The sequence below is a fragment of the Streptomyces sp. NPDC053432 genome (genome assembly GCF_055585365.1).
In genome coordinates this window covers 1-56,406 of sequence record NZ_JBVJKF010000023.1, presented here as the reverse complement: position 1 = coordinate 56,406, position 56,406 = coordinate 1, and the positions used below count along the sequence as shown (strand labels likewise).

The window sequence follows — 56,406 nt, the reverse complement described above, 5'->3', positions numbered from 1 at the left end:
CGCCGTAGTAGCGGCGTACGTAGGTCAGGCCGTAGACCAGGACGGCCGCCCCTATGAGCATCGCCGCCCAGGGCCCCATGGGCCTGCTCCGGTCGCCGATGACGTCGTCGATGATCACCTTGGTGACCAGCGGTACGAGCGCCATGACGGCCATGCCGGCCAGGGAGGACCCCAGCGCGAGCAGCACGTTGGCCTTGTAGCGCCAGGTGTAGGCCGTCAGCCGCCTGCCCCACCCCTGTTCTTCCCCAGCCGCTGTCTCTGCCGCCGCCACGTGAGGCCTCCCCGTTCGTCCTGTCCTGCCGGAAGCGGCAACGCCCCGACCGGCGGATTTCATCCCGCCGCAACAATTCGAACGTGCACTCCCGGAGCCTCCGGCGCACCCCGGAGGCGCCAGCACTAGAGGTGCGTCGGCGCGAACATCCTGAGCGTGGCCGGAAGGACGAGGACCGAGGGCCCGGGGGTGGCCAGGGCCTTCTTCAGGTCGTCCTTCAGGGTTTCCGGGCTCGTCGTGGCGGCCGGGACGCCGAAGGACTCCGCGAGGGCGACGAAGTCCGGACGGGTGAGCTCGGTGGCCGTGGCGCGGCCGAAGGAGTCCGTCATGTACTCGCGCAGGATGCCGTACCCGCCGTCGTCCACGATCAGCCAGGTGACGTCCAGGTCGTGCTGGCGGGCGGTGGCCAGGTCGGCGACCGAGTACATCGCGCCGCCGTCGCCCGAGACCGCCAGGACAGGGGTGTCCGGCTCGGCGACGCACGCGCCGAGGGCGGCGGGGAAGGCGTAGCCGAGGCCGCCCGCGCCTTGGGCCGAGTGCATGGTGTTGGGGTGCTTCGGGTCGAAGGCGGACCAGGCCCAGTACGCCAGGATCGTCATGTCCCAGAAGGACGGGGAACGGGGCGGGAGGGCCGCCCGGATCGAGGTCAGGAGCTGCTGCTCCAGCGCGAGGTCCTGCGGGGCGAGGCGCTCGGCGACCGCGGCGAGGAGCGCGCGGACCCGCTCGGGGGCCTCGTCGTCCTGCCGGGGCTCCACGGTTTCCAGCAGGGCCTGGAGGGCCAGGCGGGCGTCGGCGTGGATGCCGAGGGCCGGGTGGTTGGACTCCAGCTTGCCGAGGTCGGCCTCGATCTGGACGACCCGGCCGGTGGGGAAGAACGTGTGGTAGTTCGAGGACAGCTCGCCCAGGCCCGATCCGACGACGAGCAGGACGTCGGCGTCCTCCAGGAAGTCCGTCGTGTGGCGGTCCTCCAGCCAGGACCGCAGCGACAGCGGGTGCGTCCACGGGAAGGCGCCCTTGCCGCCGAAGGTGGTGACGACGGGGGCGTTCAGGCGTTCCGCCAGCTGCTTGAGCTTGCCGGAGGCGTCGGCGCGGACGACTCCGCCGCCCGCGATGATCACCGGGCGCTCCGCCTTCGACAGCCAGTGGGCGGCCAGTGCGGTGAGCTCGGGGCGCGGCGCCAGCTCGTGCGGGAACGCGTCGACGCCGGTGACCTGGGGGATCAGTGTCTCCGCGCGCAGTACGTCCTCGGGGATCTCCACCCAGACCGGGCCGTGCGGGGCGGTCAGCGCCGACTCCCAGGCCTCCGCGACGACGGAGGGGATCTGGGAGGGGGTGCGGGCGGTGTGGACCGACTTCACCACCTCGCGGAAGGAGGCGGCCTGGTCCCGGAGCTCGTGCAGGTGGCCGCGCCGGCCGCCGCCCAGGCCGGGGGTCGGGACCTGGGAGGAGATCGCCAGGACGGGGGCCGATGCCGCCGCCGCCTCGGCGAGGGCGGGCAGGGCCATGAGGGCGCCCGGGCCGGTCGACAGGAGCAGCGGGACCGCCTCGCCGGTGAGGCGGCCGTACGCGTCGGCCGCGAAGGCCGCGTTGTTCTCCGTGCGGAGCCCGATCAGGCGGAGGTCGGAGCGGCCCACCGCGTCGAAGAGCGCGAGGGCGTGCTGCCCGGGCAGTCCGAACACGGTGGTCGCGCCGAGCGAGCGCAGGGACTCCACGACCAGGTCCCCGCCGGTCCGCCCGGGCGGCGGCGCGAGTGCGGCCGCCGTCTGGGCTTCGGTGGGGCGGAGTACCAGGTCGTGGTCGTGCGTCACTGCGTGCGTGCCCTTCGTGCCGTGCTGTTCGGGCCGCCCGCTTCGCCTTACTTCGCCTTCGAGGCGGCGATCTGGCGGCTCATGATCGTGGTCAGCTCGTACGCGGTGTGCGAGGCCGCGACCGAGGTGATCTCCGCGTGATCGTACGCCGGGGCGACCTCGACGACGTCGGCCGAAACCAGGTTGCAGGAGGACAGGCCCCGGATGATCTCCAGGAGCTCGCGGGAGGTCATGCCGCCGGCCTCGGGAGTGCCGGTGCCGGGCGCGTGGGCCGGGTCGAGCACGTCGATGTCGATGGAGATGTAGAGGGGCCGGTCGCCGATGCGCTGGCGCAGCTGGTCGGCGATCTCGTCGGCGCCGCGGCGGTAGACGTCGGCGGAGGTCACGATGCCGAAGCCCATCTTGGCGTCGTCGTCGAGGTCCTGCTTGCCGTAGAGCGGGCCGCGGGTACCGACGTGGGAGAGGGCCTCGGTGTCGAGGATTCCCTCCTCGACGGCGCGGCGGAAGGGGGTGCCGTGGGTGTACTCGGCGCCGAAGTAGGTGTCCCAGGTGTCGAGGTGCGCGTCGAAGTGCAGCAGGGCGACCGGGCCGTGCTTCTTGGCGACGGAGCGCAGCAGCGGCAGGGCGATGGTGTGGTCGCCGCCGAGGGTCATCAGGCGGGAGCCGGCGGAGAGGAGCTCGTCGGCGGCGGCCTCGACCGTCTCGACGGCCTCGTTGATGTTGAAGGGGTTCACCGCGATGTCACCGGCGTCCGCGACCTGCGCGAGGGCGAAGGGGGAGGCGTCCTGGGCCGGGTTGTACGGACGCAGCAGGCGCGAGGCCTCACGGATCGCGTTGCCGCCGAAGCGGGCGCCGGGCCGGTAGGAGACACCGGAGTCGAAGGGCACGCCGACGACGGCGACGTCGGCGGAACCGACCTCGTCGAGGCGGGGCAGCCGGGCGAAGGTCGCGGGGCCCGCGTAGCGCGGGATGCGGGAGGAGTCGACGGGTCCGCGCGGCTGCGTGCTCATGGCTGTGCCTCTTTCTCTGGCCTGACGTGTGCGGTCCTCCGAGCGTAAGCGGACGCCGATGGGGTGCGAAGTGTACGTTTTATCCACTACCCCTCCTCCATCTGTACGGAGTATCCATGCGCCCGTCTTCCGGTGACGGCGAGCGGGCCGTCGAACGTCCCACGCCCCCGACCGAACCGGTCCCGCTCACCGCGCTGCTGGGCACGGACGAACTGGGCCTGCGCCTGCTGGCGGGCCCCGGCCCGGAGGGTGTCGCCGCGGTCGACGTCCACGGGGTCCACGCCTCGGAGATGCCGGACCCGTCCCCGTACCTGCTGGGCGGCGAACTCCTGCTGACGGCGGGCGCGGGGCTCGCGGGGGCGGGCACCGGGCCGACGGGGCACGCCTGGGCCGCCGAACATGCCCCTCACCCCACGCCGGGCCGGGCGACCGAACCGACCGGGCAGGCGGGGCAGGCGGAGCAGGCCGGGGGCACTGGGTCGGCCGGACAGGGTGGCGGGGATGCTGCCGAGTACGTGGAGCGGCTCGTCCGGGCCGGGGTGGGGGCGCTCGGTTTCGGGGTGACGCCCGTGCACGAGGTCGTGCCGCGGGCCCTGCTCGACGCCTGCGACCGGTACGGGCTGCCGCTGCTGGAGGTACCGCCGCGGACGCCGTTCACGGCGGTGGCCCGCGCCGTCTGGCGGCTGATGGCGCAGGCCCGTACCCGCGAGCTCCGCCGGGTGACCGAAGCCCAGCAGTCCCTGGCGGCCGCCGCAGCCCGCCCCGATCCGGTCCCGGCGGTCCTGACCCGCCTGGCGGCAAGCCTGGCCGGCTGGGCGGCCCTCCTGCCCCCGGAGGCGGCGGGCGCGGCCCCCGGGACCGGAGCGGGCACAGGCACCGGGGCGGTCCGGGGGTCGGGGACGGCCACGACCCCCGGGACCGGAGCGGGCACAACCGCCGGGGCCGGGACCGGGGCGGCTACGGGGGCCGGAACGGCCACAACCGCCGGGACCGGAACGGCCACGGCCATCGGGCCCGGAGCAGGCACGGCCACCGGGACCGGAGCAGGCACGGCCATCGGGCCCGGAGCAGGCACGGCCCTCAGGCCTGGAGCAGGCACGGCCACCGGGACCGGAGCGGGCACGACCGCCGGGACCGGAGCGGGCACGACCGCCGGGACCCGAGCAGGCACAGGCACCGGGGCCGGAGCGGGCGCGGCCGGCGGGGCCGGGAGCGGCATGGGCCCCCGGACGGCCGCGGCCACGGGAACCCGGGGCGCCGGCACGGCGACCGGAACCGGGGCGTCCGCGGACGACGCGGGGCCACGGAACGGTGGGGGCGCCGGGGGCGCGGGTGGGCCGGCGCCCGGGGTCCTCCCGGTCGGGGCAGCGGCTGCCGGGGGTGGATTCCAGCCCGGCGGGGAGGCGCTCGGGGCACTGGCGGCGCTCGCGGAACGGGTCACCCGCGGGGGTGTCGCGACGGCCACCGACACCCTCGGCGGCACCCACCTCGCCGCCTACGCCGTCGGCGGCGGCCACGTGCTCGTGCTGGCCACCCCGGCCCGCACCCCCGGCGACCACACCATCGCCTCCGTCGCGGCCGTACTGCTGAGCCTGCTCACCGCCCGCCGCCCGGCCGGCACGGAGGCCGCCGCGCTGACCCGGCTCCTCCTCGGCGGCGATCCCGCCCAGGCCCTCACCCCCGGGCCCTGGTACGTCGTCCACGCCCGCGGCGCCGCCGACCCGCACGCCCTGGCGGCCGCGCTGGGCACCGTACTGCTCGACGCCCGCGGGGACGACGTACGCCTGCTCACCGAGCGGGAGCCCGCCCCGCAGCCCGGGTGGCGCCTCGGCGTGAGCGCCCCGGCCGGCCCCGAGGCCCTGGAGGCCGCCGACGCCCAGGCGCGGCGCGCGCTGGAGCGCGCCGACGCCGCCCGCACCCCCCTGGCCCGGCACGCGGACCGCGGTTTCGCGGGGCTGGTCGGCGAGGCCGAGGCGCGCGCGCACGCCGAAGCCCTCCTGGCCCCGCTGAACCCCGCCCTCCGCGCCACCCTGCGCGCCTGGCTGGCCCACCACGGCAGCTGGGACCGCACCGCCGCCGCCGCGGGCGTGCACCGCAACACCGTCCGCCAGCGCATCGCCCGCTGTGCCGCCCTCCTGGACCGCGACCTCGACGACCCGGACGCCCGCATGGAGCTGTGGTTCGCCCTCCGCCAGGACCCGGAGGGCCCGGAGGGCGCGAAGGCGTGAGCGGCCACGCGCAGACCCGCCGCCGGTGTCACTCCGACCGGGGCGATCCGTACGCCGGACACCGCAACCCGCGTGTGACTCCCCCGCGGACGTGACATGGCTCAGTCGCCGACGCGGCCCGGAGGCCCGTCGCGCACTCGTCTCAGCCTCCACCGAAACGGAGATTCCATGCGACGCGTCCTCGCGACCGCACTCCTCACCCTCGTCGCCAGTGCCGCCGGCACGGTGACGGCCACTGCCCAGGGCGAGCACTTCATCGGGGCGATCACCTGCACGAAGTCCCTCACCTCGGGCCTCACGTGCAGCGGCAAGGCGGCCGGTCTGGGCAACCGCCCCACCGCCGCCTTCCTCACGGCCGATTCCGTCCAGGCCGAGTACCTCTGCGTGAACCGGGGCGGCAACGTCGCTCCCGGCCAGGGCACCGAGTTCAACACCGTCGTCGGCCCCACGAGGAACTTCAACCCGCGCAACGGCCAGATCACCTTCAACAACGTGAACCTTCCGATCCCGGACGCCCCGTCCTCGCGGGACGTCTGCCCCAACGGGAACTGGACCGTGAACCTCACGCGGGTCGAGTACGACAACGTCGTCCTGCACATCCAGCAGGGCGGCACCGACATCCTCTTCAAGAACCTCGGCGACATCGTGATCCCGCCCGAGGGCACCGTGGTGTTCTGACGGCCCGGCCCAACGTCCTCGGGGTCCAGGTCGGCCGGCGCCCCGTACAGACCGTGCAGCCGGCGGCCCGTCACCTCGCGGTCCGTCGGCCGGCCGGCCCAGGAGCTCGGCCGCGCCGCCGGGCTCGGCGCCGGTGACATCGGCCCTCCCGGGTGGGCCGAGCGTGGTGGGGCGGGCACCCGGCCGTCGGCAGAGCCCCCGCCCGCCGCGTTCTGTCGGGGCGGTGGCGCGAGAAAACGAGTCAGGCCCGTGCCACCGCCGCCGGCAGAAGGGGGCGTTCGACCGAATCAGATGTCGATCACGCGGTACGCGATGGTGTAGACGCCCCCGGAGCCCTCCAGCGAGCGGTACTGGATCTCGCCCCCGGCCTCGCTGCCCGTCACCAGGGTGGCTCCCAGCTTGTCGTCCCCGCTGGTGGTGTCGTAGTCCCACAGAGTCAGTGTGCGGGCCTGCTGCTTGCCCAGGACCAAGGCGGCGTTGCCGTTGCCGTCGGCCAGGGAGCGCACGTAGTTCGTACCCATGGTCTGGTACTTGGCACTGCCCGGCCAGACCTTGACCTGGTTGCCGTTGGCGTCGGTGATCTTCAAGTAGGCCTCGTCGTGGTCGCCCTCGCTCTGCTGGTGGCAGGTCAGGTCCAGCAGCTCGACCCGTACGTAGTCGATCGGCTCGGCGTGGGCGGTGCCGGCGAAGGCCGTCAGGCTGCCCAGGCCGAGCAGAGTGGCGGCGACCAGTCGTGCGGTGCGCTTGGCATTCATGTGCTTCCCCCCGTGTTGTTCTCGCTACCGCCAGGGCCCCTCCCCGGCACACGATTACCTTGCCCGTCGAGCCGCCCACCGTTCTACGCGCGTTCCGTTGAATGGAACATCAGGACCAGGCGACTGCGGGGCAGGTCGCAGCCTGCCCACGCACCCCCGCACCCGCGCCCCTGGCCAGGGCCCGCGCGATCGCCAGTCCGGCCTCCGCGACAGCCTCGGCGACGGGCTCCAATGCGCGCCCCGCGCGGACCAGTCCGGCCAGCGCCGCCACCGGACGGCCGTCCGGCGACCGTACGGGCACGGCCGCACAGACCACCCCCTCCATCACATCCTCCCGGTCGAGCACGATCCGGCGGCGCGACGGGCCGCGCAGCGCCTGTCCGGCCGCCGTCTCCAGAAGGAAGCTCATCCCGTCCCGGACCGGGACCAGCGGCTCCACCTCGCCCGGCACCGAGCTCACCGTCATCGCGAGCTCCTCCCGCAGCACGGTCAGCACCACGCTCGCCCCGGTTGCGGCGCGCAGCCGGTGCAGGGGCAGCCGCGCCGCGACCCGCAGACCCGGATGCGGCTGCCACGCCTGACCGAGCCGGAACACCTGCGGTCCGAGCCGGTAGCCCCGGCCCTTCCGCTCGACCGCGCCCACTGCCGCGAGCTGGTCGAGCAGCCGGTGCACGGTGCCCTTCGGAACCCCGCACCTGACGGCGAGCTCTGTGACTCCCGCCTCGTCCTCGTACTGCCTCAGGGCCTCCAGCAGGGCGAACGCGCCCTCCAGCACTCCCCTGCCCGGCGCGGACCCGGCCATGTCTCCCCCCAACGCACCCGGCCGGCCGCATCCCCCCTGGTGCGGGCCCCGGGCGCCACAGCAGGATGGCTTACGTGGACCCGGCCGCAGAAGGGTTTCCGGGGCGTGTCCTCCGCCCCTGGACAGCCGGAGTGACTCCCGGGTAACTTAATCTGAGCAAGCGCTTAGGCATAAGCGGCGGACCGCCGCGACCGAAGGGAGCCGGCTGTGCGCCGTACCGTTTTCAACGAGGACCACGAGGCGTTCCGCGAGACGATCCGCGCCTTCATCGAGGCCGAGGTCGTCCCCGTCTACGACGAGTGGTTCGCCGCGGGTCAGGCGCCGCGGGACTTCTACTACAAGCTCGGCGAGCTGGGCCTCTTCGGTATCAACGTCCCCGAGGAGTTCGGCGGCGCGGGCCTGGACACCCACAAGTTCGAAGCCGTGCTCTACGAGGAGACCTCGCGCGCGGGCGTCCAGTTCGGCGGCTCGGGCGTGCACGTGCTGCTGGCGCTCCCCTACCTCAAGATGCTCGCCGACGACGAGCAGAAGAAGCGTTTCCTCCCGAAGTTCGTCTCCGGTGAGGAGATGTGGGCCCTCGCGATGACCGAGCCGGGCACCGGTTCCGACGTCGCGGGCATGAAGACCACCGCCAAGCTCTCCGAGGACGGCACGCACTACGTCCTCAACGGCGCCAAGACCTTCATCACCGGTGGCGTCCACGCCGACCGCGTGATCGTCTGCGCCCGCACCTCCGCCCCGACCGCGGAGGACCGCCGCTTCGGCATCTCCCTGTTCGCCGTGGACACCAAGTCCGAGGGCTACTCCATCGGCCGCAAGCTGGACAAGCTCGGCCTGAAGACCTCCGACACCGCCGAGCTGGCGTTCGTCGACGTGAAGGTGCCCGTCGAGGACCTGCTCGGCGAGGAGGGCAAGGGCTTCTACTACCTCGGCCACAACCTCGCGTCCGAGCGCTGGGGCATCGCCTTCGGCGCGTACGCCCAGGCCGCCGCGGCCGTCCGGTTCGCCCAGCAGTACGTCACGGACCGCACCGTCTTCGGCAAGCCGGTCGCGCACTTCCAGAACACCAAGTTCGAACTGGCCGCCTGCCAGGCCGAGGTGGACGCCGCCCAGGCCGTCGCCGACCGCGCCCTGGAGGCCCTGGACGCCGGCGAGCTGACCCCGGCCGAGGCCGCCAGCGCCAAGCTGTTCTGCACCGAGGTCGCGCACCGCGTCATCGACCGCTGCCTCCAGCTGCACGGCGGCTACGGCTACATGAACGAGTACCCGATCGCCCGCCTGTACGCCGACAACCGCGTCAACCGCATCTACGGCGGCACCAGCGAGATCATGAAGTCGATCATCGCGAAGTCCATGGGGCTGTAAGTCCTCGATCCGCCGAGGCACTTACCCTTCCCCCATGAACGAGTCGCTGACGACGCTCCTCGATCTGCTCGACCTGGAGCAGATCGAGGAGAACATCTTCCGCGGTACCAGTCGCCCTTCGCTGGTACCGCGCGTCTTCGGTGGTCAGGTCGCGGCCCAGGCACTGGTCGCGGCCGGCCGGACCGTGCCCGGGGACCGCACCGCGCACTCGCTGCACTCGTACTTCCTGCGCGCCGGGGACGCGGGCGCGCCCATCGTCTACTCGGTGGACCGGATCCGCGACGGGCGCTCCTTCACCACCCGCCGGGTCGTCGCCGTCCAGCACGGCCAGCCGATCTTCCACCTCTCGGCGTCGTTCCAGACGTACGAGGAGGGCCTCGACCACCAGGCCGCCATGCCCGCCGCCCCGGACCCGGAGTCGCTGCCGACGGCCGAGCAGTCCCTGCCCCTGTACCGGGACGTCTTCCGCGACCCGGGCGTGGTCGAGCGGCTGATCGCGGCACGCGGCGCCGTGGACCTGCGGTACGCCACGACCCCGCCCTGGGGCAGCGTCGGCGAGCCCATCGAACCGCACACGCAGGTGTGGTTCCGTACGGCCGACAAGCTGGAGAGCGACGACCCGCTGCTGCACACCTGCCTGGCCACGTACGTCTCCGACATGACCCTGCTCGACTCGGTGCTGCTCGCCCACGGGCGCGGCGGCTGGGCCGTCGGCGACGTGGTCGGGGCCTCGCTGGACCACGCGATGTGGTTCCACCGGCCGTTCCGCGCCGACGAATGGCTGCTGTACGACCAGGAGTCGCCGTCCGCGGCGGCGGGGCGCGGCCTGGGCCAGGCCCGCATCTGGACCCAGGACGGGCGCCTCGCCGTCACCGTCATCCAGGAAGGCGTCGTACGCGTTCCTCGTGCCTGACCCGGGGGCCGTTCCGCCGAACGGCCCAATGTGAGGGCGTTCTCCGGCGGGGCGCCGAAGGGCCGGTGTCCGGGGCGCACGCCCCACTCCGCCAAGGTGCGGTGCGTCCGCGACCGCACGCGGAGGCCGGCTCGCGGCCCGTGCGGAGCGGATGCCGTCCCACCGGTCCGCGTCTACGTTCCGATGACATGACGCACACAACCGGCGAGCAGCACTCCGGCCCCACCCGCCGCGCCGTCCTCCTCTCCGGAGCGGGCGCGGCCGTGGCGGGCTGCACCCGCAGTGGCGCGAACGGGGCCCCGGCAGCCGCCACGAGCGCCTCCGCCACCCCCAGCGCGGCCGCGGCCGGCCTCACCCCCGGCGTGATGACGCTGTTCAAGGACCCGGGGTACAACTTCAGCGGGCTCCTCGCGCTCGGCGGCTCGGGTGCCGGCGCCGCCGAAGTGGGCGAGGTCCTCACCGCCGTGAACGGGATCAACCAGGCCGGGCTGAGCGCGCAGACGTACGTGGAGACCTTCCGCAAGCTCGGCGACCAGCTCATGAAGCCCCCGCCCGGCGCCCCGGCCGACGGGCAGACCAAACGGTTCCGGGCGCTGCGCGCCGCCCAGTACTACGGCCAGGCGCTGTTCTACGTCCTCGGTTCCGACGATCCGGGCGCCGAGGAGTCGCTGTACAAGGCGGGTCGCGGCGCCTGGGACACCTTCTGCGGCCTGTGCGAACCCCCACCGGTGCAGGCCGACGTCCCCTACGGGACGACACCGCTCCCGGTGTGGTTCTTCCGGCCCGACACGTCCGCCACGCCCCGCCCCACCGTGATCCTGACCAACGGGAGCGACGGCCAGAACGTGGACATGTGGACCTATGGGGTGCCGGCCGCGCTCGACCGCGGGTGGAACGCGCTCGTCTACGACGGGCCCGGCCAGGGGCAGCTGCTCTTCGTCGACCGGGTGGTGTTCACCCCCACCTGGGAGAAGGTCGTCACTCCCCTGGTCGACTGGCTGACGGCCCGCGCCGACGTGGATCCGGACAGGATCGCTCTGACCGGCCTGAGCATGGCGGGAGACCTCGCCCCGCGGGCGGCGGCGTTCGAGCAGCGGATCGCCGCCCTCGTGGCCATGCCGGGCTGCGTGGAGCCGTGGCTGGGCTTCCCGCCGGAGATCCGGAAGATCCTCACCCCCGACAAGCAGCAGACCAACGACATCTGGAACAAGGAAGTCGTCCCCGAACTGCCCCCGGACGCGGCCGCCGTGATGAAGAAGCGCTTCGAGCCCTTCTCCGTTCCGGCCATGCTCCAAGCCCGCCAGGGCAAGCTGTTCACCGACTTCTACACTCCGGCCACCCGCATCCAGGCCTTGACGATCACCGACGTCGTCGGCCGCATCAAGGCTCCGACCCTGGTGCTGGACTACGAGGGCGAGCAGTTCTATCCGGGACAGCCCCGGAGGATGTACGACGCACTCACGTCCCCGAAGGACTACGTCAAGCTGACCGCCCAGCAGGGCGCTCAGCTGCACTGCTCCCCCATGGCGCCGCAACTGCACTGCGAGGTCGTCTTCGACTGGCTGCAGAAGACCATGGCGGGCGGCCGCTGAGCGGGCGCCCCGGCCCGGTCAGTCCCACCAGAACGACCAGTGGTCCGTGCCGATCAGCGCCTCCTCGGCGTAGGCCCGGACCGTGCCCGAGCCCTGCCAGACGTTGTCCGGGCAGAACGCGAAGTGCTCGGCGGCCACCGGCAGGGCCTCGGCCAGGGCGCGGGGCGGGGCCGCCACGTACAGGTCGAGGCGGTCGAAGCCGAGGGCGAGGACGCGGGCGCCGAACCGGTCCTCCCAGGAGCGCAGCACCGCGCTGATCCGGGCGGTGTCGTTCTCGTGGTTGACGGGGCCGCCCCAGCCGAGCGCGGCGGGCACGTCGGCGCCGCGGCCTGCCGGGACGAGGGCGAGCCGGGGGCGGCCGAACCAGCCCTCCCGTATGCACGCGGCGGCGAGTTCCGCGGCCGCCGTCTCCGCCGTCTCCGCGTCCCGGGCGACCGGGGTCCCCGCCGCCGCCAGGCCCGGCCAGGCCGGCCCGAAGGGCGCGATCAGCTCCTCGTTCTCCCGTTCCTCCCCCTCCTCCGGTTCCGGGATCACCGCGTTCCAGAACTCCCGCAGCACCGGCCCCACGTGGTGGTCGTCGGGGTCGGACACCCGTTCCGGGTCCAGGGCCCCGGTCTCCCACCACCGCTCCGGTCCGGGCCGGTCGTGCAGGAGTACGGCCTGGAACCCCGCGGGCGCGGGATACGCGGAGGCGGGAGCGTCCACCGGCCCGTCGGACAGCCACAGCAGCGGCTCCGTCCGGGCCCGTCGCAGCCGGCGGCGGACGGTGCGGACGACGAGTCCGCCCGGGGGCAGACCGGCGATGGCGGGGCCGAGCGCGGTCAACGGGTTCGGGTGATCGCTCATGGCCGCGACCGTAGCGCCGCCCTCTGACAGCGGGTGCTCCGCGATCGGGTGCGGCACCGCTGCGGGGGCTCTGCCCCGAACCCCCGCGCCTCAAACGCCGGCGGGGCCGGATGAATCCAGCCCGGACGGCCTGCGCCACAACCAGCCCCTCCGGCGTTTGAGGAGCGGGGTCCGGGGCGGAGCCCCGGGAGGGCGGCCCGCAGGGCTATTCGTCCGCCAGGCCCGCCGCGGCGAGAAGGTAGGCCACCATCGGGTCGTAGAAGCGCGGGTCGCGGACGTGGTCGTCCAGGGGCACCGCCACCTGGAGGGTGCCCTCCGCCTCGCCGAGGAACAGCGCCGGGTCGTTGCAGTCCGCGTAGCCCACCGCGTCCAGCCCGCGCTGCGCCGCGCAGCCCGCCCAGCCGTGGTCGGCGACGACGAGGTCCGGCTGCGGACGGCTCGAAGCCGTCAGCCCGTTCAGGATCGCGGCCATCGGCTCCGGCGAGTGCGTGTGCCACAGGGTCGCGCCCCGCTCCAGCACCGCGACGTCCGCGAACTGCCACACCGAGCCCTCGTCGGCGGTCAGGCCCTCCGGAATGACCACGATCTCGCAGCCGGCGCCGCGCAGCGCCGCGGCCGTCGCCCGGTGGACGTCCAGCAGCCCGCCCGGGTGCCCGGTGGCGAACAGCACGCTCTGGCGGTCCAGCGCCGCCTTCCGCAGCCGGGCCGCCATCCGGTCCAGGCCGGCCACGGTCAGTTCGGGGTCGATGGTGTCCTGGCCGGTCCGGTACGCGGGGTCGTCGACCACGCCGACGCGCTCGGCCATCACCGCGAGCACGTCCTGCTCGTCCGTCCAGCGGTCGCCCAGCTCCAGGCCGAGCCAGTAGTGCCGGTCGCCGTTGGCGAGCTTGCGGTAGTGGCTCAGGTTGTTCTCGCGCGGGGTCGCGACCTGTCCCGCGATCCGCGTGCGGACCAGATGGTCGATGAGTTCGGCTCGGCTCGGCGTCTCTATCGGCTTCGGCATACGGGCCATTCTGCCGCCGCCCGGGCGGAGGCGCCGCGTCCATCCCGATCTTCGGAACAGCCGGCCGCGCCCGCTCACGCCGACAACGCCCCGAACGCCCCGTGCGCGAGCCGGCGCAGCAGGGCTTCCGTCGCCTCCCGGCCGAGGGCCGCCAGGTGCGGGGTGGAGTTCAGCAGGCCGAAGACCGCGTGCACGGAGACCCGCACCTCCGCCTCGCCGACCTCGGGGTGGAGCCTGCGCACGACGTCCACCCACAGCTCCACGTACTGGCGCTGCAGCTGCCGTACGAGCTTGCGGTCGGCCTCCCGCAGCCGGTCGAGCTCGCGGTCGTGGAGGGTGATCAGCGCCCGGTCGTCGAGGGCGAAGTCGATGTGCCCGTCGATGAGGGAGGCCAGCAGGGCCGCCGGGTCCCCGGCGGTCTCCTCGGCGCGGCGGCGCCCGCCGGTCAGCAGCCGTTCGCTGATCCCGACGAGCAGCTCGGCGAGCATGGCGTCCTTGCCCGCGAAGTGCCGGTACAGGCCGGGGCCGCTGATGCCCACCGCGGCCCCTATCTCGTCCACGCCGACGCCGTGGAACCCGCGCGCGGCGAAGAGGCGGGCGGCCTCACTGAGGATCTGCTCGCGTCGGGTCGGTGCGGCCGCTCTGGTGCTCATGGGAATCCATTCTAGACAGGGCGGTTAGCGCTCGTTAACCTAAGGCGCATACACGTTAACGACCATTAACAGTGTGCACAGTGTGGACCGAGCAAGGGAGCTCGACCGATGCAGCAGGCACCAGTGCTGACGACCGCCGCGGACCCGGCGTCCGAGGCCTGGCGGACCAACGAGGCCGCCCACCGCGAGCTCGCCGAGGGCCTGCGCGCCCGGCTCGAAGCGGCCCGCCTCGGTGGCGGCGAGAAGGCCCGCGCCCGCCACACCGCCCGCGGGAAGCTCCTCCCGCGCGACCGCGTGGACACCCTCCTCGACCCCGGATCCCCCTTCCTGGAGCTGGCCCCGCTGGCCGCCGAGGGCATGTACGGGGGCGCGGCCCCCGCGGCCGGGGTCATCGCGGGCATCGGCCGGGTCAGCGGCCGCGAGTGCGTCATCGTCGCGAACGACGCCACGGTCAAGGGCGGCACGTACTACCCGATGACCGTCAAGAAGCACCTGCGCGCCCAGGAGGTGGCCCTGGAGAACCGTCTCCCCTGCCTCTACCTGGTCGACTCGGGCGGCGCCTTCCTGCCGATGCAGGACGAGGTCTTCCCCGACCGGGAGCACTTCGGCCGGATCTTCTACAACCAGGCCCGCATGTCCGGCGCCGGCATCCCGCAGATCGCGGCCGTCCTCGGCTCCTGCACGGCGGGCGGGGCGTACGTACCGGCGATGAGCGACGAGGCCGTCATCGTCCGGGGCCAGGGCACGATCTTCCTCGGCGGCCCGCCGCTGGTGAAGGCCGCCACCGGTGAGGTGGTCACGGCCGAGGAACTGGGCGGCGGCGAGGTCCACTCCCGGACCTCGGGCGTGACGGACCACCTCGCGGAGGACGACGCGCACGCGCTGCGGATCGTACGGAACATCGTGGCGACCCTGCCCGACCGCGGGGCGCTGCCCTGGTCGGTCGAGGCGCCGGAAGAGCCGAAGGTGGACCCGTACGGGCTGTACGGCGCGGTCCCCGTCGACTCGCGCACCCCCTACGACGCCCGCGAGATCATCGCGCGGGTCGTGGACGGCTCCCGCTTCCAGGAGTTCAAGGCGGAGTACGGGCAGACGCTGGTCACCGGCTTCGCCCGGATCCACGGCCACCCCGTCGGGATCATCGCGAACAACGGCATCCTCTTCTCCGAGTCCGCGCAGAAGGGCGCCCACTTCATCGAGCTGTGCGACCAGCGCGGGATCCCGCTGCTCTTCCTGCAGAACATCTCGGGCTTCATGGTCGGCCGCGACTACGAGGCGGGCGGCATCGCCAAGCACGGCGCCAAGATGGTCACGGCCGTGGCCTGCGCGCGGGTGCCGAAGCTGACGGTCGTCGTCGGCGGCTCGTACGGCGCGGGCAACTACTCGATGTGCGGCCGGGCGTACTCGCCGCGGTTCCTGTGGATGTGGCCCAACGCCAAGATCTCCGTCATGGGCGGCGAGCAGGCGGCCTCCGTCCTGGCCACGGTCAAGCGCGACCAGATCGAGGGCGCGGGCCAGGAGTGGCCCGCCGAGGACGAGGAGGCCTTCAAGGCCCCGGTCCGCGCGCAGTACGAGGAGCAGGGCAACGCGTACTACGCCACGGCGCGGCTGTGGGACGACGGGGTCATCGACCCCCTGGAGACCCGGCAGGTGCTGGGACTGGCCCTGACCGCGTGCGCGAACGCCCCGCTGGGCGACTCGGGCTTCGGCATCTTCCGTATGTGACGTGTGACGTGAGGACCTCACTGATGTTCAGCACTGTTCTGGTCGCCAACCGCGGCGAGATCGCGGTCCGGGTCATCCGCACCCTGCGGGAGCTCGGCATCCGCTCCGTGGCCGTCTTCAGCGACGCGGACGCGGACGCACGGCACGTACGGGAGGCCGACACGGCCGTCCGCATCGGCCCGGCGGCCGCCTCGATGAGCTACCTGTCGGTGGAGAAGCTCCTGGACGCGGCGAAGCGCACGGGCGCCGAGGCCGTGCACCCGGGTTACGGCTTCCTCGCCGAGAACGCCGCCTTCGCGGCCGCCTGCGCCGAGGCCGGGCTGGCCTTCATCGGGCCGCCCGCCTCCGCCATCTCCCTGATGGGCGACAAGATCCGCGCCAAGGAGACGGTGAAGGCGGCGGGCGTGCCCGTGGTCCCCGGCTCCTCGGGCAGCGGCCTGACCGACGCCGAACTGGTCGCGGCCGCCTCGGAGATCGGCATGCCGGTGCTCCTGAAGCCCTCGGCGGGCGGCGGCGGCAAGGGCATGCGGCTCGTCCGCGACGAGGCGGTCCTGGCGGAGGAGATCGCGGCGGCCCGCCGCGAGGCGAAGTCCTCCTTCGGCGACGACACGCTCCTCGTGGAGCGGTGGATCGACCGGCCACGGCACATCGAGATCCAGGTACTGGCGGACGCCCACGGGAACGTGGTCCACCTCGGCGAGCGCGAGTGCTCGCTCCAGCGCCGGCACCAGAAGGTCATCGAGGAGGCCCCCTCGGTATTGCTCGACGAGAAGACCCGCGCGGCGATGGGCGCGGCGGCGGTCGACGCGGCCCGCTCGTGCGGGTACGTCGGCGCGGGCACGGTGGAGTTCATCGTGCCGGGCGGGGACCCGTCCTCGTACTTCTTCATGGAGATGAACACCCGCCTCCAGGTCGAGCACCCGGTGACCGAGCTGATCACCGGCCTGGACCTGGTCGAGCAGCAGCTGCGGGTCGCCGCCGGCGAGGCACTGCCCGTCACCCAGGACGAGATCCGGCTGACCGGCCACGCGATCGAGGCCCGCGTGTGCGCGGAGGACCCGGCACGGGGGTTCCTGCCGTCGGGCGGCACGGTGCTGGCCCTGTCGGAGCCGTCGGGCGGTGCGGTCCGTACGGACTCGGGCCTGACGGCGGGCGTGCCGGTGGGGTCGACCTACGACCCGATGCTGTCGAAGGTCATCGTCCACGGGCCGGACCGCGCCACCGCGCTGCGCCTGCTGCGCGGCGCCCTGGCCGACACCGTGATCCTGGGCGTCCAGACCAACGCCGGTTTCCTGCGGCGCCTGCTGGCCCACCCGGACGTGGTGTCCGGGGACCTGGACACGGGGCTGGTCGAGCGCGACCTGCCTTCGCTCCTCCCGGAGGGTGTCCCGGCCGAGGTGTACGCGGCGGCTGCGCTGCTGAAGGCTTCTCTCCCCCACCCCGCCCCTTCCCGGCGCACCGGACATGCGGCTCCGCCGCGTGGGGGCTCCGCCCCGGACCCCGCGCCTCAAACGCCGGCGGGGCTGAGTGGGTCGGCCGGCTGGGTCGATCCGTTCGACGCCGTCAGCGGCTGGCGCCTGGGCGGGACCCCGGCCTGGACGGTGCACCACTTCCGCCTCCCGGGCCAGGACCCGGTGGAGGTCCGCACCCGGCAGCGTGGCACGGAGACGGAGCTGCTGATCTCCGACGACACCGGCGCGAACCCAGCCCCGCCGGCGATTGAGGCGCGGGGTCCGGGGCAGAGCCCCAGCGCACCGGCCCGCAGCCGGATCGTCACCCGCACCACCGACACCGTCACCCTCGAACTCGACGGCGTCACGCACACCTTCAGCCACGCCACCTCCCCGGAGGGGACCTGGCTCGGCCGCGACGCCGACTCCTGGCACGTCCAGACGTACGACCCCGTCGAGGCGAACCTGCGCGGCGGGACCAGGAGCGGCGCGGACACGCTCGCCGCCCCCATGCCCGGCACCGTCACCGTCGTCAAGGTGGCCGTCGGCGACAAGGTGACGGCCGGTCAGAGCCTGCTCGTCGTCGAAGCGATGAAGATGGAGCACGTCATCTCCGCCCCGCACGCCGGCACCGTCACCGAGCTGGACGTCTCGCCCGGCACCACCGTCGCCATGGACCAGGTCCTGGCCGTCGTCACCCCGGACGCGGAAGAGGAGGCGGGCGCGTGAACCGGCTGCCCATGATCGTCCCGGTCCCCGGCCTCCCGGCCCGGGTCCGGATCCACGAGGTCGGGGCCCGGGACGGGCTCCAGAACGAGAAGACGGCCGTGCCCACGGAGGTGAAGGCGGAGTTCGTCCACCGTCTGGCCGCCGCCGGGCTGACCACCATCGAGGCCACCAGCTTCGTGCACCCCAAGTGGGTGCCCCAGCTGGCCGACGCCGAGCAGCTCTTCCCGCTGCTCGGCGACGTGCGGGCCGACCTGCCCGTCCTCGTGCCCAACGAGCGCGGCCTGGACCGCGCGCTGGCGCTCGGCGCCACCCGCATCGCGGTCTTCGGTTCGGCCACCGAGACCTTCGCCTCCCGCAACCTCAACCGGACCGTGGCCGAGTCCCTCGCCATGTTCGAGCCCGTCGTGGCCCGGGCGAAGGAGGGCGGGGCCCATGTCCGGGGCTACCTGTCCATGTGCTTCGGCGACCCCTGGGAGGGCCCGGTCCCGGTGCACCAGGTGGTCTCCGTCGCGAAGGCGCTGCTCGACCTCGGCTGTGACGAGCTGAGCCTCGGCGACACCATCGGCGTCGCCACCCCCGGCCACGTCCAGGAGCTGCTCAGCGCCCTCAATGAGGCGGACGTCACGACCGACCGCATCGGCGTGCACTTCCACGACACCTACGGCCAGGCCCTGTCCAACACCCTCGCCGCGCTCCAGCACGGCGTGACCACCGTCGACGCCTCCGCGGGCGGCCTCGGCGGATGCCCGTACGCGAAGAGCGCCACCGGCAACCTCGCGACGGAGGACCTGGTGTGGATGCTCGACGGCCTCGGCATCGAGACCGGGGTCGATCTGGCCGCCCTCACCGCCACGAGCGTGTGGATGGCCGAACAACTGGGGCGCCCCAGCCCCTCCCGTACCGTCCGCGCCCTCTCCCACAAGGAGTAACGAGAACATGTCCCTCGACCACCGGCTCACCCCCGAGCACGAGGAACTCCGCCGTACCGTCGAGGCGTTCGCGCACGACGTGATCGCGCCGAAGATCGGCGACCTGTACGAGCGGCACGAGTTCCCGTACGAGATCGTCGCCGAGATGGGCCGCATGGGCCTGTTCGGCCTGCCCTTCCCGGAGGAGTACGGCGGCATGGGCGGCGACTACCTCGCCCTCGGCATCGCCCTGGAGGAGCTGGCCCGGGTCGACTCCTCGGTCGCCATCACCCTGGAGGCCGGGGTCTCCCTCGGCGCCATGCCGATCTACCTCTTCGGCTCCGAGGAGCAGAAGCAGCGGTGGCTGCCGAAGATGTGCTCCGGCGAGATCCTCGGCGCCTTCGGCCTGACCGAGCCCGGCGCGGGCTCCGATGCGGGCGGCACCCGCACCACCGCCGTCCGCGACGGCGACGAGTGGGTCATCAACGGCTCGAAGTGCTTCATCACCAACTCCGGCACGGACATCACGGGCCTGGTCACGGTCACCGCCGTGACGGGCCGCAAGGCCGACGGCCGCCCGGAGATCTCCTCGATCATCGTCCCGTCCGGCACGCCGGGCTTCACGGTGGCCGCCCCCTACTCCAAGGTCGGCTGGAACGCCTCGGACACCCGCGAGCTGTCCTTCGACGACGTACGGGTCCCGCTCGCCAACCTGGTCGGCGAGGAGGGCCGCGGCTACGCCCAGTTCCTGCGGATCCTCGACGAGGGCCGGATCGCGATCTCGGCGCTCGCCACCGGGCTCGCGCAGGGCTGTGTGGACGAGTCCGTGAAGTACGCGAAGGAGCGGCACGCCTTCGGCAAGGCGATCGGCGACAACCAGGCGATCCAGTTCAAGCTCGCGGACATGGAGATGCGCGCCCACATGGCCCGCATCGGCTGGCGTGACGCGGCCTCGCGGCTGGTGGCCGGGGAGCCGTTCAAGAAGGAGGCGGCGATCGCGAAGCTGTACTCCTCGACGGTCGCCGTCGACAACGCCCGCGAGGCGACGCAGATCCACGGCGGCTACGGGTTCATGAACGAGTACCCCGTGGCACGCATGTGGCGGGACTCGAAGATCCTGGAGATCGGCGAGGGCACGAGCGAGGTCCAGCGCATGCTGATCGCCCGCGAGCTGGGCTTCACCGGCTGACCCCGCCTCCCCCCTGTTCCAAGCGGCCCGCGCCCCCTCGCGGGCCGCTTTTGCGCATATTGCGCGACTAATAACGAGATCAAGAAGTTTCCGAGTGGTGTCGTGTTTGCGAAGTATGTCGGTGCTAGCTTCCTGGCTGCGCGCCCTCCGCTCCGGCGTTGACGGCGCGCCCGACCTCGTACCAGTGGGGAGAAAACCTCGTGATCAGTTCTGTTCGGCCGCCCCAGCCCCGGAGGGGACGCAAGCTCAGAGCGGCTCTCGTCACCGCCACGCTCGCCGCCTCCCTCACGGTCCCCACGGCGCTGAACGCTCAGGCGATGGCGGCGGTCCAGCTCTGCTCGACGCCGAACGCTCTCGACAACAGCCGCTTCGAGATCGACGTCAGCGCGAACCTGGTCGTCAACGGCAACGTCAGCTGCATCGACTGGCTCACCGGCGGCACGAACACCGGCTTCCGCTCCGGGGTCCTGGTCAAGCCCGACCGGCCCAGCGGAAGCAGCGACGACGCCTTCGGCCAGGGTTCGAAGGAGGACGACCCGAACCCGACCATCGTGTTCGGTTCGATCCCGCCGAACAAGAGCGACCTGAAGAACTTCGGCGTGTACACGGAGCAGAACACGACGCCGAAGTTCCTGGAGCTGTTCTGGCAGCGGGTCAACAACCCGCAGGGCACCACGAACATGGACTTCGAGCTGAACCAGAAGTTCTGCGACCTGACGAAGGTCCCCACGAACTGCGCGAACAACGGCTCCAACGTGCCGCCGGAGACCCCGGTCCGCACCATCGGCGACAAGTTGATCACGTACGACCTCTCCAACGGCGGCACCGTCCCGACCATCTCCATCCGTACCTGGAGCGGCTCGGTCTGGGGTTCTCCGACGGTCATCAGCGGTACGGCGAACCCGCTGGCGGTGGGCTCGGTCAACAGCACCTCGATCCCCGCCAACCAGACCGGCGGACTCAGCGCGACCGCCCTCGCCCCGTTCACCTTCGGCGAGGCGGCGATCTCGTACAACGCGCTCTTCCCGGCGGGCAGCTCCTGCACGACCTTCGGCTCCGCCTACGTGAAGAGCCGCTCCTCGGACGCCTTCAACTCCGAGCTGAAGGACTTCATCTCGCCCGAGCCGGTGCAGATCACCAACTGCACCTCGCTGATCACCTCCGCCACGCCCACGGCGACGGTCGGTGACACCATCACCGACACCGCGACGCTGGGCGGCGCCTCCGCCACCGCGGGCGGCAGCATCACGTTCAACCTCTACAGCAACGCGACCTGCACGACCCTGGTCCAGAGCTTCGGCCCGATCCCGGTGAACGGCCCCGGCCAGTACACCACCAGCCCGGGGTTCACCACGACGGCCGCCGGCACCTACTACTGGACGGCCTCGTACACCGGCGACGCGAGCAACCAGCCCGCCGCCACCGCCTGCCGGGACGCCGACGAGACGACCGTGGTCCGACGGGCCGCGCCGGCGATCAGCACCCAGCTCCTCAACGCCCAGGAAAGCCCGGTCAGCACGGTCACGATCGGCGACTTCGTGCACGACTCGGCCAGCCTGAGCGGCGCGACCGCCACCGCGGGCGGCACGGTCACCTACGCCTACTACACGGACTCGGCCTGCTCGCAGAACAGGGTCCAGGTCGGCACCCCGGTGACGGTCACGGGCGGGGTCGTCCCGAACTCGGCCGCCGCGCAGTTCAACCAGATCGGCACGTTCTACTGGCAGGCCAGCTACAGCGGCGACGCCAACAACATGCCGGCGATGAGTGCCTGCACCGACGAGCCCCTGACCGTGGGCAAGGCCGGCGCCAACATCGCCACCCGGCAGCGGTTCCTCCCGCAGGACACGGCCACCGTCTCGGCCCAGTTCGGCGGTCAGCCCACCGGCACCGTCACGTTCGACCTGTACGGCCCGAACAACAACAACTGCAGCACCAACAAGGTGGGCACCTGGACCGGCACGCTGTCGAACGGCACGGCCTCGACCGACAACACCACCTTCTACATCAACGCCGCCAATCAGGGTGAGTACAAGTGGCTGGCGACGTACTCGGGTGACGCCACCCACAACAGCGCGACCAGCCCCTGCGGTACCGAGAACTCCACCATCACCGTCGACAACGGGCTCTGATCCGACGACCCCGACGAAGCCGGACCCACTCCGGCCATGACTGACCGAGAGGGCCTCCCGTCCGTGACGGGAGGCCCTCTCCGCATGGGGCGCCGCACACTCCGACGGAGAAAGTTAGGCCCCCCTTACCGATTCCAGCCAAGGTTAGGCTAACCTTCCTTTCCGAACGGCCCAGTGGCCACCGGCACGCACGAAATCGGACATCGACATGCCCAAGTCCCGCACATCCCCCTTCACCCGCCGCGGATTCGTCGCGGCCGGCGGCGCCCTCGGCCTGGTCGCGGCACTCGCGGCGTGCGGAGGCACCGACAAGGCGAAGGACGGCGCGAGCGACAAGAGCTCCGCGGCCTCGGGCGCCTGGTCCTTCACGGACGACCTGGGCAAGGCGGTCAGCACCAAGTCGAAGCCGAAGAACGTCGTCGCCTTCACCGGCACGGCGGCCGCGCTGTACGACTACGGCATCCCGGTCAAGGGCGTCTTCGGCCCCACCAGGACCGCCGACGGCAAGCCCGACGTGCAGGCCGGCTCGATGGACATCTCGAAGGTGGAGATCCTCGGCAACGTCTACGACGAGTTCAACGTCGAGAAGTACGCGGCCCTCCAGCCCGACCTGCTGGTCACCAACACCTGGGACGGCAGCTACTGGTACGTGCCGGAGGCCTCCAAGGACAAGATCCTGAAGCTGGCTCCCGCCGCCGCGATCGGCGTCGGCGGCAACGTCACCATGGACAAGTCCCTGGAGCGCACGGCGGAGCTCGCCAAGTCCCTCGGCGCCGACATGAACGCCAAGGACACCGTCGACGCCAAGGCCCGCTTCGAGGCCGCCGCCGCGAAGCTGCGCGAGGCCACCAAGGCCAACCCTGGTGTCAAGGTGCTCGTGGGCTCCGGCTCCGCCGACCTGTTCTACGTCTCCTCCCCGGACACCTCGGCCGACCTGAAGTACTTCAAGTCCCTCGGCGTCGAGTTCGTCACCCCGGAGAACCTGGGCGAGGGCGGCTTCTTCGAGAGCCTCAGCTGGGAGAACGCCGGCAAGTACAAGGCCGACGTGGTCCTCCTCGACAACCGCACCGGCACCCTGCAGCCGGAGGAGCTGAAGGCCAAGGCCACCTGGGCCGAGCTGCCCGCCGTCAAGGCCGGCCAGGTCACCCCGCGCGTGACCGAGCCGATCTACTCGTACGCCAAGTGCGCGCAGATCCTCGAGGACCTCGCGAAGGCCGTCCAGAACGCCAAGAAGGTCAGCTGACCACCGCCGAACCCGGCCCACTCCCAGGGGGACCCCGTATGACCGCCACCGCGTCCGACACGGCCGACGCCTCGGCAGGGGCAGCGCACTTCCGGTTCTTCGAGCTCGAAGTGCTGCGCACCCGCCGCCTCGGCCATTCGTTCCTGCCCGTCACGTTCGGCGGCGGGTCCCTCGCGGACTTCCGCTCCGGCGGCTTCGACCAGAGCCTCTCGCTCTTCCTGCCGCCCGAGGGGCGGGAGCACACGGTGCTCCCGTCCACGGACGAGGACACCTGGTTCGGCGCCTGGCGCGGAATGCCGGACGAGGAGCGTCCGGTGATGCGGTCCTACACGGTGCGCGAACAGCGCCGTACGCCCGAGGGCGCGGACGAGGTCGACATCGACTTCGTCCTGCACGGCGACGCGTCCCCCGCCTCCCGCTGGGCCGGGCGGGCGGCGACCGGCCGCCGGATCCTGGCGATCGGGCCCGCCGTCGCGGAGAACAAGTCCGTACGCTTCCAGCCGCCGGCCACCGCCGACGCGGTCTGGATGTACGCGGACGAGACCGCCCTGCCGGCCGCCGCCGCGATCCTGGAGCGGCTGGCGGAGGGGATCCCGGTGCGGGCCTGGTTCGAGGTCCCGCACGAGGACGACCGGCTGCCGCTGCGGACGGCCGCGGACGCCGACATCACCTGGATCGTGCGCCGGGGCGACGGCCGCGACCGCACCGACCGGGTACTGGGCGCGCTCCGCTCCGCGGACGTCCCGGCCGCCGAAGCCCCGTACGTCTGGCTGGCGGGCGAGGCGGGCACCGTTCGCGCGACCCGGCGCCACTTCGTGCAGGAACGATCCGTCGACCGCCGCTCGGTGCGCTTCACCGGCTACTGGCGGCTCGGCGCGAGCGAGGAACAGCTCCTGGCCGAGGCCTACGCGGGCCAGGCCCCCAGCGAGGAGCCGACCTCCGAGCTGTAGCGATTCGCGCACGTCACAGGGCATTCGAGAGATGGGCCCCGGCTTTCCGCCGGGGCCCATCTCTCTTTGTGATTGAACTTAGGTTAGGCTAACCTAAGTTCATCCCACTCCCCACTCCCCCTGCCCGGAGGAAAGTTGATGCGTTCGCATCTGCTGAATGAGACGACCGCGGACCTCTACCGGCGTTCCGTCACCCAGGGAGTCGAACGCGTCGCCGCCAAACTCGCGGGCACGCGGCGGCCTCACACCGGCATATCGGTCGACGAACTCGCCCCGGTCATCAACGGGATCGACCTCGACGAGCCGCTCGCCGACCCGGCCGCCGCCCTCGACGAGCTGGAGGACGTCTACCTGCGCGACGCGGTGTACTTCCACCACCCGCGCTACCTCGGCCACCTCAACTGCCCGGTCGTCATCCCCGCGGTGCTCGGCGAGGCCGTCCTGTCGGCCGTCAACTCCTCCCTCGACACCTGGGACCAGTCCATCGGCGGCACGCTCATCGAGCGCCGCCTGATCGACTGGACGGCCCGGCGCATTGGCCTCGGCCCCGCCGCGGACGGCGTCTTCACCTCCGGCGGCAGCCAGTCGAACTTCCATGCGCTGCTCCTCGCCCGCGACGAGGCATGCCGCGTGGTCATGCGGCGGGCGATGCGGGAGGGCCGCGAGCTCACCAAGGCCGAACTGCTCCCGAAACTGCGCATCCTCACCTCCGAGGCCGGCCACTTCAGCGTGCAGAAGTCGGCCGCCATGCTCGGACTCGGCTACGAGGCCGTCATCGCCGTCCCGGTCGACCGCAACCGCCGCATGGACACCTCGCTCCTCGCCCTGGAGCTGGAGGCCTGCGCGGCCGAGGGCCTCGTCCCCATGGCCGTCGTCGCCACCGCCGGCACCACCGACTTCGGGTCCATCGACCCGCTCCCCGAGATCGCCCAGCTGGCCGCCGAGCACTCCGCGTGGATGCACGTGGACGCCGCGTACGGCTGCGGACTGCTGGTCTCCCCCACCCGCCGGCACCTCCTCGACGGCGTCGAGCACGCCGACTCGGTCACGGTCGACTACCACAAGTCCTTCTTCCAGCCCGTCAGTTCCAGCGCCGTACTGGTCCGCGACCGCGACACCCTGGGGCACGCCACGTACCACGCGGACTACCTCAACACCCGGCGGATGGCCGAGGAGCGCATCCCCAACCAGGTCGACAAGTCCATCCAGACCACGCGCCGCTTCGACGCCCTCAAGCTCTGGATGACCCTGCGCGTCATGGGCGCCGACGGCGTCGGCTCGCTCTTCGACGAGGTCGTCGACCTGGCCGCGGCGGGCTACGAGATCATCGCCGCCGACCCGCGCTTCGAGGTCGTCGTCCGCCCGCAGATCTCCACCCTCGTCTTCCGCTACGCCCCCGAGGACGGCGCCGGCATCCGCGCCGACCTGATCGACGAGGCCAACCTCCACGCCCGCAACGCCCTGTTCGCCTCCGGTGAGGCCGTCGTCGCCGGCACCAAGGTGGACGGCGACCAGTACCTGAAGTTCACCCTGCTCAACCCGCAGACCACGACGGCCGACATCGAAGCCGTCCTCGACCTCCTCGCCGCCCACGCCGCGCAGTTCCTGGGAGAATCCCTTGCCGTCCACCGTTAAGCCCCTCGACTTCATCGGAATCGGCCTCGGTCCCTTCAACCTGGGACTCGCCTGCCTGACCGCCCCGATCGGCGAGCTCGACGGACTCTTCATCGAGTCGAAGCCGCACTTCGAGTGGCACGCCGGAATGTTCCTGGACGGCGCGCACCTGCAGACGCCGTTCCTGTCGGACCTGGTCACCCTCGCCGACCCGACCTCGCCCTTCTCCTTCCTCAGCTACCTGAAGGACAAGGACCGGCTGTACTCCTTCTACATCCGGGAGAACTTCTACCCGCTGCGGGCCGAGTACAACGACTACTGCCGCTGGGCCGCCGACCGCCTCGACAACGTCCTGTACTCCACCTCCGTCACCGAGGTCACCTACGACGAGCGGGCCGCCCTCTACGAGGTCCGCACCGACCGGGGCGGGACCCACCGGGCCCGCCACCTGGTCCTGGGCACCGGCACCCCGCCGCACCTGCCCGAGTCCTGCGCGGGCCTGGGCGGCGACTTCCTGCACAACTCCGCCTACATGCAGCACAAGGCGGAACTCCAGCGCAAGAAGTCCATCACCCTGGTCGGCTCGGGCCAGAGCGCCGCCGAGATCTACCACGACCTCCTCGCCGAGATCGACACGTACGGCTACCAGCTCAACTGGGTGACCCGCTCGCCCCGCTTCTTCCCCCTCGAATACACCAAGCTGACGCTGGAGATGACCTCGCCGGAGTACGTGGACTACTTCCACGCGCTCCCGGAGGAGACCCGCTACCGCCTGGAGACCGAGCAGAAGAACCTCTTCAAGGGCATCGACGGCGAGCTCATCGACGCCATCTTCGACCTGCTCTACCAGAAGCGGATCAGCATGCCGGGCACCGTCCCGACCACGCTGCTCACCAACACCTCCCTGAACTCCACGGCGTACGACACCACCACGGGCACGTACACCCTGGGGCTGCGCCAGGAGGAGCAGGAGCGGGACTTCAGCCTGAGCTCCGAGGGCCTGGTCCTGGCCACGGGCTACACGTACCGCGTCCCAGAGTTCCTCGCCCCGGTCCACGACCGCCTGGTCTTCGACGGCCACGGCCGCCTGGACGCGGCGCGCAACTACAGCGTGGACACCACCGGGCGCGGGATCTTCCTCCAGAACGGCACCACGCACAACCACTCCCTGACCTCGCCCGACCTGGGCATGGCCGCGTACCGCAACGCCTACATCATCGGCGAGCTCCTCGGCCGCGAGTACTACAAGGTCGAGAAGGCCATCGCGTTCCAGCAGTTCGCAGTCCCGGAAGGCACGGCAGCATGAGCACCGCCACACCCACCCTCTTCACCCGCGAGGACCCGGTGCTCGGCACCTTCTCCGTCCGCGCCCTGGACCCCCTCACCGACGCGGAACTGCTGCACGACTGGGTCACCCACCCCAAGGCCTCGTTCTGGATGATGCAGGACGCCTCGCTCCCCGACGTGGAGCGCGAGTACATGCGCATCTGCGCCGCCGAGCACCACCAGGCCTTCATCGGCCTGCACGAGGGCCGGCCGGCCTTCCTGATGGAGAGCTACGACCCGTCGAAGCTCGAACTCGTCGGCCTGTACGACCCCCGGCCCGGGGACGTCGGCATGCACTTCCTCGTCGCCCCGACCGACTCCCCGATCGGCGGCTTCACCCGCGCGGTGATCACGACGGTCATGTCGTACCTCTTCTCGGACCCCGCCACCCACCGCGTGGTGGTCGAGCCGGACGTCCGCAACACCGCCGTGCACGCCCTCAACGAGGCGGTCGGCTTCGTCCCCGACGGCCCGGTCCGCAAGCCGGAGAAGGAAGCCCTCCTCAGCTTCTGCACCCGCGCCCGGTTCGAGGCGGCCACGATATGAGCCTCGCCGACGCCGTGTCCCACCTCTCCCCGGAGCTGTGGGCCCGGGCGAACCGCGCCCTGGTCCGCAAGGCACTGGCGGAGTTCTCCCACGAACGCCTGCTGACCCCCACGCCCCTGGGGGACTCCTGGTACTCGGTCCACAGCGACGACTCCACGGTGGAGTACCGCTTCCGGGCCACCCTCCACGCGCTGGACCACTGGGCGGTGGACGAGTCCTCGATCACCCGCCACGCGGCCGGCACGGAGCTGGAACCGGACGCCCTGGACTTCCACATCGAGCTGCGGCAGGCCCTGGGCCTGAGCGCGGAGGTCCTGCCGGTCTACCTGGAGGAGATCTCCTCCACCCTGGCGGGCACCGGCTTCAAATACACCAAGCCGCAGCTCTCCTCGGCCGTCCTCGCCAAGTCCTCCTTCCAGGACATCGAGACGGGCATGACCGAGGGCCACCCCTGCTTCGTCGCGAACAACGGCCGCCTCGGCTTCGGCGTGCACGAGTACCTCTCCTACGCCCCGGAGACGGCGAGCCCGGTCCACCTGGTGTGGGCGGCGGCCCGCAAGGACGTGTCCACCTTCACGGCGGGCGAGGGCCTGGACCACGACTCGTTCATGCGCGAGGAGCTCGGCGAGGCGGCCGTCGCCGGCTTCGCGGCCAAGCTCACCGCCCTCGGCCTGGACCCGGCGGACTACCACTTCTTCCCCGTCCACCCCTGGCAGTGGTGGAACAAGACCACGGTCACCTTCGCGGCCGAGATCGCCAACCGCCGCCTGGTCCTGCTGGGCGAGGGCTCCGACGCCTACCTCCCGCAGCAGTCGATCCGTACCTTCTTCAACACCACGACCCCCACCAAGCACTACGTCAAGACGGCCGTCTCGGTCCTCAACATGGGCTTCATGCGCGGTCTGTCCGCCGCCTACATGGAGGCCACCCCGGCCATCAACGACTGGCTGCACCGCCTGATCGAGGTGGATCCGGTCCTCCGGTCCGTCGACTTCTCGATCATCCGGGAGCGGGCGGCGATCGGCTACCACCACCGCCAGTACGAGCGCGCCACGGACCGCTACTCGCCGTACCGCAAGATGCTGGCCGCACTGTGGCGCGAGTCCCCGGTGAACGGGCTCCAGGACGGGGAACGCCTCGCCACGATGGCCTCCCTCCTCCACGTGGACGCGGAGGGCAAGTCCTTCGTGGGCGCGCTCATCGCCGAATCCGGCCTGACCCCGGCCGAGTGGCTGAAGCCGTACCTGCGCGCCTACCTCCTCCCCCTCCTGCACTGCTTCTACCGGTACGACCTCGCGTACATGCCGCACGGAGAGAACACGATCCTGGTCATCCGGGACGGTGTCGTGCAGCGGGCGGTCTTCAAGGACATCGCCGAGGAGATCGCGGTCATGGACCCGGACGCGGTACTGCCGCCCGCGGTCGAGCGCATCAAAGCGGACGTCCCGGAGGACATGAAGCTCCTCTCGATCTTCACGGACGTCTTCGACTGCTTCTTCCGCTTCCTGAACGCGATCCTGGTCACCGAGGGCATCTGCACCGAGGACACCTTCTGGCGGGCCGTGGCCGACTGCGCCCACGACTACCAGGACTCGGTCCCGGCCCTGGCGGACCGCTTCGCCCGCTACGACCTCTTCGCTCCCGAGTTCCAGCTGTCCTGCCTGAACCGCCTCCAGCTGCGCGACAACCAGCAGATGGTCGACCTGGCCGACCCGTCCGCCGCGCTCCAGCTGGTCGGCACCCTCGAGAACCCCGTCGCGGCCTTCGCCCGGCGGTGACCGGGGACGGGTGCGCCTCCGACTACGGTCCCTCGGCGGCGCACCCGCACCCTTCCCTGTCTGCGGCCCTACGGGCAGCTCAGGCGGGTGTCGCCCGCGTCGGTCGTGCAGGTGTCGGTGCCCATCCCGCCGTTGGCGGTGTCGTTGCCGGAGACGCCGTCCACCGTGTTGAGGCGGTCGTTGCCGTAGTACCCGGTCAGGATGTCGTTCCCGGTGTTGCCGTTCAGGGTGTCGTCACCGAAGCCGCCGTCGACGTTGTCGTTGCCGGGGCCCGCGTGGACGGTGTCGTTGCCGTAGCCGGCCCTGATGGTGTCATCGCCGCTCAGACCGCAGATCACGTCGTTGAAGTAACCCCCGGTCAGGGTGTCCGGGCCGCTGGTGCCGATGATCGTGCAGCCGCGCGCGTTGTTGACCGTACTGGTGGCCGTCGCCGTGTTGTTGGCGGTGGCGGGGTCGGTCTGCGTGGCGGAGACCACGGCCCGGTCCGACAGGGTGCCCGTGGCCCGGGGTTCGGCCACCAGCGTCACGGTGGTCCGGGCGCCGGGGGCGAGGGAGCCCAGGGCGCAGTTGGCACCGGTGGTGGTGAGGGTGCAGGTGCCCTGGCCGGGGACGGCGGACAGGAGCGTGCCGGCGCCGGTCAGGGTGTCGGTGAGGGTGACTCCGGTGGCCGTGGTCGTGGTGCTGGTGTTGGTCACCGTCACGGTGTAGGTGGCCTGGTCGCCGATGCTGACCGTCGTGGTCCCGGTCTTGGTGACGGACAGGTCCGCGGTGGTCGGCGGCGGCGGTTCGCTGCCCGCGCCGCCCAGGTAGCGGGCCACGGCACGGTTGGCGCCGAGGCTGTTGGCCTCGCCGGCGACGCCGCCCGCGAGGATCTTGCCGTCCGTCTGCAGGGCCACGGAGGTGGCCTGGTCCGAGACGCCGCCGAAGTCGGTGGTCACGCGGCCGTCACCGTCGAAGCCGGTGTCCGGGCTGCCGTTGCCGTTGTACCGGGCCAGCGCGAAGTCGCTCGCGTAGTAGCCGGCCGCCACGATCCGGCCGTCGGACTGCACGGACACGTCCAGCGCGCCGCCGTTCTCGGGCCCGAAGTTGGTGGTCACCCGCCCGTCGCCGTCGAAGGTCGGGTCCGGGGCGCCGTTGCCGGTGAACCGGGCCAGTGCGAACTGGTTGCCCGCGGCTCCCGCCACGACGATCCTGCCGTCGGACTGCAGGGCCACGCCCCGCGCGTACGATCCGAAACCGGGGCTCACCTTGCCGTCGCCGTCGAAGGTCGTGTCCAGGCTGCCGTCGGTGTTGTAGCGGGCCAGCGCGAAACCGGCGGTGCTGGTGCCGGCGGCGACGATCCTGCCGTCGGACTGCAGCGCCAGGTCGGAGACCCCCTGGCAGCAGCCGCCCCCGAAGTCGGTCATGACGATGCCGTCGCCGTCGAAGCTCGTGTCCGGGCTGCCGCCCGGCGTGAGGCGCGCCAGGGTCCAGCGCCCGAGGCTGTCGCCGCCCAGGACGATCGCGCCGTTCGACTGCACCGCGACCGCCTGGGCGGTGTCGATCGTGTCGACGTCGGGGTCCGTGAGCGCCCTGCCGCCGTCTCCGTAGGTGGTGTCCAGGCTGCCGTCGCTGTTGTAGCGGGCCGACGCCCACGCGCCGACACCGGCGATCGAGGTGGAGCCCCCGACCGCGACGATCTTGCCGTCGGGCTGCAGGGCCAGGGCCCGGGCCTCGTCGTTGTTGACGTCGAAGTCGGTGGTGACGATGCCGTCACCGCCGCCGAAGGTCGTGTCCAGGCTGCCGTCGGTGTTGTAGCGCACCAGGACGAAGTCGCCCGAGGTCTCGTCGAAGTAGCCGTCGCCGACCGTGACGATCTTTCCGTCCGGCTGCACGACCATGCCCGCGATGTTCTCGTAGCCGGTCACATCCGTGACGACCTTGCCGTCACCGCTGAACGAGGGGTCCAGGTCCGCGGGGGCGGCCGCCGCCACTCCGGGCAGGCTCAGTACGAGCGCCAGCCCGGCGGCGGTCACCGCGCCGACGGGCCCGGAACGGCGCCGTGGAAAGTACAGGGACATGTGGGAACGCTCCGTCTGTCGGGTCCTGGGTCTCCCCACCTTTCGGGCGCGCGGACCCCGCACAGGTCACGGCCGGGCCGCGGCTGCGCCCACTGGGCGCCCGGTTTCCACCCCCAGGAGTGACGATCCGTCAGCAGCTTCCTCTCCTTCTCACTTCCTCCGCACGGCCGGCCGGCACGGCAGGATCACGACGACACCCCGGTGTTCACCTTCTGCGGCCCGAACGGGACACTCTCCCGCAGCACGCCGTGCCGCCGGCCGCCGGTTCCGGTTCCCGGCCACGCCCCCCAGGAGCCGACCATGCCGTCCCGTACCCGCTGTGCCCGCCTGACCGCACTGCTGCTGTCGGCGGCGGTCGTCGCCGGCGGGCTGACCGGGTGCTCGCTGCTGTCCCCCTTCACCACCTGCGAGGGGACCGGGCCGCTCATGAAGGAGCTGGAGTCGCTCCCGCTGCTCACCTCGCCCCCGCCCGGCGCGACGCCCCCCACGAAGAGCGACGCCGCCTTCTCCGAGTGCGCGGACGACAGCGGCGACGCCTATCTGACCGCCGGCCGCAGTTACGTCTACGCCGGAACCCGCCAGGCGGTGCTCGACCACTTCCGCAAGGCGGCGGAGGCCGACGGCTGGCGGTACGAACCCAATCCGGTACCCGAGATGCGGCAGTACGACTCGTGCTTCACCAGGGGCGGGGACGGCGAGGCGAGGGAACTCAGGGTCGACTTCGTCCGGCCGGACCGGATCACGGAGTTCTACGGGCCGGACGCCGGACGGGAGTTCGCCACCGGTGCCGGTTTCGAGGTCATCGTCGGTGCGGACGTCAACGGGGCCGGGGGCGGCTGCTGGGGTCCCTGATCCCCCGGCCGGTCCGTCACTTCCCCCACGGCACGTCCGGCGCCCGGTAGAAGGGGATGTCCTGGGCGGCCAGCCTCGGCGCCTGCGCCGCCAGGCGCTCGCGGTACGACTCCCAGCCGAGCGCCCCCGCCGGGGACCAGCCCAGTTCCGCCAGGCTCAGCAGCCGGGGGAAGGCCATGAACTCCCAGTCGGTGCGGGTTGCGATGGTCTCCGTCCACAGCGGGGCCTCCACGCCCAGGACCGCTGATTCCGGCACGCCGGGCAGGTAGGCACCCGGGTCCCAGGAGTACGACTTCCTCACCGGGACGAGGCCCGCCCAGGCCAGGCCGGGTTTCGTGGTGAGGTCGTACTTCATGTCCAGGTAGAGCCGGTCCGCCGGGGAGAGGATCAGCCGGTGGCCGGCCGCGGCCGCCGCCCCGACCCTCTCCCTCTCCGCCGCCGGCGTGCGGTCGTGCCCCCAGTACTGCAGCACCGCGCCCGGCGCCGGGCGGGCCGACGCCAGCTGGTGCCAGGCCACCACCGTCTTGCCGTGGCGGGCCACGGCATCCTGGGCACGGTCCATGAAGGCCGCGTAGTCCGCCGCCGGGGTGGAGTGCGCCTCGTCGCCGCCGATGTGGAGGTAGCGGCCCGGGGTGAGCTCCGCGAGTTCACCGAGGACCTGGTCGATGAACTCGTACGTCAGCTCCTTGCCGACGCACAGTGAGCTGAAGCCGACCTTGATCCCGGTGTAGCGGGCGGGGGCCTTGCCGTCGCAGTTCAGTTCCGCGTAGGAGGCGAGTGCCGCGTTGACGTGGCCCGGCATGTCGATCTCCGGCACCACGTCGACGTACCGCTCCCCCGCGTAGGCGACGAGCTCGCGGTACTCGGCCTTCGTCCAGTGGCCGCCGGGGCCGCCGCCGACCTCGCTGCCGCCGCCGTACGGGGCGAGCCGCGGCCAGGAGTCGACCGCGAGGCGCCAGCCCTGGTCGTCGGTCAGGTGCACGTGGAGGGTGTTGACCTTGTACTGGGCGAGCTGGTCCACGTACCTCTTGACCTGCTCCACCGTGAAGAAGTGGCGGGCGACGTCGACCATCGCCCCCCGGTACGCGAACCGCGGCGCGTCGGTGATCTCCCCGCCCGGCACCGTCCCCGGGCCGGCCGCCGGCAGCAGCTGCCGCAGCGTCTGCCCCGCGTGGAAGAGCCCCTCCGGGGTGCGGGCGGTGAGGGTGACCCCGTCGGGGCGGGACTCCAGCCGGTAGCCCTCCTCGCCCACCCCCTGGGCCCGCCCGTCGATCCGCAGCCGGATCCCGCCGCCCCCGTCCCCCTCGGCCACCGGCAGCGGCAGCCCGCTCGGGCCGCGCAGCTGCCCGGCCAGGAGTGCGCCGACCCGGCGGACCTCCGCGCCCGCGCCCCAGGACGTACGGATGACCGTGCCCGGTCCGACGGTGTACCCGGGGCCGCCGGGCCGGGCGGAGACGGGAGCGGGCAGGAGCGCCTCGAAGGGTGCCGGGGCGGCCCGGCGCCCGCCGCCCGGCCGGGCGTCGTCGCCGCGGGCGGCGGCGGTGCAGGAGGCGGCGGCGCCCACCGTCAGGAGGGCGCCGAGGAGGGCGGCGAGCGTGCGTCGCGGTCGCGGGACTCTCATGGGCCCAGGTATAGGCCAACTGGCCCGTCCTGGTGAGTGGGAGAATCACCGGATGGCGGAAATCATCCAGAAGGACGGTACTTGGAGCTTCGACGGGGACGCGGTGCGCATCGTGCCGGGCCGCGACAAGGGGGTCTCGCTGCTGCGGCAGACCCTCGGCGAGGTGCTCGTACCGCTCCGGGCGCTGGCGGGGATCTCGTACGAGCCCGGCCGCAAGGCGGGCCGGCTGCGGCTGCGGCTGCGTGACGGCGCGGACCCGCTGCTCCAGGTGACGGGCGGCCGGCTGCCGGAGGCCTCGGACCCGTACCGGCTGACCGTGGACGCGGACCGCAGCGGGGTCGCGGAGTACTTCGTCGACGAGGTGCGCCAGGCGCTGCTGCTGGACCAGGTGGACCCGGGCCCGACGACCTCGTACCTGCTGCCCGGGCCCGCCGTCCCGATCACGGTGGGCGCGGGCGACGGGACGGCGGCCTTCGACGGGGAGCGGGTGGCGCTGGAGTGGAACTGGACGACGGAGGAGGCCAAGCGCTCCGGCGGCCCGCGCGTCCTGCGGATCGCCGACCTGCGGTCGGTGGAGTGGTCGCCGTCGAAGGGACTGGAGAACGGCTGGCTGCGCTTCGGCCTGGCGGGCGCCGGGCAGGCCCTGGCGCCCAAGTACGACCCGCACACGGTGGAGCTCTTCGGCTTCAAGAAGGACCCGCTGATGGCCCTGGTCGCGGCGGCCGTGGCGGTACGGATGCCGCACCCGGCCGCCCCGCAGGACGGCCCGCCCGCGGCGGAGGTGACGGCGGTCGCGCCGGCCGGGCCGCGGAAGGCCCTCGACGCGGCCGGTGAGCGGGCCCCCGCGGAGGACCACGACGCGCTGCTGCGGCGGCTGCGCGAGCTGGGTGAGCTGCACCAGTCGGGCGTGCTGACCGCCGAGGAGTTCACCTCGGCCAAACAGGCCGTTCTGCGTCGTTTCTAGCGGATTTGAAACCGGAAGTACCCATTCCTTGGTACGGACCAGCAAGATCCTGCCCGATTTCGGGCAGGATCTTTGCTTTCACCGGCTGGAGCCGCCAGTATCTACGGGTGCTCGATCGCCGCCCGTCGCATGACGACCTCGTCGAACACCTGGTGCGCAGCACCTCGCTCCAGCGGGGCGAGGCGGCCCGGGTGGTCCTCGACGTGCTCGCGTACTTCGACGAGACGACCGAGGAGTTCGTCCGCCGCCGCCACCGGGAACTGCAGTCCGGCGGAGCGGTGAACGCGGAGATCTTCGAGCGGATCGCGGCCGAGCTGCCGCACCGCGCCGTGGCGCCTCCGGAGCTCTCGCTCCGGCAGCTGCGCCGGATCGTCTACGGCTGAACCCGCCGCCGCACACGCGGCCGCGAACGAGTACTGGAACCGAACTTCAGGAGGGGCAAGACCGTATGTGCGGAATCGTCGGTTACATCGGCAAGCGTGACGTGGCACCGCTGCTGCTCGAAGGCCTGCAGCGTCTCGAATACCGCGGGTACGACTCCGCGGGCATCGTCGTGAACAGCCCGAAGGCCGCCGCCCTCAAGGTCGTCAAGGCCAAGGGCCGGGTCCGCGAGCTGGAGTCCCGCGTCCCCAAGCGCTTCGCCGGCACCACCGGCATCGCCCACACCCGCTGGGCCACGCACGGCGCCCCGAGCGACATCAACTCGCACCCGCACCTCGATGCCGAGAACAAGGTCGCCGTCGTCCACAACGGCATCGTCGACAACGCCTCCGAGCTGCGCGCGAAGCTGGAGGCAGAGGGCGTCGTCTTCGTCTCGGAGACGGACACCGAGGTCATCGTCCACCTGATCGCCCGCTCCGCGGCCGGCTCCCTGGAGGAGAAGGTCCGCGAGGCCGTCAAGGTCATCGAGGGCACCTACGGCATCGCCGTCATGCACGCCGACTTCGCCGACCGCATCGTCGTCGCCCGCAACGGCTCCCCGGTGGTCCTGGGCATCGGCGAGAAGGAGATGTTCGTCGCCTCGGACGTCGCCGCGCTGGTCGCCCACACCCGCCAGATCGTCACCCTCGACGACGGCGAGATGGCCACCCTGAAGGCCGACGACTTCCGCACCTACACCACCTCCGGCGCGACCACGACCTCCACCCCGGAGACCGTGGAGTGGGAGGCCGCCTCGTACGACATGGGCGGTCACGACACCTACATGCACAAGGAGATCTCCGAGCAGCCCGACGCGGTCGACCGCGTGCTGCGCGGCCGGATCGACGACCGCTTCAACACCGTCCACCTCGGCGGCCTGAACCTGGACCCGCGCGAGGCGCGCGGCATCCGCCGGGTCAAGATCCTGGGCTGCGGCACCTCGTACCACGCGGGCCTCATCGGCGCCGGCCTCATCGAGGGCATGGCCCGCATCCCCGCGGACGCCGAGCCGGCGTCCGAGTTCCGCTACCGCAACCCGGTCGTGGACCCCGACACCCTGTACATCGCCGTCTCCCAGTCCGGTGAGACGTACGACGTGCTCGCCGCGGTGCAGGAGCTCAAGCGCAAGGGCGCCCGCGTCCTCGGCGTCGTCAACGTGGTCGGCTCGGCCATCGCCCGCGAGGCCGACGGCGGCGTGTACGTGCACGCCGGCCCCGAGGTCTGCGTCGTGTCCACCAAGTGCTTCACCAACACGGTCGTGGCCTTCGCGCTGCTCGCCGTGCACCTGGGCCGCATCCGGGACCTCTCGGTCACCGACGGCAAGCGGATCATCGAGGGCCTGCGCAAGCTGCCCGCGCAGATCCAGGAGATCCTCGAGGGCGAAGAGGACATCAAGAAGCTGGCGGCCGAGTTCGCCGAGGCCAAGTCGATGATGTTCATCGGCCGGGTGCGCGGCTACCCCGTGGCCCTGGAGGCCTCCCTGAAGCTCAAGGAGATCTCCTACATCCACGCCGAGGCCTACCCCGCCTCCGAGCTCAAGCACGGCCCGCTGGCCCTGATCGAGCCCTCCCTCCCCACGGTCGCGATCGTCCCGGACGACGACCTGCTGGAGAAGAACCGCGCGGCGCTGGAAGAGATCAAGGCCCGCAGCGGCCGGATCCTCGCGGTCGCCCACCGCGAGCAGGAGAAGGCGGACCACACCATCGTCGTCCCGAAGAACGAGGACGAGCTGGACCCGATCCTGATGGGCATCCCGCTCCAGCTGCTGGCGTACCACACGGCCCTGGCCATGGGCCGGGACATCGACAAGCCGCGCAACCTGGCGAAGTCGGTCACCGTCGAATAGCCGACAGTACGAAGGACCCCCGTGCGCACCGCGCACGGGGGTCCTTCCCTTGTGGTGCCTCGTTCCCGCGGTTCAGCTCGCGGCGACCGCGCCCCTGCCCGCCTTGCCGAGGGCCATCGGCCAGTTGGCCAGGGCCGCCGTGGCCCCGTACCAGGCCAGCAGGCCGGAGACGGCCGCGACCCAGCCGCCGGCCTTGGCCAGGGAGCCGCTGTCCGCGAAGGCGGCTATCGCCAGCAGGACGAGGGAGAGGGTCAGCAGGGCGTAGACGCCCTGGCTGAACAGACCGCTCGCGGCGGCGACCGTCAGGGTCAGCGCGAGCAGGGCGAAGAGGACAAGAAACGTTCCGGCGGCGTCACCGGAAGCCGCCGCGCCCGCGCCCTTGGCCCAGGTGAACCAGAAGATGCCGAGGCCCGCGAACGCGGTGCCGTCGGATCCGTTGCCGCCGCGGAACTCCAGGAGTCCGAGGAGGAACAGGGCGACGCCGCCGACGTACATCGCGAGCGACACGGAACTGGCAGCGGTCACGCCGTCGATGACGCCGGTGTGGCCGATACCGAATGCGAGAAGGGTGAGACCCAGGGCGATGTTCCCCAGGGTCGAAGTCGAGGCCGTGCTTCCCGCAGAGACACCATTGTCCACGGCGGGCTCCCTTCGATCTGCAGTTGTTTGCTGCGTCCCAGCAGCACTTATCTACCCTTTACACGGGTGCACAACCGCACAATCGGCTTAACAGATGGTCACGGGATGACAACGACCGGTCGCTGTGCGCGTTTGGCCAGCCGGCCGGCCACCGAGCCGAAGATGCGCCCCACGATCCCGTGGGTGGAACCCACCACGATGGCGTCGGCCGAATACTCCCGGCCGACCTCCTCCAGCTCATGGCAGATGTCACCACCGCGCTCGACCAGGATCCACGGCACTTCGGCCAGGTAGTCCGCGCAGGCCAGTTCCAGCCCGAGCACCTCGGTGCGGTGGTCCGGCACGTCGACGAAGACCGGGGGCTCGCAGCCTGCCCACACGGTCGTGGGCAGCCGGTTGGCCACATGGACGATGATCAGACCGGATCCGGAGCGGCGGGCCATGCCGATGGCGTAGGCCAGCGCGCGCTCACTGGAGGTGGATCCGTCGAATCCCACAACGACCCCGTGGCGGAAGGCCGGGTCGCAGGCAAGGCGCGGCTGTTCCGCCGGGCGCAGCTCGGCGGCCGACGCGGGGTCGGCGAGCCGCTTGCGCTTGCGGTCCGCGGGTTCGGAGAAGTCGTGACCGGCCATGGGTGTCTCGGCGAAGAGGTCCTTGGAGGAAGCAACAGGGGAAATTGGCGACGCAGTGTGACGGAGCTCTGTCCGGGAAGCATCTTCCCAAGCCCATACCCACCAGGGTACGGCGACACTCCTGTCCTGCACAGGGCTTGCCGCCCTTGGAGAGCGTCCCAGGGAGCATGCCGGAGTGAGCGCGCCTTGGCAATGGCGGCTGCCCCCTACAGCCAGTGACGAGACCGGGTCTTCGCCACCCGTGCGCGCAGTGACCGAGGCCCGCCGCGCGGCGTTGGTCATGCGTCCGACCTTCAGGTACGAGCCCGCAGGGAGTACGCCGTGTCCGCCCGTCCGGTTCACCCCGTCCAGCCCGTCCAGCCCGCTCAGCCGACCCCGTCCGCCCCGTCCCCCCGCTCCCGCCTTCACCCGTCCGTGCACCCCGCCGGACGGCACCACGACGACCCCGCGGGTGACGTCGTGCGCTGGGCGGCCTTCAGCTGCCTGCTCGTCCCCGTGGTGCTCGTCGTCTACGGGACCTCCTTCGGCGGAGCCGCCGTCGCCACCCTCGGGCTGCTCGCCGTCACGGCCGCGTGCCGGGTGCTGCTGCGGCACTCGGAGCGTACGGAGCGGGCCGCGGCGCGGGTGCCGTCGGAGGAGTACCCTCCGCCCGCCCGTCGCCGCCGGCGCCCGCGCGGAGGGACCGGCGGACGGCGCGGCTGCGGCGCTTCCGAGCCGCCGGACCCGCAGGACTGACTGATTCGCACACCCACACCCGCATGTTTTCAGCCAACTTCCCGGCAACACCGCCCCCTTGCCGGAACGCCTCCCCAACCCCCCCACCACCAGGGACTACAGGGTCAACAGGACATCAGGACCCCATGCGTACTGGCCACGAGCACGCGGAAGAGCCGCCGTACCGGTAGCGGAGCGGAACGCTTCCTGATCGAATGCTTTTCGCCAAGTTGAGAAGTCGACATAGCGCTGCGTGCTGAACTTGTCACGCCGACACCACGGGACGCAGTAGATTCGATCATGTATTTACGGCGGGGGATCCACGTGCAAGGCCGAGGGGAAACGTGCAGGTGCGACCAGACCAAGGAGTCGCGACACCCAAGGGGGGCTTAGCGCCATGAGCCAGGATTCCACCGCAGTCATCGCTGACGCGGGACGGAAGCTCGCGGGGCGTCGCCGCAGAGAGATCGTCGCGGTGCTGCTGTTCAGCGGCGGGCCGATCTTCGAGAGCTCCATTCCACTTTCCGTGTTCGGCATCGACCGGCAGGACGCGGGAGTTCCACGCTACCGACTGCTCGTGTGCGCCGGGGAGGACGGTCCGCTGCGGACCACCGGCGGACTCGAACTGACCGCGCCGTACGGGTTGGAGGCGATCGCCCGGGCAGGGACGGTCGTCGTGCCCGCGTGGCGTTCCATCACTTCACCGCCGCCTCCTGAGGCGCTCGACGCACTGCGTCTGGCGCACGAGGAGGGCGCCCGGATCGTCGGACTGTGCACGGGGGCCTTCGTGCTCGCCGCCGCCGGTCTGCTGGACGGCCGGCCCGCGACGACGCACTGGATGTACGCGCCGACGCTGGCCAAGCGGTACCCGTCCGTCCACGTCGACCCGCGCGAGCTGTTCGTCGACGACGGCGACGTGCTCACGTCCGCGGGCACCGCGGCCGGAATCGACCTGTGCCTGCACATCGTGCGCACGGACCACGGCAGCGAGGCGGCCGGGGCACTGGCCCGCCGGCTCGTCGTCCCGCCGCGCCGCACCGGGGGCCAGGAGCGCTACCTCGACCGGTCGCTGCCGGAGGAGATCGGCGCCGACCCGCTGGCCGAGGTCGTCGCCTGGGCGCTGGAGCACCTCCACGAGCAGTTCGACGTGGAGACCCTGGCGGCCCGCGCGTACATGAGCAGGCGCACCTTCGACCGGCGGTTCCGTTCGCTGACCGGCAGCGCGCCGCTGCAGTGGCTGATCACCCAGCGGGTGCTCCAGGCACAGCGGCTGCTGGAGACCTCCGACTACTCGGTCGACGAGGTCGCCGGGCGCTGCGGATTCCGCTCGCCGGTCGCCCTGCGCGGGCACTTCCGCCGGCAGCTGGGGTCCTCCCCGGCCGCCTACCGCTCGGCCTACCGGGCCCGCCGGCCCCAGTCCGACGTGGCCCAGGTGTCCGACATCCAGTCCGCCCCGGTGCCGCACCAGCGCACCCCGCAGCCGCAGCGCGCGGCGGCGGCCCTGGCCGCGACGGGCCCGACGGTGACGGAGCTCTACGCTCCGGGCCGGGTCCTGCGCGAACACGCGTGACCCTCACAACGGGTACGGCATGAGAAGGTCCCCCACCGGTCGACCACCGGTGGGGGACCTTCCGCGTAGGGCCCGCCGGACGCCACCGGAGCCCCGGGCAACCGCATAAGGTGGGACACATGAACGATCGCATGGTGTGGATCGACTGCGAGATGACCGGGCTCTCGTTGACGGACGACGCACTTATCGAGGTGGCCGCACTGGTCACCGACTCGGAGCTCAACGTGCTCGGCGAAGGCGTGGACATCGTGATCCGCCCGCCGGACCGTGCCCTGGAGACCATGCCCGACGTGGTGCGCGAGATGCACACCTCCTCCGGACTGCTCGACGAGCTGGCCGGCGGGACCACCCTCGCGGACGCCGAGGCCCAGGTCCTGGCCTACGTACGGGAGCACGTGAAGGAACCCCGCAAGGCGCCGCTCTGCGGGAACACGGTCGGCACCGACCGCGGTTTCCTGCTGCGCGACATGCCCGCGCTGGAGGGCCACCTGCACTACCGGATCGTGGACGTGTCCTCGATCAAGGAGCTGGCGCGCCGCTGGTACCCGCGGGCGTACTTCAACAGCCCTCCGAAGAACGGCAACCACCGGGCGCTCGCGGACATCAGGGAGTCCATCGCCGAGCTGCGCTACTACCGGGAGGCGGTCTTCGTGCCCCAGCCCGGTCCCGACACCGACACCGCGCGGGCCATCGCGGCCAAGCACGTGGTGAGCGGCGCATAGCCCCACCGGAGCCGGGCGCGGACCGAGGGGGGAGCGAGCACCCTCCCGGACCCTGTACCCTTTTCTTCGGCCGGTCGGTTTCCCCGACCGGACATGGTGGGTGTAGCTCAGTTGGTAGAGCACCTGGTTGTGGTCCAGGTGGCCGCGGGTTCAAGTCCCGTCACTCACCCTGCGAGAAGGCCCGGTCCGCGAAAGCGGACCGGGCCTTCTGCGTGCCGGGGGTTCACGAGGAGTCCCGGACCACCAGCCGGTTCGGCAGGACCACGCCCGTGCCGCCGTCACCCTCTCCGCCGATCCGGTCCAGCAGCATCCGCGCCATGGTCCGGCCCATCTCCTCGATCGGCTGGCGGACGCTCGTCAGGGGCGGGTCCATGTGCCGGGCCACCACCGAGTCGTCGAAGCCGACCAGCGCCACGTCCTGCGGGATCCGGCGCCCGGCCGCGCGCAGCTCCCGGCGGGCGCCGGCGGCCATGACGTCCGAGCACGCGAAGACCGCGTCCAGCGCGGGGCGGCGTTCCAGCAGCTCGCGCATGGCCCGCCGGCCGCCTTCCTCGGTGAAGTCCCCGATGGCGATCAGCCCCTCGTCCGCGGGCCGCCCGGCGGCCTGCAGGGCCTGCCGGTAGCCGTCGAGGCGGCACTGGGCGCCGTACACGTCCAGCGGGCCGGTGATCACGGCCGTCTCCCGCCGCCCCCGGTCGAGCAGGTGGCGTACGGCCTCGGCGGCGCCCGCCAGGTTGTCGGAGTCCACGCAGGGCAGCGGCTCGTCGGCGGAGCGGCGGCCGCTGATCACCGTCGGGATGCCGAGCTCGGCCAGCATCTCCGGCAGCGGGTCGCCCGCGTGGACCGAGACGAGCAGCACCCCGTCGACGCGGTGCCCGGTCAGGTACTGGGCGAGGCGGCGGCGCTCGCGGTCGCCGCCGGCGAGGGTGAGCACGAGCTGGACGTCGGTCTCGGCGAGGGCCGCGCCGACCCCGCGGACCACGTCGGAGAAGTACGGCTCGGCGAAGAAGCGGGATTCGGGCTCGGGGATCACGAGCGCGATGGCGTCGGTCCGGTTGGCGGCGAGGGCCCTGGCGGCGCGGTTGGGCACGTACCCCAGCTCGGCGACGGCCCTCTCGACGGCGGCCCTCGTCCCCTCGCTGACCTTGGAGGAGCCGTTGATCACCCGGGAGACCGTGCCCCGGCCGACTCCGGCCCGCGCCGCGACCTCCTCGAGCGTCGGCCGTCCCCCACCGCGCGCGTGCCCGTTCATGGCTTCCTCCCGGATGTGAATCTACCTCTTGACGACCGTGGGAGCGCTCCCACATTGTGACACGCGACACCCGGCACGTTCCGTCCTTCAGGGAGGACCCCGATGCGAGCCCGAAGAACCCTTGTCACCACCGCCGGTCTGATCGGCGCGGCCGTCCTGCTCCTCGCGGGGTGCGCGGAGGATCCCGCCGAGCCGTCCGCGACCGGCGCGCCGTCCGGCGACGGGAAGGCGAAGACCACCCTCACCGTCGGGGTCTTCGGGGCCTTCGGCCTCCAGGAGGCCGGGCTCTACGACGAGTACATGGCGCAGCATCCCGGAATCCGCATCGAGCAGACCTCCATCGAGCGGAACGAGAACTACTATCCCCAGCTCCTCACCCACCTGGGCACGGGCAGCGGGCTCTCGGACATCCAGGCCGTCGAGGTCAACAACATCGCGGAGATCACCGCCACGCAGGCCGACAAGCTGGTCGACCTGGGCAAGGCGCCCGGCGTGGACAAGTCGGCGTACCTGCCGTGGAAGTGGGCGCAGGGCACGGCGAGCGCGGCCAAGGGCGGGGCCACGGTGGGGCTCGGCACCGACATCGGCCCGCAGGGCATCTGCTACCGCAAGGACCTCTTCGAGGCGGCCGGGCTGCCCACGGACCGGACGGCGGTCGGCGCGCTGTGGGCCGGCGACTGGAACAAGTACCTGGAGGCCGGCAAGGCCTACAAGGCGAAGGCCGGGGAGGGGAAGGCCTTCGTGGACTCCGCCTCGGGCGTGATGGCGGCGGTGACCGGCGGCAGCGCGCAGCGGTTCTACGACGACCAGGGCAAGGTCGTCTACAAGACCAACCCGGCGGTGCGCGGGGCGTTCGACCTGGCGGCGTCGTTCGCCGGCGAGGGGCTGAGTGCGAAGCTCCAGCAGTTCACCCCGGCATGGGACCAGGGCTTCGCGAACGGCTCCTTCGCGACCGTCTCCTGCCCGGCCTGGATGCTCGGCTACATCCAGGACAAGGCGGGCCCGACCGGCAAGGACAAGTGGGACGTGGCGCAGGCGCCGAAGCCGAGCAACTGGGGCGGCTCGTTCCTGGTCGTACCGAAGGCGGGCAAGCACGCCGAGGAGGCGGCGAAGCTGGCGGCCTGGCTGACGGCCCCGGCGCAGCAGGCGAAGCTCTTCGAGAAGCGGGGCAGTTTCCCGAGCGCGAGTGCCGCGTACAAGCTGCCGTCGGTGTCGGGCGCGAAGCACGAGTACTTCGGCGGGGCCCCGATCGGCGAGATCTTCGCGAAGGCGGCGGAGGGGGTGCCGGTGGCAGCAGTCGGCCCGAAGGACCTGGTGATCGCGCAGAACCTGGCGGACATCGGGATGCTCCAGGTCGACCAGAAGGGCCGCAGCCCCCAGGAGGGCTGGGAGGCGGCGGTAAAGGCCATCGACAACGCGCTGGCCCAGTGACCGGGCCACTCGCCTGGCCGACGGCGCGGCCCGTCCCGCGGGCCGTGACCCTGCCCGGGGCGCGGGCCGTGACCCTGCCCGGGGCGCGGGCCGCGGCCCTGCCCGGGGCGCGGCCCGAAGCCCAGCCCGAGGCGCGGACCGGAGCACTGGCCGAGGCACAGGCCGGAGCACTGGCCGAGGCACAGGCCGGAGCACTGGCCGAGGCACAGGCCGGAGCACTGGCCGAGGCACGGGCCGGAGCCCGCCCTGGAGCGCAGCCCAAGTCCCGCCCTGGGGCCTGGCCTTGGGCCCGCCCGGGGGCGCAGCCCCAGACAGGACCCGCGGCCCGCCCAGGGCCGCAGCCCCAGGCAGGACCCGCAACCCGCCCCGGGACACAGACCGGGGCCCGCCCAGGGGTGCAGCCCCAGACAGGACCCGCGGCCCGCCCCGGGCGGCGGGCCGGGGGCCGGCCGGGGGTGCGGCGCAGGGCCCGCAGTGGGGCGGTGGGGACGTGAGTGACGAGACCGTGGTGCTCTCCCCCGCCGCTTCCGCCCGCCGCCCCGCGAGGGACTGGCGGTCGCGCCGCTACCGGTGGGACGTGCGCTGGAGTCCGTACGCCTTCGTGGCGCCCTTCTTCCTCTTCTTCGCCGCCTTCGGTCTGTTCCCGCTGCTGTACACCGGCTGGGCGGCGCTGCACCAGGTGGAGCTGACCGATCCGGATGCGATGACGTGGGTGGGGCTGAGGAACTTCACCCGCCTGTGGGACGACGAGTTCTTCTGGAACGCGCTGCGCAACACCGTCACCATCGGGCTTCTGTCCACGGTGCCGCAGCTCGCGATCGCGCTCGGCCTGGCCCACCTCCTCAACCACAGACTGCGCGGCTCGACCTTCTTCCGGGTCGCGGTGCTCACCCCGTACGCGACCTCGGTGGCGGCGGCCACGCTGGTCTTCGTCCTGCTCTTCGGCCGGGACCACGGCATGGTCAACTGGGCGCTGTCCTCGGTCGGGTTCGGGGCGGTGGACTGGCAGAACGGCACCTTCGCCTCGCAGCTGGCGGTGTCGACGATCGTGATCTGGCGGTGGACCGGCTACAACGCGCTGATCTACCTGGCGGCCATGCAGGCCGTGCCGGACGAGCTGTACGAGTCGGCGGCCCTGGACGGGGCCTCGCGCTGGCAGCAGTTCGTCCACGTGACGGTGCCCTCCCTCCGTCCGACGATCTTCTTCACCTGCGTGGTGTCGACGATCGGGGCGACCCAGCTCTTCGGCGAGCCGCTGCTGTTCAACGGCGGAGCGGGCGCGACGGGCGGCTCGGACCACCAGTTCCAGACGCTCGGGCTGTACCTGTACGAGCAGGGCTGGGTGAACCTGCACCTGGGGCGGGCCTCGGCGATCGCGTGGGCGATGTTCCTGATCCTGCTGGTCGTCGCGGGCGCGGCGCGGCTGCTGCGCGGACGGGAGGCTTCCGAATGAGGTCCCTGCGTGCGGGGAGGTTCGCTTACGCGGTCCTCGCCCTGTTCACCGCCGGCTCGCTCTTCCCCCTCGTGTGGACGGCGATCGCGGCCTCCCGCAGCAGTACGCGTCTGGCGCAGACACCGCCGCCGTTCTGGTTCGGCGCCAACCTGGGGCGCAACCTGAGGGTCGCCTGGACCGACGCGCACATGGGCACGGCCCTGCTCAACACGGTGATCGTGGCGGGCACGGTGGCGGCCGGGACGGTGCTGTTCTCCACCCTGGCGGGCTTCGCCTTCGCCAAGCTCCGCTTCCGCGGGCGGCGGCTGCTTCTGTCGCTGGTGATCGGCACGATGCTGATACCTCCGCAGCTGAGCGTGGTCCCGCTGTACATGCTGATCGCACGGCTGTCGTGGACCGACCGGCTCCAGGCGGTGATCCTGCCGACCCTGGTGTCCGCCTTCGGTGTCTTCTTCATGCGCCAGTACCTGACCCGGGCACTGCCCTCGGAGCTGGTGGAGGCGGCCCGCACGGACGGGGCGAGCTCGCTGCGGATCGTGTGGCACGTCGTCTTCCCGGCCGCCCGGCCGGCGATGGCGGTGCTGGCCATGCTGACCTTCGTCATGGCCTGGAACGACTTCTTCTGGCCGATCGTCGCGCTGACCCAGAACGGCAGCCCGACGGTGCAGGTGGCCCTGACCGGGCTGGGCCGGGGCTACATCCCCGACCAGTCCGTGATCATGGCGGGCGCGCTGCTGGGCACGCTCCCGCTGCTGCTTGTGTTCCTCGTCTTCGGCCGCCGGATCGTCGGCGGCATCATGCAGGGAGCGATCAAGGGATGACGGATATCCATTTCCCCGAGGGGTTCCTCTGGGGCACGGCCACCGCGGCCTTCCAGATCGAGGGGGCGGCCGGGCTGCGCGGGCCGTCCATCTGGGACACCTTCTGCGCCACGCCGGGCAAGGTGTACGGCGGCCACACGGGCGAGGTGGCCGTGGACCACCACCGGCTGTGGCGGGAGGACGTCCGGCTCATGGCCGGGCTGGGGCTGGGCGCCTACCGGTTCTCGGTGTCCTGGCCCCGGGTGCTGGCCGGCGGGATCGGCTTCTACGACGCGCTCGTCGACGAGCTGCTCTCGTACGGGATCAAGCCGTGCGTGACCCTGTACCACTGGGACCTGCCGCAGGAGCTGGAGAGTGCGGGGGGCTGGCCCGAGCGGGACACGGCGTACGCCTTCGCCGAGTACGCCTCGCTGGTGTCGGCGGCGCTGGGCGACCGGGTGGAGCTGTGGACCACCCTCAACGAGCCCTGGTGCAGCGCCTTCCTCGGCTACGCCTCCGGGGTGCACGCCCCCGGCCGGACCTCCCCCGCGGACTCGCTGCGCGCCGCCCACCACCTCAACCTGGCGCACGGGCTGGCCGCCGCCGCACTGCCGGCGTCGGCGCGGACGGGCATCGCGCTCAACCTGAGCGCGGTGCGGCCGCTGACCGGCTCGGCGGCCGACGCGGACGCCGTACGCCGCATCGACGCCCTGGCCAACCGGATCTTCACCGGCCCGCTGCTGCACGGGGCCTACCCGCGGGACCTCTTCGAGGACACCGCCGCCCTGACGGACTGGTCCTTCGTCCGCCCCGGCGACGAGGCGCTGATCCACCGGCCGCTGGGGTTCCTGGGGGTGAACTACTACACCCCCGCGCTGGTCTCGGCGGCACCCGACGGCGCCCCCGGTCCGCGCGCGGACGGCCACGGCGGCGGGGAGCACACCCCGTGGCCGGGGGCGGAGGGGGTGGCCTTCCACCAACCGCCGGGCGAGCGGACCGACATGGGCTGGTCGGTGGACCCGACGGGCCTCCACGACCTCCTCGCGCGCTGCGCCCGCGAAGCCCCCGGCGTGCCGCTCCTGGTCACCGAGAACGGGGCGGCGTACGGCGCGGACCTGCACGACCCGGCGCGCATCGGCTATCTGGAGGCCCACCTGGCCGAGGTCCACCGGGCCCTGGCGGACGGCGTCCCGGTGGAGGGCTACTTCCTGTGGTCGCTGATGGACAACTTCGAGTGGTCCTACGGCTACGGCAAGCGCTTCGGCATCGTCCACGTCGACTACGAGACCCTGACGCGGACGCCGCGCTCCAGCGCCCACTGGTACGCCGGCCTGGCCAAGTCCGGTGTCCTGCGGCGCGCTTGAGCGCGCGGCGCCTCCGCGACCGTCCGGGCGGGGACCGTCCGGACGCCCCGGGGCCCGGCCGCTACGCCTTCGGGTGGGCGCCCTGGATGTGGAAGTTGAACTCGGAGTGGCCCAGCGATCCCATCAGCCGGAGCCAGACGGGCAGGAGCATCTCCGTGCCCCGGGCCGTCTCGATGCCGCCGAGGTCGAGGATGCTCTCGTCCTTCCAGCCGAAGGAGGAGAGCAGCTCCCGTACGGCCTTCTTCGCGTCCGCGTCCTCGCCCGAGAGGAAGACGTCGTGGTCGCCGGCGACCCGGGAGGGGTCGACCATGATCTGGCAGTTCATCGTGTTGAGGGTCTTGACCACCCGCAGTCCCGGGAAGGTGCGCTGGATCAGCTCGCCGAGACTGTCGGTGTTCACCGGGTCGAGGAACGGCGGGAACCCCTTGGAGAAGTCCAGGGGGTTGGCGATGTCGATCAGGACCTTGCCGTCCAGGTGGGCGGCGTCGGCCTCGGTCAGGGCCGCGATGCTGGCCTGCCCGCCGGTGGCGTTGACCAGGACCTCGCCGAACCGCGCCGCCTCCCGGAAGGAACGCAGCCCGACCTCGGGCTGCCCCGCGTGCCAGTCGGACCATTCGGCGCGGGTCCGGGTGGACTCCGGGTCGCGGGTGCCGATGACCACCTCGTGCCCCAGGGAGGCGAGCCGGGCGGCCACGGTGCGGCCGACGATTCCGGTGCCGAGTACTGCGTAGCGCATATCGGTTTTCCTATCGAGCGCGGGTGAGACTGCGTGCGTGCCGGGGCGGCATGCCGGTTCCAACTCAACCAGCGCGCACGGCATTCCGTACGGAGGATCCAGGATCCAAGATCGACTGGTCGGGGGTCCCCACGTCGTGGAAGAACCGGTAGCCGGTCGGGTCGTCCGGCAGGAACCAGTGGAAGCCCTCTTCGAAGAAGACGGCCACGATGCTGACGGCGATGACCAGGCCGAGGAAGGCCAGCGCGAAGGTCCCGGCCGTCCGCAGCGGGCCGGGGACGTTCGCCGGGACGGTGCGGGCCGCCGTGGTGTGGGCGAAGGCCATGACGATGCCGACGGCGACCACCGAGGCCTGGAAGAGGATCCACGCCCACACGTACAGGTGCAGGCCGAGGATCTCGCTGCCGTACCCATTGTCGCCCGGCAGGACGTGCAGCATCGTCTGCCGCCAGGACGCGAAGGAGCCGGCGATCACCGCGACCAGGGACATGCCCCAGCCCGTCATGTAGTCGCGGCCGGACAGCACGCCGTGCGACATCGCCGTGCGGACGACGTACGCCGCGCCCAGCGCGGCCAGCAGCATGAACATCCGCTGCGCGATGCAGAGCGGGCAGGGGTACTCCCACAGCCCGAACTGGTAGTAGAGGCCGCCGCAGACGACCCCCGTCCAGCCGACGGCGAAGAAGCACGCGAACCAGTACTGGACCCGGCCGAGCAGGCCGGTCGTCGGGGCCGTCTCCGGCAGCAGGGTGTGCATCGCGGCCATCGTCAGTAACTCAGGTTCAGGGCGAGGCCGCTGGTGATGTGGTGCGCCGTCAGCAGGATCGCGGCGAACAGCACGACCCACCACGCCCCGAGCACGACCGTCCGGGACGACTCCCGGTACAGGGCGACCAGTGTGGCGAGGAGGCCGCCGAAGATGAGGGTGTCCATGGAGCGGACGCTATCGATATGCGGACAATACCGCCCGCAAGGCGCGCCCCCGGTTACTTCGCGTGTCCCCTGCCGCTCCGGTCGTCCCGGTCACTTCGCCTGGCCCCGGTCACTTCGCCTGGCCCCGGCGCTTGCGCCGCCCGCCCCGCGCCCGCGGGCCGCCCGCCCCGCCCCGGCTGCCGTCGCGGCCGTCCAGGCCGATCCAGACCCGCACCTCGGTCCCGCCGAGCACCGAGCGGCCCAGCCTTACGTCGCCGCCGGTCGACTCCGCGACCCGGCGCACGATGTCCAGGCCGAGGCCGGTGGAGCCGTCGCGGGCGCCGTCGTTGCCGCGCCGCAGGGCGGCGTCGGGGTCCTCGATGCCGGGGCCCGCGTCGGAGACGAGCACGATCACCGCGTCGCCCGCGTCGTGGACGTCCACCGCGAAGGGGGTGCCCTCGGGGGTGTGCCGGAAGACGTTGCCGAGCATGGCGTCGAGGGCCGCGGCCAGTTCGGGCCGGGCCACGGGGATGCGCACCGTACGGTCCACCCCGGCGAGCCGCACCTCACGGCCCTCGTCCTCCGCCAGCGCCGACCAGAAGGCCATCCGGTCCCGGATCACCTCGGAGGCGTCGCACCCGGCGTTCACACCCGCCCCGCCGAGTCCGGCCGCGGGGCGCTGCTCGCGGGCCGTGCGGATGATCGTGTCCACCTCGCGCTCCAGCTGCTCCACCGCCGCCCGGGTCTGTTCGGCGGCCGGGCCGTCCCCCAGCGAGGCCGTGTTGAGCCGCAGCACCGTCAGCGGGGTCCGCAGCCGGTGCGAGAGGTCGGCGGCCAGCTCCCGCTCGTTGGCGAGGAGCTCCACCACCTGGTCCGCCATCGCGTTGAACGCGACGGCCGCCGAGCGCAGTTCCTTCGGCCCGGCTTCGGGGACCCGCGCGCCGAGCTTGCCCTCGCCGAGCTGGTGGGCCGCGTCCGCGAGCCGTTCGGCGGGCCGGACCAGCCGTACGCCGAGCCGGTCGGCGACCGCCACCGAGCCGACGATCAGTGCGAGGGCGACGCCCGCGAGGACCGCCCATGCCGTGGTGACGCCGTTGCTGACCTCGTTCTCCGGTACGAGGATCTCCACCACGGCGATGTCCCCCGAGCCGAGGGCGGTGGGCTGGAGCAGCGCCGAGCCCCCGCCCGCCACGGAGGCCGTCGTGGCCCGGCCGAGGCGCCGGGTCGTCGCGACGGCCTGCTCGCCGGCCCAGCCACCGCCGATCTCCACGGGGGCGGCGCCGCCGATCGCGGGCACGTGGACGGCCATCCGGCGGGCGGCGCCCATCTGCGTGGACTCCACGGCCTTCCGCAGCTGGACCGGGTCGGTGGTGATGGACAGGGTGGGCCCGATGGTGGCGGCCTGCCGTTCGGCGTTGGAGAAGGCCCGGTCGCTGGCCATCTCCTGGACGACGAGCCCGAGCGGCACCGCGAAGGCCACGACCACCATGGCGGTGACCGCCAGGCACACCTTGACCAGCGCCCACCTCACAGCGGCCTGCTCACTGCGGCGGCTCCAGCTTGACCCCGACGCCCCGCAGGGTGTGCAGGTAGCGGGGCCGGGCGGCGGTCTCGCCGAGTTTGCGGCGCAGCCAGGACAGGTGGACGTCGATGGTCTGGTCGTCCCCGTACGACTGCTGCCAGACCTCGGCGAGCAGCTCGCGCCGGGCCACGACCACCCCGGGCCGCCCGGCGAGGAAGGCCAGCAGGTCGAACTCCCGCCGGGTGAGGTCCAGAACGGTCCCGTCGAGCTCGGCCTGACGGCGCAGCGGATCGATGGCGAGCCCGCCGACGCGCAGCACGCGCGAGGGCGGCTCGGCGCCGGCGGCCGCGCGCGAGCGGCGCAGGACGGCGGCCATCCGGGCGGAGAGGTGCTCCACGGAGAAGGGTTTGGTCAGGTAGTCGTCGGCGCCGTCGTTGAGCAGCCGGACGATCTCGGTCTCGTCGTCGCGGGCGGTCGCGATGATCACGGGCACGTCGGTGATGCCGCGCAGCATCTTCAGCGCCTCCGACCCGTCCAGGTCGGGCAGCCCGAGGTCGAGGATGACGACGTCGAAGCGGTGGTGGGCGACCTCGCGCAGGGCCTCCAGGGCCGTGCCGACGCTCCGCACGGTGTGCGAGGCCTCGGTCAGGTGCCGGATGAGGGCGGAACGTACGAACTGGTCGTCCTCGACCACGAGCACACTTGCCATGGCCCGCACCGTAGCCCATTGGGGGGACCCACCGGGGTGTCGGGACGGTCTTGTGACGGGTGGTGCAGTATGTGCCCTGATGCAACGAGGACTTGTACATGCCATGGCATGGGTGCTGGCGACCGGGGCGGCGGTGACCCTGTCGTGGTGGGGCGTGCACACCGTCATGTCCGGCACGGCCTACGATCCGCCGCTCGCGGTGCCGCTGGCCGCGGCCCAGCCGCTGTCCTCCTCGACCCACCGCTCGCTGCCGCAGGGGTCGGCGTCCCCGTCGGAGTCGCCGTCGCCCGGCCCCGCGACGCCTTCCGCCACCGGGCCCTCCGCCGATCCCTCGACGGGCAAGCCGTCCCCGAAGCCGTCGGCCTCCCCCCGCGCGGGCAGGCAGGAGGAGGCTTCGGGCAAGGTGCAGGCCTATCCCGTCTCCGGCGGCCGGGTCGTCTTCAGCCTCGGGGCGGCCTCGGCCGAGCTGGTCTCCGCGACCCCCGCGGCCGGCTGGCGGATGCAGGTGTGGAAGCAGGACTACTGGATCCGGGTCACCTTCACCAGGGACGGCCGCGAGGTGTCGGTGTTCTGCACCTGGCACGACCACCCGCCGCAGGTGGAGATCATCGACCCCTGACCGAGGGCTCGCGCGGTCAGGCGGGGACCTTGCCCACCAGGACGAACTCGTTGTACGGGAAGACCTTGCCCATGGCGCGGGGGAAGGGGAAGGAGTACGTCTGCTCCACCGCGACCCCGGCCCGCGCGGCGTGCTTGCGCAGCTCCTCGAAGCCGACCCAGCGGATGTGGGTGGCGTCGGAGCGGAAGCCGACCTCCTGCGGGGTGATCAAGACGACCGAGCCGCCCGGCTTCACCAGCGGGAGGTACTGGTCCAGGATCGACGCCGCCGTGTCCTCGTCCAGGTGCTCCAGCAGGTGCGCGGCGAGCAGGCTGTCGAAGGAGCCCGGCCCGCAGTCCGGGGCGGCGGCCAGCTCGTCGGGGGTGTAGGCGGTCAGTCCGCGCTCGCGACAGGTCTGCACGGAGTGCGGGTTGTGGTCGACGCCCACGCTCTGGGGGCCGCAGTTGAGCAGGTTGCGGCCCAGGCCGCAGCCGACGTCCAGGACGCGGCCCAGCTTCAGCCGCTGCAGGTTCCACTTGTACGGCGCCTGCGTGGGCAGCAGTTGCTTGATCCCCGACTTCTCCAGACGGGCGAGCCGGCGGGTGTAATCCGAGCCCGCCGTGCTGGGGGTGGACTCACCGGGGGTTGCGGGGGAATCAGACATGACTTCGCTGTCTCCTGAAACGCGTTGCAGAAGGGCGGGCCCCGTTCGGAGCCCACAGGCTGTGCAGGCGGCGGCCTCACCGGGAGGCCTGGGACGATCATACTGTGATCCGAATTACAGCACCCGAGACCGGCGGGCCCGGAACGGGGCCGGTCGGCGCCCTCCCGGGCCGGGCAGGATCCGGAAAGACGGCCTCGGTGTGGGGCGGAAAGCCCGCACGGCCCCCACCGCGCCCCGCACATACTCTCGCCGCACCGGACACCGCGGGCCCCGCACAGGACTTTCGCGACAACCCCTAGCGGAACACCGACGGCGGCGGCTGCGGCGAGGCCACCGCCGAGGCGTCCGCGACCGGGGCCGCGCCGCCCGCGAAGTCCGCCAGGGCCCGGCCGTGCTCGACCCGCCCTGGGTGCGGGTCGCTCGCGACCCGGCGGGTGAACTCGGCGACCGGCAGTTCACGGTCGGAGGCCACCAGCACGGCATTGCCGAAACGCTTCCCCCGCCACACGACCGGATCCGCGGCCAGCGCCAGCTCGGCGAACCGCGACGCGGCCGTCGCGATCTGGCCCCGCAGGTGGGCCAGCGGCGGGCCGTCCGCCAGGTTGGCCACGTACCACCCGGTGGGCGCCAGGGCACGGCGTACGTCGTCCAGGAATTCGGCGCTCGTCAGGTGCGCCGGGGTGCGCGCCCCGCTGAACACGTCCGCGATCACCAGGTCCGCCCAGCCGTCCGGCACCTTGGCCAGCCCGGCCCGCGCGTCCACCGCCCGGACCCGGACCCGCGCCTGCGGGTCCAGCGGCAGGTGTTCCCGTACGAAGGCGACCAGCGCGGCGTCGATCTCCACGACCTGCTGGGTGGAGCGGGGCCGGGAGGCCGCGGTGTACCGGGCCAGGGTGAAGGCCCCGCCGCCCAGGTGCACCACGTTCAGAGGCTGGCGGGCGGGCGCGACGAGGTCGATCAGGTGCCCGATCCGGCGCTGGTAGGCGAAGTCCAGGTACCCGGGGTCGTCCAGGTCCACGTGGGACTGCGGGGCCCCGTCGATCAGCAGGGTCCACGCGCCCGGACGCTCCCGGTCCGGCTCCAGCTCCGCCCGGCCGCCGTCCACGCGCCCGACGACCGCCTCGGCGCCGCCACGGCCGCCGCGCTGCTTGCCCTTGCCTCTGTCCTTGCCTGCCACGCGCCCATTATCGCTGGTCAGCGGTCAGCGGCAGTTGTCGGCGGCCTCGATCAGCCGGGCCGCCTCGCCCAGCGCCGCGCGCAGCACCGCCGGATCGGTGACCGGCCCGACGGCCTCCGGCGGGAGCAGCCAGCCGGTGGCGCCCGCGGTGGGCGAGACGGCGTCGCCGAACCGCACTCCGCGCCCGTCTGTCTGCGTACACGCGCTGCCCGGCAGGTCCCAGGCGTCGGCGGTGCCGGGCGGGACGAGGAAGCCGAGGGTGTCGCCCGACCCGTCGTGCAGGACCGGCCCGACCCCGGCGGGGCTCGCGGCGCGGCGGATGATGTCCACCGCCTCCAGCCCCTGCCGGGCGGGCACGGTCACCAGGTCCAGATCCGGGGCCGGAACCAGGGCCGGAACCGGGCCGGGGGCCGGGGCCCGGCCGGGCTCGGGCGCGGTGTTCGTTCCAGTGCTCTCCATGCCGCCCTCCACCAAGGGGAACCCCTCCTCGATCCGTATCCGCATGGGTTCAACGCACGGGAACGTCAACGGGTGCGGCGGCAAGACGCCGCAAAGGATGGCAGTTCATGGCGGATCGCGGGTGAGATATCCGTTTTGTAGCCAAACACCGCATCAACAGCCCCGCTCTGGCGGTACGTTCATGCGCGCCGGGCCCCACCTCACCCGTCACAGCACCGGCGCTGGGTTCCTTGCCAGAGAGGCCACGTCCATGGCGGCGTCCCCCCACTCACCCAACTCCACCTTCCGGCGGCTGCGCGGGCAGCACTCCCCGGCCGAGTTCGCCGCGCTGGTGCGCCGGGCCGCGAAGGAGATCGGCGAAACGGTTTCCTGCGACGCCCGCTACATCGGCCGGGTCGAGTCCGGCGAGATCCGCTGCCCCAACTACGCGTACGAGCGGGTCTTCCTCCACATGTTCCCCGGCCGCGCCCTGGCCGACCTCGGCTTCTCCCCGCGGGAGGCGGTTCGTGGCCGCTCGGCGCAGCGCGACCCCGACCCCTTCTCCACCCTCACCTCCCCCACCCCATCCAAGGAGAGCGACGTGCTGCGTCGCGCGTTCATGGCGGGCGGCTCCGCGACCGTGGCGGCCGCGACGCTCAGCCTCACCCTGCTCGGCGACACCCGCCGCTTCCCCTCCCGCGCCGGTGAGTCCGAAGCCGCGGCCGTCGAGGACGCCGTCCGCCAGATCCGGCTGCTCGACGACCGGCACGGCGCGGACGCCCTCTACCGCAGGGCCGCCGAGCCGCTGCGCACCGCGTACGCCCTGCTCGACGCGGGCGCCACCCGGCAGTCCACCGAGGACCGGCTGCACGCGGGCGCCGGGGAACTGGCCGTCTCCGTCGGCTGGCTGGCCCACGACTCCGGCCGCTTCGACGACGCCCGCTCGCACTACGCGGAAGCCCTCGCCACGGCCCGGGTGTCGGGGGACGCGGCCCTGGAGGCGCACGCGTTCAGCAACATGGCCTTCCTGGCCCGGGACTGCGGGCGCTCCCGCGAGGCGGTACGGGCGGCCCAGGCGGGCCGCCGGGCCGCCCGCTCGCTGGGCTCACCGCGCCTGCTCTCCCTGCTGGCCCTCCGGGAGGCGGGGGGCTGGGCGGGGCTGTCCGACCGCAAGGCGTGCGAGGAGGCGCTGACGCGGGCGCACACGGAGTTCTCCCGGGGCCCGGCCGGCGCCGACCCCGAATGGATGTCCTTCTTCGGCGAGGCCGAGCTGGAATCGCTGGAGTCCCGGTGCTGGGCGGCCCTCGGCGAACACGCCCGCGCGGCCCGGCACGCCCGGCGCGCGGCCGACCTCCAGGACCCGCACTTCGCCCGGAACGTGGCCCTCTACACCGCCGAGCTCGCCGGCGACCTGGCCCGCGCCGGGGCGCCCGACGAGGCCGCCTGGGCGGGCGGGCGGGTGCTGGACCTGCTGACCGAGGTCCAGTCCACCCGCATCCGCGCGATGCTCTCGGAAACAGCCCGCACCTTGCTCCCCCACCAGCGCTCCCCCCGCGTGGACGCGTTCCTGACGAGGCACGCGGCGGTCTGACCGCGGCTCAGTTGCCGGGTGCGGCGCCGTTCCGGGGGGCTCCGCCCCCGCGCCCCCGCGCCTCAAACGCCGGCGGGGCTGGGTGGTGTCCCCGGGCGGGACCGGCCACTTGGGGCGGGGCCCCTCCGGAGTGACTCCTCGTCGTCGCGCCTGCGGCCGCGGCAAGACCGCCGGGCCCTGTTGCGCGCTCCTCCTGCGGGGACC

Annotated in this window: 50 protein-coding genes and 1 tRNA gene (1 of these 51 only partly in view); 30 read left to right on the top strand and 21 right to left on the bottom strand. The window is 72.3% G+C overall.

The features are described from left to right. The 3 genes from ACZ6Y1_RS30270 to speB form a co-directional block, all read right to left on the bottom strand. A protein-coding gene (locus ACZ6Y1_RS30270) for an ABC transporter ATP-binding protein (RefSeq protein ID WP_469636952.1) crosses the window boundary here: on the bottom strand, positions 1–271 show its 5' end (the start). It extends 3,578 nt beyond the left edge of the window; only the first 271 of its 3,849 coding nucleotides appear in the window; it begins with the start codon at positions 269–271; its stop codon lies off the left edge, out of view. 125 nt (positions 272–396) lie between these two features. After that, the gene (locus ACZ6Y1_RS30265; protein WP_469636949.1) at positions 397–2,079 is read right to left on the bottom strand and encodes a thiamine pyrophosphate-binding protein; all 1,683 of its coding nucleotides are present in this window, start codon (positions 2,077–2,079) and stop codon (positions 397–399) included. A 47-nt stretch (positions 2,080–2,126) separates the two neighbouring features. Next, positions 2,127–3,089: an agmatinase gene (gene speB / locus ACZ6Y1_RS30260; RefSeq protein WP_469636946.1), complete on the bottom strand. Its 963-nt coding sequence runs from the start codon at positions 3,087–3,089 to the stop codon at positions 2,127–2,129. A 116-nt stretch (positions 3,090–3,205) separates the two neighbouring features. Here speB and ACZ6Y1_RS30255 point away from each other — a divergent pair, with 116 nt between their 5' ends. Beyond that, positions 3,206–5,317: a helix-turn-helix domain-containing protein gene (locus ACZ6Y1_RS30255; protein WP_469636943.1), complete on the top strand. Its 2,112-nt coding sequence runs from the start codon at positions 3,206–3,208 to the stop codon at positions 5,315–5,317. A gap of 168 nt (positions 5,318–5,485) precedes the next feature. Beyond that, positions 5,486–5,995: a hypothetical protein gene (locus ACZ6Y1_RS30250; protein WP_469636940.1), complete on the top strand. Its 510-nt coding sequence runs from the start codon at positions 5,486–5,488 to the stop codon at positions 5,993–5,995. A 287-nt stretch (positions 5,996–6,282) separates the two neighbouring features. Here ACZ6Y1_RS30250 and ACZ6Y1_RS30245 read toward each other — a convergent pair whose 3' ends face one another. Beyond that, positions 6,283–6,750, bottom strand: coding sequence for a hypothetical protein (locus tag ACZ6Y1_RS30245; protein ID WP_469636937.1), 468 nt, complete (start codon positions 6,748–6,750; stop codon positions 6,283–6,285). Positions 6,751–6,859: 109 nt separating this feature from the next. After that, entirely contained in the window at positions 6,860–7,552 is a 693-nt protein-coding gene (locus tag ACZ6Y1_RS30240; RefSeq protein ID WP_469636934.1) for an IclR family transcriptional regulator, read from the bottom strand. A 207-nt stretch (positions 7,553–7,759) separates the two neighbouring features. Here ACZ6Y1_RS30240 and ACZ6Y1_RS30235 point away from each other — a divergent pair, with 207 nt between their 5' ends. The 3 genes from ACZ6Y1_RS30235 (at position 7,760) to ACZ6Y1_RS30225 (ending at position 11,422) form a co-directional block, all read left to right on the top strand. Continuing rightward, positions 7,760–8,917, top strand: coding sequence for an acyl-CoA dehydrogenase family protein (locus tag ACZ6Y1_RS30235; protein WP_469636931.1), 1,158 nt, complete (start codon positions 7,760–7,762; stop codon positions 8,915–8,917). 34 nt (positions 8,918–8,951) lie between these two features. Continuing rightward, entirely contained in the window at positions 8,952–9,830 is an 879-nt protein-coding gene (locus ACZ6Y1_RS30230) for an acyl-CoA thioesterase (protein ID WP_469636928.1), read from the top strand. A gap of 188 nt (positions 9,831–10,018) precedes the next feature. Continuing rightward, positions 10,019–11,422, top strand: a complete 1,404-nt coding sequence (locus tag ACZ6Y1_RS30225; protein WP_469636925.1) for an alpha/beta hydrolase family protein — start codon at positions 10,019–10,021, stop codon at positions 11,420–11,422. 18 nt (positions 11,423–11,440) lie between these two features. Here the strand turns inward: ACZ6Y1_RS30225 and ACZ6Y1_RS30220 are convergent, their stop codons facing one another. From ACZ6Y1_RS30220 to ACZ6Y1_RS30210, 3 genes are all read right to left on the bottom strand, one after another. Continuing rightward, positions 11,441–12,268, bottom strand: coding sequence for a DUF4253 domain-containing protein (locus tag ACZ6Y1_RS30220; protein WP_469636922.1), 828 nt, complete (start codon positions 12,266–12,268; stop codon positions 11,441–11,443). Positions 12,269–12,473: 205 nt separating this feature from the next. Continuing rightward, positions 12,474–13,280 (bottom strand): phosphatase, encoded by an 807-nt coding sequence (locus ACZ6Y1_RS30215; protein ID WP_469636918.1) that lies wholly within the window; start codon positions 13,278–13,280, stop codon positions 12,474–12,476. Positions 13,281–13,345: 65 nt separating this feature from the next. Next, on the bottom strand, positions 13,346–13,924 hold the full coding sequence (locus ACZ6Y1_RS30210; protein WP_469636915.1) for an SACE_7040 family transcriptional regulator: 579 nt from the start codon (positions 13,922–13,924) through the stop codon (positions 13,346–13,348). Positions 13,925–14,032: 108 nt separating this feature from the next. Here ACZ6Y1_RS30210 and ACZ6Y1_RS30205 point away from each other — a divergent pair, with 108 nt between their 5' ends. The 11 genes from ACZ6Y1_RS30205 to ACZ6Y1_RS30155 all read left to right on the top strand — a co-directional run bounded on the left by ACZ6Y1_RS30205 (position 14,033) and on the right by ACZ6Y1_RS30155 (position 29,515). Beyond that, on the top strand, positions 14,033–15,649 hold the full coding sequence (locus tag ACZ6Y1_RS30205; RefSeq protein ID WP_469636912.1) for a carboxyl transferase domain-containing protein: 1,617 nt from the start codon (positions 14,033–14,035) through the stop codon (positions 15,647–15,649). 23 nt (positions 15,650–15,672) lie between these two features. After that, the gene (locus ACZ6Y1_RS30200) at positions 15,673–17,829 is read left to right on the top strand and encodes an acetyl/propionyl/methylcrotonyl-CoA carboxylase subunit alpha (protein ID WP_469636909.1); all 2,157 of its coding nucleotides are present in this window, start codon (positions 15,673–15,675) and stop codon (positions 17,827–17,829) included. An 11-nt stretch (positions 17,830–17,840) separates the two neighbouring features. Further along, the gene (locus tag ACZ6Y1_RS30195) at positions 17,841–18,758 is read left to right on the top strand and encodes a hydroxymethylglutaryl-CoA lyase (RefSeq protein WP_469637146.1); all 918 of its coding nucleotides are present in this window, start codon (positions 17,841–17,843) and stop codon (positions 18,756–18,758) included. A gap of 7 nt (positions 18,759–18,765) precedes the next feature. After that, positions 18,766–19,926 (top strand): acyl-CoA dehydrogenase family protein, encoded by a 1,161-nt coding sequence (locus tag ACZ6Y1_RS30190; RefSeq protein ID WP_469636906.1) that lies wholly within the window; start codon positions 18,766–18,768, stop codon positions 19,924–19,926. Positions 19,927–20,126: 200 nt separating this feature from the next. Further along, positions 20,127–22,058, top strand: a complete 1,932-nt coding sequence (locus tag ACZ6Y1_RS30185; RefSeq protein WP_469636903.1) for a hypothetical protein — start codon at positions 20,127–20,129, stop codon at positions 22,056–22,058. Between the two features lie 208 nt (positions 22,059–22,266). Further along, the gene (locus ACZ6Y1_RS30180) at positions 22,267–23,301 is read left to right on the top strand and encodes an ABC transporter substrate-binding protein (protein WP_469636900.1); all 1,035 of its coding nucleotides are present in this window, start codon (positions 22,267–22,269) and stop codon (positions 23,299–23,301) included. A 38-nt stretch (positions 23,302–23,339) separates the two neighbouring features. Further along, complete coding sequence (locus ACZ6Y1_RS30175; RefSeq protein ID WP_469636897.1) at positions 23,340–24,251, top strand: siderophore-interacting protein; 912 nt, start codon at positions 23,340–23,342, stop codon at positions 24,249–24,251. 138 nt (positions 24,252–24,389) lie between these two features. Then, positions 24,390–25,886: a pyridoxal phosphate-dependent decarboxylase family protein gene (locus tag ACZ6Y1_RS30170; RefSeq protein ID WP_469636894.1), complete on the top strand. Its 1,497-nt coding sequence runs from the start codon at positions 24,390–24,392 to the stop codon at positions 25,884–25,886. Then, complete coding sequence (locus ACZ6Y1_RS30165) at positions 25,870–27,171, top strand: lysine N(6)-hydroxylase/L-ornithine N(5)-oxygenase family protein (RefSeq protein ID WP_469636891.1); 1,302 nt, start codon at positions 25,870–25,872, stop codon at positions 27,169–27,171. Before ACZ6Y1_RS30170 ends, ACZ6Y1_RS30165 begins: the two co-directional genes overlap by 17 nt. Continuing rightward, positions 27,168–27,737 (top strand): GNAT family N-acetyltransferase, encoded by a 570-nt coding sequence (locus tag ACZ6Y1_RS30160; RefSeq protein ID WP_469636888.1) that lies wholly within the window; start codon positions 27,168–27,170, stop codon positions 27,735–27,737. Before ACZ6Y1_RS30165 ends, ACZ6Y1_RS30160 begins: the two co-directional genes overlap by 4 nt. Then, positions 27,734–29,515 carry an IucA/IucC family protein gene (locus tag ACZ6Y1_RS30155; protein ID WP_469636885.1) on the top strand — a complete coding sequence of 594 codons (1,782 nt, stop codon included), beginning with the start codon at positions 27,734–27,736 and terminating at the stop codon, positions 29,513–29,515. Before ACZ6Y1_RS30160 ends, ACZ6Y1_RS30155 begins: the two co-directional genes overlap by 4 nt. A 68-nt stretch (positions 29,516–29,583) precedes the next feature. Here ACZ6Y1_RS30155 and ACZ6Y1_RS30150 read toward each other — a convergent pair whose 3' ends face one another. Continuing rightward, on the bottom strand, positions 29,584–31,575 hold the full coding sequence (locus tag ACZ6Y1_RS30150; RefSeq protein ID WP_469636883.1) for a calcium-binding protein: 1,992 nt from the start codon (positions 31,573–31,575) through the stop codon (positions 29,584–29,586). Positions 31,576–31,875: 300 nt separating this feature from the next. Between ACZ6Y1_RS30150 and ACZ6Y1_RS30145 the strand changes: the two genes are divergently transcribed. Then, complete coding sequence (locus ACZ6Y1_RS30145) at positions 31,876–32,427, top strand: hypothetical protein (RefSeq protein WP_469636880.1); 552 nt, start codon at positions 31,876–31,878, stop codon at positions 32,425–32,427. Between the two features lie 16 nt (positions 32,428–32,443). Here the strand turns inward: ACZ6Y1_RS30145 and ACZ6Y1_RS30140 are convergent, their stop codons facing one another. Continuing rightward, a complete protein-coding gene (locus ACZ6Y1_RS30140; protein WP_469636877.1) occupies positions 32,444–34,048 on the bottom strand; it encodes a beta-N-acetylhexosaminidase in 1,605 nt (534 codons plus the stop codon). 52 nt (positions 34,049–34,100) lie between these two features. On the opposite strand from ACZ6Y1_RS30140, the gene ACZ6Y1_RS30135 reads away from it, so the two are divergent. The 3 genes from ACZ6Y1_RS30135 to glmS all read left to right on the top strand — a co-directional run bounded on the left by ACZ6Y1_RS30135 (position 34,101) and on the right by glmS (position 37,278). Continuing rightward, positions 34,101–35,012 (top strand): DUF4429 domain-containing protein, encoded by a 912-nt coding sequence (locus tag ACZ6Y1_RS30135; RefSeq protein ID WP_469636874.1) that lies wholly within the window; start codon positions 34,101–34,103, stop codon positions 35,010–35,012. A gap of 107 nt (positions 35,013–35,119) precedes the next feature. Continuing rightward, on the top strand, positions 35,120–35,395 hold the full coding sequence (locus ACZ6Y1_RS30130) for a hypothetical protein (protein WP_329385221.1): 276 nt from the start codon (positions 35,120–35,122) through the stop codon (positions 35,393–35,395). A 65-nt stretch (positions 35,396–35,460) separates the two neighbouring features. Continuing rightward, positions 35,461–37,278 carry a glutamine--fructose-6-phosphate transaminase (isomerizing) gene (gene glmS, locus ACZ6Y1_RS30125; RefSeq protein WP_469636871.1) on the top strand — a complete coding sequence of 606 codons (1,818 nt, stop codon included), beginning with the start codon at positions 35,461–35,463 and terminating at the stop codon, positions 37,276–37,278. 72 nt (positions 37,279–37,350) lie between these two features. On the opposite strand, the gene ACZ6Y1_RS30120 is transcribed toward glmS, so the two are convergent. Together ACZ6Y1_RS30120 and ACZ6Y1_RS30115 are read right to left on the bottom strand one after the other, a co-directional pair. Further along, a complete protein-coding gene (locus ACZ6Y1_RS30120) occupies positions 37,351–37,917 on the bottom strand; it encodes an acetate uptake transporter (RefSeq protein ID WP_469636868.1) in 567 nt (188 codons plus the stop codon). Between the two features lie 98 nt (positions 37,918–38,015). Then, entirely contained in the window at positions 38,016–38,549 is a 534-nt protein-coding gene (locus ACZ6Y1_RS30115; protein ID WP_384749913.1) for a universal stress protein, read from the bottom strand. 321 nt (positions 38,550–38,870) lie between these two features. On the opposite strand from ACZ6Y1_RS30115, the gene ACZ6Y1_RS30110 reads away from it, so the two are divergent. From ACZ6Y1_RS30110 to ACZ6Y1_RS30095, 4 genes are all read left to right on the top strand, one after another. Next, positions 38,871–39,284, top strand: coding sequence for a hypothetical protein (locus ACZ6Y1_RS30110; protein WP_469636864.1), 414 nt, complete (start codon positions 38,871–38,873; stop codon positions 39,282–39,284). A 376-nt stretch (positions 39,285–39,660) separates the two neighbouring features. Next, a complete protein-coding gene (locus ACZ6Y1_RS30105) occupies positions 39,661–40,833 on the top strand; it encodes a helix-turn-helix domain-containing protein (RefSeq protein ID WP_384589866.1) in 1,173 nt (390 codons plus the stop codon). A 119-nt stretch (positions 40,834–40,952) separates the two neighbouring features. Then, positions 40,953–41,555, top strand: coding sequence for an oligoribonuclease (gene orn, locus ACZ6Y1_RS30100; RefSeq protein ID WP_469636860.1), 603 nt, complete (start codon positions 40,953–40,955; stop codon positions 41,553–41,555). Positions 41,556–41,651: 96 nt separating this feature from the next. Continuing rightward, positions 41,652–41,724: transfer RNA gene (locus ACZ6Y1_RS30095), tRNA-His, on the top strand. 54 nt (positions 41,725–41,778) lie between these two features. Here the strand turns inward: ACZ6Y1_RS30095 and ACZ6Y1_RS30090 are convergent. Next, positions 41,779–42,807, bottom strand: coding sequence for a LacI family DNA-binding transcriptional regulator (locus tag ACZ6Y1_RS30090; RefSeq protein ID WP_469636857.1), 1,029 nt, complete (start codon positions 42,805–42,807; stop codon positions 41,779–41,781). A gap of 102 nt (positions 42,808–42,909) precedes the next feature. On the opposite strand from ACZ6Y1_RS30090, the gene ACZ6Y1_RS30085 reads away from it, so the two are divergent. From ACZ6Y1_RS30085 to ACZ6Y1_RS30070, 4 genes are all read left to right on the top strand, one after another. Then, positions 42,910–44,238 carry an ABC transporter substrate-binding protein gene (locus ACZ6Y1_RS30085; protein ID WP_469636854.1) on the top strand — a complete coding sequence of 443 codons (1,329 nt, stop codon included), beginning with the start codon at positions 42,910–42,912 and terminating at the stop codon, positions 44,236–44,238. A gap of 490 nt (positions 44,239–44,728) precedes the next feature. Further along, a complete protein-coding gene (locus ACZ6Y1_RS30080; RefSeq protein WP_469636851.1) occupies positions 44,729–45,691 on the top strand; it encodes a carbohydrate ABC transporter permease in 963 nt (320 codons plus the stop codon). Then, entirely contained in the window at positions 45,688–46,512 is an 825-nt protein-coding gene (locus tag ACZ6Y1_RS30075; protein WP_469636848.1) for a carbohydrate ABC transporter permease, read from the top strand. Before ACZ6Y1_RS30080 ends, ACZ6Y1_RS30075 begins: the two co-directional genes overlap by 4 nt. After that, positions 46,509–47,855, top strand: a complete 1,347-nt coding sequence (locus tag ACZ6Y1_RS30070; protein ID WP_469636845.1) for a GH1 family beta-glucosidase — start codon at positions 46,509–46,511, stop codon at positions 47,853–47,855. The genes ACZ6Y1_RS30075 and ACZ6Y1_RS30070 overlap by 4 nt, the downstream gene beginning before the upstream one ends. A gap of 61 nt (positions 47,856–47,916) precedes the next feature. Here ACZ6Y1_RS30070 and ACZ6Y1_RS30065 read toward each other — a convergent pair whose 3' ends face one another. The 5 genes from ACZ6Y1_RS30065 to ACZ6Y1_RS30045 all read right to left on the bottom strand — a co-directional run bounded on the left by ACZ6Y1_RS30065 (position 47,917) and on the right by ACZ6Y1_RS30045 (position 51,734). Next, positions 47,917–48,591 (bottom strand): NADPH-dependent F420 reductase, encoded by a 675-nt coding sequence (locus tag ACZ6Y1_RS30065; RefSeq protein ID WP_469636842.1) that lies wholly within the window; start codon positions 48,589–48,591, stop codon positions 47,917–47,919. Positions 48,592–48,655: 64 nt separating this feature from the next. Next, positions 48,656–49,348 (bottom strand): disulfide bond formation protein B, encoded by a 693-nt coding sequence (locus tag ACZ6Y1_RS30060; protein WP_469636840.1) that lies wholly within the window; start codon positions 49,346–49,348, stop codon positions 48,656–48,658. Positions 49,349–49,359: 11 nt separating this feature from the next. Further along, positions 49,360–49,524, bottom strand: coding sequence for a DUF5993 family protein (locus tag ACZ6Y1_RS30055; protein ID WP_469636838.1), 165 nt, complete (start codon positions 49,522–49,524; stop codon positions 49,360–49,362). A gap of 109 nt (positions 49,525–49,633) precedes the next feature. After that, positions 49,634–51,034, bottom strand: coding sequence for a sensor histidine kinase (locus tag ACZ6Y1_RS30050; protein WP_469636834.1), 1,401 nt, complete (start codon positions 51,032–51,034; stop codon positions 49,634–49,636). A 10-nt stretch (positions 51,035–51,044) separates the two neighbouring features. Next, positions 51,045–51,734 carry a response regulator transcription factor gene (locus ACZ6Y1_RS30045; protein ID WP_385403751.1) on the bottom strand — a complete coding sequence of 230 codons (690 nt, stop codon included), beginning with the start codon at positions 51,732–51,734 and terminating at the stop codon, positions 51,045–51,047. 79 nt (positions 51,735–51,813) lie between these two features. On the opposite strand from ACZ6Y1_RS30045, the gene ACZ6Y1_RS30040 reads away from it, so the two are divergent. Further along, entirely contained in the window at positions 51,814–52,353 is a 540-nt protein-coding gene (locus ACZ6Y1_RS30040) for a hypothetical protein (protein ID WP_469636830.1), read from the top strand. Positions 52,354–52,369: 16 nt separating this feature from the next. On the opposite strand, the gene ACZ6Y1_RS30035 is transcribed toward ACZ6Y1_RS30040, so the two are convergent. The 3 genes from ACZ6Y1_RS30035 to ACZ6Y1_RS30025 form a co-directional block, all read right to left on the bottom strand. Further along, positions 52,370–52,996, bottom strand: coding sequence for a methyltransferase domain-containing protein (locus tag ACZ6Y1_RS30035; RefSeq protein ID WP_469636828.1), 627 nt, complete (start codon positions 52,994–52,996; stop codon positions 52,370–52,372). Between the two features lie 295 nt (positions 52,997–53,291). Beyond that, a complete protein-coding gene (locus tag ACZ6Y1_RS30030) occupies positions 53,292–54,173 on the bottom strand; it encodes a spermidine synthase (RefSeq protein WP_469636825.1) in 882 nt (293 codons plus the stop codon). Between the two features lie 24 nt (positions 54,174–54,197). Continuing rightward, complete coding sequence (locus tag ACZ6Y1_RS30025; RefSeq protein WP_469636822.1) at positions 54,198–54,632, bottom strand: hypothetical protein; 435 nt, start codon at positions 54,630–54,632, stop codon at positions 54,198–54,200. 250 nt (positions 54,633–54,882) lie between these two features. Here ACZ6Y1_RS30025 and ACZ6Y1_RS30020 point away from each other — a divergent pair, with 250 nt between their 5' ends. Further along, on the top strand, positions 54,883–56,202 hold the full coding sequence (locus ACZ6Y1_RS30020; protein ID WP_469636819.1) for a tetratricopeptide repeat protein: 1,320 nt from the start codon (positions 54,883–54,885) through the stop codon (positions 56,200–56,202). The last annotated feature ends 204 nt before the right edge of the window (positions 56,203–56,406 follow it).

Bases quoted from the DNA above. Each gene is read 5' to 3' on its own strand.
- speB (WP_469636946.1), bottom strand. From the start codon at position 3,089: ATGAGCACGCAGCCGCGCGGACCCGTCGACTCCTCCCGCATCCCGCGC.
- ACZ6Y1_RS30255 (WP_469636943.1), top strand. From the start codon at position 3,206: ATGCGCCCGTCTTCCGGTGACGGCGAGCGGGCCGTCGAACGTCCCACG.
- ACZ6Y1_RS30250 (WP_469636940.1), top strand. From the start codon at position 5,486: ATGCGACGCGTCCTCGCGACCGCACTCCTCACCCTCGTCGCCAGTGCC.
- ACZ6Y1_RS30245 (WP_469636937.1), bottom strand. From the start codon at position 6,750: ATGAATGCCAAGCGCACCGCACGACTGGTCGCCGCCACTCTGCTCGGC.
- ACZ6Y1_RS30240 (WP_469636934.1), bottom strand. From the start codon at position 7,552: ATGGCCGGGTCCGCGCCGGGCAGGGGAGTGCTGGAGGGCGCGTTCGCC.
- ACZ6Y1_RS30230 (WP_469636928.1), top strand. From the start codon at position 8,952: ATGAACGAGTCGCTGACGACGCTCCTCGATCTGCTCGACCTGGAGCAG.
- ACZ6Y1_RS30225 (WP_469636925.1), top strand. From the start codon at position 10,019: ATGACGCACACAACCGGCGAGCAGCACTCCGGCCCCACCCGCCGCGCC.
- ACZ6Y1_RS30220 (WP_469636922.1), bottom strand. From the start codon at position 12,268: ATGAGCGATCACCCGAACCCGTTGACCGCGCTCGGCCCCGCCATCGCC.
- ACZ6Y1_RS30215 (WP_469636918.1), bottom strand. From the start codon at position 13,280: ATGGCCCGTATGCCGAAGCCGATAGAGACGCCGAGCCGAGCCGAACTC.
- ACZ6Y1_RS30210 (WP_469636915.1), bottom strand. From the start codon at position 13,924: ATGAGCACCAGAGCGGCCGCACCGACCCGACGCGAGCAGATCCTCAGT.
- ACZ6Y1_RS30205 (WP_469636912.1), top strand. From the start codon at position 14,033: ATGCAGCAGGCACCAGTGCTGACGACCGCCGCGGACCCGGCGTCCGAG.
- ACZ6Y1_RS30200 (WP_469636909.1), top strand. From the start codon at position 15,673: ATGTTCAGCACTGTTCTGGTCGCCAACCGCGGCGAGATCGCGGTCCGG.
- ACZ6Y1_RS30195 (WP_469637146.1), top strand. From the start codon at position 17,841: ATGATCGTCCCGGTCCCCGGCCTCCCGGCCCGGGTCCGGATCCACGAG.
- ACZ6Y1_RS30190 (WP_469636906.1), top strand. From the start codon at position 18,766: ATGTCCCTCGACCACCGGCTCACCCCCGAGCACGAGGAACTCCGCCGT.
- ACZ6Y1_RS30180 (WP_469636900.1), top strand. From the start codon at position 22,267: ATGCCCAAGTCCCGCACATCCCCCTTCACCCGCCGCGGATTCGTCGCG.
- ACZ6Y1_RS30175 (WP_469636897.1), top strand. From the start codon at position 23,340: ATGACCGCCACCGCGTCCGACACGGCCGACGCCTCGGCAGGGGCAGCG.
- ACZ6Y1_RS30170 (WP_469636894.1), top strand. From the start codon at position 24,390: ATGCGTTCGCATCTGCTGAATGAGACGACCGCGGACCTCTACCGGCGT.
- ACZ6Y1_RS30160 (WP_469636888.1), top strand. From the start codon at position 27,168: ATGAGCACCGCCACACCCACCCTCTTCACCCGCGAGGACCCGGTGCTC.
- ACZ6Y1_RS30155 (WP_469636885.1), top strand. From the start codon at position 27,734: ATGAGCCTCGCCGACGCCGTGTCCCACCTCTCCCCGGAGCTGTGGGCC.
- ACZ6Y1_RS30150 (WP_469636883.1), bottom strand. From the start codon at position 31,575: ATGTCCCTGTACTTTCCACGGCGCCGTTCCGGGCCCGTCGGCGCGGTG.
- ACZ6Y1_RS30145 (WP_469636880.1), top strand. From the start codon at position 31,876: ATGCCGTCCCGTACCCGCTGTGCCCGCCTGACCGCACTGCTGCTGTCG.
- ACZ6Y1_RS30140 (WP_469636877.1), bottom strand. From the start codon at position 34,048: ATGAGAGTCCCGCGACCGCGACGCACGCTCGCCGCCCTCCTCGGCGCC.
- ACZ6Y1_RS30135 (WP_469636874.1), top strand. From the start codon at position 34,101: ATGGCGGAAATCATCCAGAAGGACGGTACTTGGAGCTTCGACGGGGAC.
- glmS (WP_469636871.1), top strand. From the start codon at position 35,461: ATGTGCGGAATCGTCGGTTACATCGGCAAGCGTGACGTGGCACCGCTG.
- ACZ6Y1_RS30115 (WP_384749913.1), bottom strand. From the start codon at position 38,549: ATGGCCGGTCACGACTTCTCCGAACCCGCGGACCGCAAGCGCAAGCGG.
- ACZ6Y1_RS30105 (WP_384589866.1), top strand. From the start codon at position 39,661: ATGAGCCAGGATTCCACCGCAGTCATCGCTGACGCGGGACGGAAGCTC.
- orn (WP_469636860.1), top strand. From the start codon at position 40,953: ATGAACGATCGCATGGTGTGGATCGACTGCGAGATGACCGGGCTCTCG.
- ACZ6Y1_RS30090 (WP_469636857.1), bottom strand. From the start codon at position 42,807: ATGAACGGGCACGCGCGCGGTGGGGGACGGCCGACGCTCGAGGAGGTC.
- ACZ6Y1_RS30085 (WP_469636854.1), top strand. From the start codon at position 42,910: ATGCGAGCCCGAAGAACCCTTGTCACCACCGCCGGTCTGATCGGCGCG.
- ACZ6Y1_RS30075 (WP_469636848.1), top strand. From the start codon at position 45,688: ATGAGGTCCCTGCGTGCGGGGAGGTTCGCTTACGCGGTCCTCGCCCTG.
- ACZ6Y1_RS30070 (WP_469636845.1), top strand. From the start codon at position 46,509: ATGACGGATATCCATTTCCCCGAGGGGTTCCTCTGGGGCACGGCCACC.
- ACZ6Y1_RS30065 (WP_469636842.1), bottom strand. From the start codon at position 48,591: ATGCGCTACGCAGTACTCGGCACCGGAATCGTCGGCCGCACCGTGGCC.
- ACZ6Y1_RS30060 (WP_469636840.1), bottom strand. From the start codon at position 49,348: ATGCACACCCTGCTGCCGGAGACGGCCCCGACGACCGGCCTGCTCGGC.
- ACZ6Y1_RS30055 (WP_469636838.1), bottom strand. From the start codon at position 49,524: ATGGACACCCTCATCTTCGGCGGCCTCCTCGCCACACTGGTCGCCCTG.
- ACZ6Y1_RS30045 (WP_385403751.1), bottom strand. From the start codon at position 51,734: ATGGCAAGTGTGCTCGTGGTCGAGGACGACCAGTTCGTACGTTCCGCC.
- ACZ6Y1_RS30040 (WP_469636830.1), top strand. From the start codon at position 51,814: ATGCAACGAGGACTTGTACATGCCATGGCATGGGTGCTGGCGACCGGG.
- ACZ6Y1_RS30035 (WP_469636828.1), bottom strand. From the start codon at position 52,996: ATGTCTGATTCCCCCGCAACCCCCGGTGAGTCCACCCCCAGCACGGCG.
- ACZ6Y1_RS30025 (WP_469636822.1), bottom strand. From the start codon at position 54,632: ATGGAGAGCACTGGAACGAACACCGCGCCCGAGCCCGGCCGGGCCCCG.
- ACZ6Y1_RS30020 (WP_469636819.1), top strand. From the start codon at position 54,883: ATGGCGGCGTCCCCCCACTCACCCAACTCCACCTTCCGGCGGCTGCGC.